General features: G+C 57.8%; 22 protein-coding genes (1 of these 22 running past the window's edge). 2 read left to right on the plus strand and 20 right to left on the minus strand.

Going from position 1 to position 57,671, the window contains the following annotated elements; genetic code table 11:
• From waaF to VI215_02810, 4 genes are all read right to left on the minus strand, one after another.
• Positions 1-884, minus strand: an 884-nt coding sequence (waaF, locus tag VI215_02795) for a lipopolysaccharide heptosyltransferase II (protein HEY6191234.1), incomplete at its 3' end; no start/stop codon positions are given.
• Positions 868-1,788 carry a lysophospholipid acyltransferase family protein gene (locus VI215_02800; GenBank protein ID HEY6191235.1) on the minus strand — a complete coding sequence of 307 codons (921 nt, stop codon included), beginning with the start codon at positions 1,786-1,788 and terminating at the stop codon, positions 868-870. The genes VI215_02800 and waaF, both read right to left, overlap by 17 nt.
• Positions 1,789-1,796: 8 nt before the next feature.
• Entirely contained in the window at positions 1,797-3,242 is a 1,446-nt protein-coding gene (locus VI215_02805; protein ID HEY6191236.1) for a GWxTD domain-containing protein, read from the minus strand.
• Between the two features lie 255 nt (positions 3,243-3,497).
• On the minus strand, positions 3,498-13,748 hold the full coding sequence (locus VI215_02810) for a T9SS type A sorting domain-containing protein (GenBank protein HEY6191237.1): 10,251 nt from the start codon (positions 13,746-13,748) through the stop codon (positions 3,498-3,500).
• On the opposite strand from VI215_02810, the gene VI215_02815 reads away from it, so the two are divergent.
• Both VI215_02815 and VI215_02820 read left to right on the plus strand, forming a co-directional pair.
• A complete protein-coding gene (locus VI215_02815) occupies positions 13,735-14,358 on the plus strand; it encodes a hypothetical protein (protein ID HEY6191238.1) in 624 nt (207 codons plus the stop codon). The genes VI215_02810 and VI215_02815 overlap by 14 nt on opposite strands.
• A gap of 114 nt (positions 14,359-14,472) precedes the next feature.
• Complete coding sequence (locus tag VI215_02820) at positions 14,473-14,745, plus strand: hypothetical protein (protein ID HEY6191239.1); 273 nt, start codon at positions 14,473-14,475, stop codon at positions 14,743-14,745.
• A 1,683-nt stretch (positions 14,746-16,428) separates the two neighbouring features.
• Here the strand turns inward: VI215_02820 and VI215_02825 are convergent.
• The 16 genes from VI215_02825 to VI215_02900 all read right to left on the minus strand — a co-directional run.
• Positions 16,429-19,608, minus strand: coding sequence for a T9SS type A sorting domain-containing protein (locus VI215_02825; GenBank protein ID HEY6191240.1), 3,180 nt, complete (start codon positions 19,606-19,608; stop codon positions 16,429-16,431).
• A gap of 372 nt (positions 19,609-19,980) precedes the next feature.
• Positions 19,981-22,359, minus strand: a complete 2,379-nt coding sequence (locus VI215_02830; GenBank protein HEY6191241.1) for a T9SS type A sorting domain-containing protein — start codon at positions 22,357-22,359, stop codon at positions 19,981-19,983.
• An 11-nt stretch (positions 22,360-22,370) separates the two neighbouring features.
• A complete protein-coding gene (locus VI215_02835; GenBank protein HEY6191242.1) occupies positions 22,371-24,770 on the minus strand; it encodes a T9SS type A sorting domain-containing protein in 2,400 nt (799 codons plus the stop codon).
• Positions 24,771-24,928: 158 nt separating this feature from the next.
• On the minus strand, positions 24,929-28,096 hold the full coding sequence (locus VI215_02840) for a FlgD immunoglobulin-like domain containing protein (protein ID HEY6191243.1): 3,168 nt from the start codon (positions 28,094-28,096) through the stop codon (positions 24,929-24,931).
• A 31-nt stretch (positions 28,097-28,127) separates the two neighbouring features.
• A complete protein-coding gene (locus VI215_02845) occupies positions 28,128-32,117 on the minus strand; it encodes a choice-of-anchor D domain-containing protein (protein ID HEY6191244.1) in 3,990 nt (1,329 codons plus the stop codon).
• Between the two features lie 170 nt (positions 32,118-32,287).
• On the minus strand, positions 32,288-36,778 hold the full coding sequence (locus VI215_02850; protein ID HEY6191245.1) for a phospholipase D-like domain-containing protein: 4,491 nt from the start codon (positions 36,776-36,778) through the stop codon (positions 32,288-32,290).
• Between the two features lie 250 nt (positions 36,779-37,028).
• On the minus strand, positions 37,029-38,588 hold the full coding sequence (locus VI215_02855) for a T9SS type A sorting domain-containing protein (protein HEY6191246.1): 1,560 nt from the start codon (positions 38,586-38,588) through the stop codon (positions 37,029-37,031).
• A gap of 65 nt (positions 38,589-38,653) precedes the next feature.
• Positions 38,654-42,139: a lamin tail domain-containing protein gene (locus VI215_02860; GenBank protein ID HEY6191247.1), complete on the minus strand. Its 3,486-nt coding sequence runs from the start codon at positions 42,137-42,139 to the stop codon at positions 38,654-38,656.
• A 328-nt stretch (positions 42,140-42,467) separates the two neighbouring features.
• The gene (locus VI215_02865; GenBank protein ID HEY6191248.1) at positions 42,468-44,723 is read right to left on the minus strand and encodes a YCF48-related protein; all 2,256 of its coding nucleotides are present in this window, start codon (positions 44,721-44,723) and stop codon (positions 42,468-42,470) included.
• Positions 44,724-44,737: 14 nt separating this feature from the next.
• A complete protein-coding gene (locus tag VI215_02870) occupies positions 44,738-47,002 on the minus strand; it encodes a YCF48-related protein (GenBank protein ID HEY6191249.1) in 2,265 nt (754 codons plus the stop codon).
• 208 nt (positions 47,003-47,210) lie between these two features.
• Positions 47,211-49,754, minus strand: a complete 2,544-nt coding sequence (locus VI215_02875; GenBank protein HEY6191250.1) for a hypothetical protein — start codon at positions 49,752-49,754, stop codon at positions 47,211-47,213.
• Between the two features lie 82 nt (positions 49,755-49,836).
• Complete coding sequence (locus tag VI215_02880; protein ID HEY6191251.1) at positions 49,837-50,718, minus strand: hypothetical protein; 882 nt, start codon at positions 50,716-50,718, stop codon at positions 49,837-49,839.
• A gap of 251 nt (positions 50,719-50,969) precedes the next feature.
• Positions 50,970-51,521 (minus strand): hypothetical protein, encoded by a 552-nt coding sequence (locus tag VI215_02885; GenBank protein ID HEY6191252.1) that lies wholly within the window; start codon positions 51,519-51,521, stop codon positions 50,970-50,972.
• A gap of 277 nt (positions 51,522-51,798) precedes the next feature.
• The gene (locus VI215_02890; GenBank protein HEY6191253.1) at positions 51,799-53,772 is read right to left on the minus strand and encodes a T9SS type A sorting domain-containing protein; all 1,974 of its coding nucleotides are present in this window, start codon (positions 53,770-53,772) and stop codon (positions 51,799-51,801) included.
• A gap of 120 nt (positions 53,773-53,892) precedes the next feature.
• Positions 53,893-57,114, minus strand: a complete 3,222-nt coding sequence (locus tag VI215_02895; protein ID HEY6191254.1) for a T9SS type A sorting domain-containing protein — start codon at positions 57,112-57,114, stop codon at positions 53,893-53,895.
• Positions 57,115-57,366: 252 nt separating this feature from the next.
• A protein-coding gene (locus tag VI215_02900; protein ID HEY6191255.1) for a PorV/PorQ family protein crosses the window boundary here: on the minus strand, positions 57,367-57,671 show its final stretch. The gene runs 766 nt beyond the window's last position; 305 of the gene's 1,071 nt are visible here — the last part of the coding sequence; its start codon lies beyond the right edge, outside the window; the stop codon is at positions 57,367-57,369.

Below are 57,671 nucleotides of genomic sequence, written 5' to 3' on the forward strand. Positions count from 1 at the left end.
GCGAATCCAAACTCCGGCACCGTGGCTCCGAATATCGCCACGACAGGCGTCCGGACGGCCACGGCAAGATGCATCGGGGCGCTGTCATTGCAAACAAGCGCGCGGCATCGCCGGATCAACTCCGCGGATTGAAGAATGGAGAGTTGCCCCGCCGCGACAACCACCCTGGGGACGCTCTCAGGTGAAAGGAATGGCGTGAGGAGGCGTGAATCTTCCTCTCCGCCCACAACTACCACCCTCAACCCTTTTCCGACAAGTTGCTCTGCAAGCGAGGCGAACCGTTCGGGAGGCCACCGTTTCGTATTCCAAACCGTTCCCGGGGCGATGGCGATCAACTTACCGCCGGCGGCGACTCCGCTTTTCTGAAGGAAGCGGTCTACCGCCTCCCGGTCGGATGGGGAAGGATCGAGCTCCGGAAATTGGCTCAAGGCGGGCGGAATCCCGACGACATTGAGCAGGTTCAGATTGCGATCGATCTCATGCGCCGTAGATTCGTACTCTATCACATCGGTCAGGAAGAATCTCCCTGCGCTCGTATAAAACCCGATGCGCCGCGGAATACCCGCGAACCGCGCAAGTGCGGCGCTGCGAAGCGACCGATGAGGAATAAAGGCGGTGTCGTAATTCTTCCCCCGAATCGAGCGGCTGAGCCGGATCAATCCCCCGAGCCCCGAATCAGCACCCCTCTTGTCGAAGACAAGCACACTCCTGAGAGAGCGGTTGTTCCGGAGTGAATCCGCCGTCTTCGGGATTACCAGCATGTCGATCTCCGCTTCCGGCAACGAGGCCTTCAGAGACTGAACCAGGGGAAGCGTCAGAATCACATCGCCCAGAAATGCCGTCTGGACGACAAGGATGTTTTGCGGCTCAACTGCGGGATTCATCCACCCGCTCCTGTTCGCGATGGACGCTCTCCCAGGTGTGCTTCCATCGGCGGTGCATCCACAGCCAGTGGTCGGGGTAAAGTCGGATATACCGTTCGAGGAGAGCGGTGTGGCGCCGCGTCAGCTCAATGATGTTTTCCTCCGTGGGTTCCGCAAGGTCATCGGTGCGTACTTCCTCAAGAATCACCTCGTACGTCCCGTCAGGTTTCCGGATCATAAAGCCCATCTGGAGGGGCGCCCGGTTGCGCAGCGCGAATGCCGCCGGACCCTGGTGCGTGGCCACGCTCCGGCCGAAGAAATCCACAAACACACCCTCCATCGGGCCGCTCTGGTCGGGTGCGATCGCGACGACCCCCCCTTCGCTCAACATCTTAATGATCCCCCGCACCGACATCCCCATGGGGATCACGCTGTTTCCGAAGAGACAGCGGTGCCTGTTGATCACCCGGTCGATGAACTTGTTTGCCTGTGTCTGAACGATGATCGAGAAAGGAATTCCGGTGAGATGCGCGACACCCAGGGCGATGAGCTCCCAGTTTCCAAAATGCCCCGAGAGCATAACCATGCCCCTTCCGGCGGAGTACCCTTTCGCGAGGACTTCGGGATTTCTGACGGTGACGAGTTTACGGAGTATCGCGTCCGTAAGATGGGGAAACCAGAGGAGCTCCACGAGGGTGATGCCGTAATTCCGGAACGCGCCTTTCACGATGGCCATCCTGGCCGACTCGGTCATTTCCGGGAACGCGAACCGGAGGTTTTCCAGGGCGACGCGGCGCCGGGAAGGGATGAAGTAGAATGCGAGGCTGCCGACATAACCGCCGAGACGCTGGGCCGATTTGAGCGGCAACGTGAGGATTGCCCACTTGAAGAGCTGGAAGGCGGCGTACTCCAACCGGTGCTGCATGGAAGCGGTCAATGCATCCGCTGCGCGTAGCGGTCGTACCAGGATTCGTCGTGGAGTTCGTCCCGGTGCGTGGAATGGACCTGCTCGTATTCCCCCATCCCCGTCCGGTCGACGAACACGAAGATCACACCCCCCTGAAGGTTGTTGTAGTGCCAGATTTCGTAGGGGAGGCTTTCCCCGGAGCTCGGAAAGCGCTCAACCTCGTCGGCAGGCCCATAGACGATATACACGCGACCCCTGTCCGTTTTCCATCCCTCACGCTGACCGACCGTGAGATTCCTGACCGCATAGTCGATGCGGTGAAAATACTCTTCCTTGTACTCGTTCGTGGGCGTCATCGGGTCAATATCTCTTCTGCGCCAGAATTCGAAGAGAAACTTCCGCTTGGCGGGCACGTCCGTCAGCGTCTTGTACTGTTGTTGCTCAAGATCCGATGCGACATATTTCGCGCAGGCGAATTCGCGGTCGAGCGCCGAATCCCCCATCACCACATACTCGCTCGTGGAGACGTCCATTGCGGCGAATTGCGCGTTGCTATCGGCCGGAACACCGGGCCGGTAGACAAAGAATTTCTTCGCGGTAAAGGCGAGCGTGTTTTTGGCCGAATCGAGAAGGGAAATCCGGAAGATATACGTCCCGCCTCTGAGAGAAGAGATGTTGAGCGTCCCCACCTCGACGCTCGAATTATGGAGACGCGACTTCGGCTTGTCGTGCGAGACGACTTCCCTCCCCGCCGCATCGATGGCCGCCGAGTGAATATCGAGGTCCGCGGAACTCCGGCCCTGGATGAGATTGTAGAGCTCGGTGTAGTAGTAAATAATGGGAAGTCCGATTCCGTACAGCCTGCTCGCGTTCGGGACGACTTCGAGCGTGTTCTTGTAATACATCGATTGCTTGTTGGTCGACTGCTGGATCGAAGTGCAGAACTCCACATCGCTGAAGGATTCCCTTTCCCTGGAAAACTCTGGGAGCGGAAGCGGAGCCGTCAGGCTGTCTCTCCTGGATGGATCGGCCACGTCGTAGGCGGAAATCGAGAAGCTATAGCTCCCCGAGGGGAGGCCGAATCCCTCGATCCCGACCAGCTTCTGGCCCGCGATGAGCCTCGAGGTGTCGTCGATCGTGTGGGGAACCGTCCATTCCTTCTTTGTGACAATCGCCGAATCCTTGCGCACTTCCAGCCTGATATTCACCGCGCCGATGAATCTCCCCGAGTCGGGTTTGTAGGCGAGAATGTTCTCCAGGATGTCGTAATAGAGCTCGACGTACGTCTGCGTCGAATCTCCGTAGAATCGCGCGACGTCCACATCGAGTTGGAAGGATCCCCTTCCCCGGATCGTCCCCTGGGAATCCGAGAGGGCGGCACCGAGGAGAATCATGAGAGAGACGAGGAACAACAACCTGCCAAATTGCCGGGCATTTGCCGGGTGGGAGGTCTTAAAACGGGTATTTCGCATCCCGAAATATCGAAATATTTCCGGACAGGAGCAAGATGGATGTCATCCAAAACGCATGTCATCCTGAGCACATGTCATCCTGAGCGCAGCGAAGGATCTCCCCGCCCTCGGACCGGGAGATTCTTCACTCCACTTCGTTCCGTTCAGAATGACAAAAACCAGAGGGGCATCCCGATCGCTCGAGATGCCCCTCAGTGAGAGCTGTAACCTTACAGATCCTTCAGTCGCTACGCTCCTTCAGGACGACAGAAGCGGTCACTTGATCAACAGCATCTTCTTCACGGTCGTGAACTGCTGGCTGGCGATTCCGTCTTCCGGATCCGCGACCGATTCAGAGATCAACCGGTAGAAGTAGACGCCCGATGCGAAGTTGCTCGCGTTGAACTCGACTTCCTGCGTCCCGTCTTCCAGCGTCGCATGATCGAGAAGTGTCGCCACTTCCTGGCCGAGGATGTTATAGATCTTCAGCGTTACCACCGACTGATCCATCAGGTCGAACTGGATCGTGGTCGTCGGGTTGAACGGATTCGGATAGTTCTGGTAAAGCTTGTAGGACTGCGGCGTCTCGACGATCGGCTTGTCAAGCGGGACCAGCATCGCCGGGACCACTCCGCCGTTCGCATGCAGGTAAGGAACAGCCGCAAGCTGCTTGGTACCCTTCATGTGCAGCTTCACCGTGAAGTCGATCGTGTCTATGGCGCCCTCGAACCCGCTGTTGATCCTCTGGATCGTCTGGTCGAGCACCCGGAAGACCGAGGTATCCACAAACACATGGACGCCACCCTGGTACCTGCCCATCATCAGCGTGTCGGCCTTTGCCGCGATCTCCTTCACCATCAGGCCGTTATAGGGATTGGCTGACGTGTCGCTGAAGATCAGTTCGCCGAATCCGAGGGGAGTCTTCAACAACATGCTCGAGACGATGTTCAGTCTCAGCGCGAGCATATCCGCGATCAGCCTGTTGTTCTGCTTCGCCGGCGGGATCGATTTCTGACGCTTCAGGATTGGTTTCCCGTTCGACGTAAACGTGTCGAAGCCGCGTGCAAAGCCCGTGTGGAGGCCCGTCTTATCTTTCAGCGATTTCAACACATCAGTGTACTTCGCCGCGAGTATCCACCCGTACTGCTTCGCGCTGTCCGCGCTCCGGTCGCGTCCGACCAACAATCCGTTCGCCCCGAAGCCGGTCTGTGCGAATGCCTCGAACAGAGCATTGACTCGGTTCGGCATCGGGAACTTTGGATCGTTTCTCGTGAAGAGGGGGTTCTTCTTCTTTGTGCCGACGATTGTCGCCCCATTCTCCCAGTAATACTTCCCGACCTTCTGTATCTTCCCCTTGTCTCCAAACCCGTGGATGTACACCGAGTCGCCGTGATGAACCGGTGAAGTGAATGTGAAATCCCACTTCTTGTTCTTGCCGTCGGGCGAGAGATGGGTCGAGGGCGGAGTAGTGAAGAATGGATAGTTCTGCAGGATCGCGTTGCCGAACTCGACATGGAGTCCCGTCACTGTCGCTGTGTCATCCACGAAGAGCGCGATAAAGTCGGCTTTGTCCGTCTTGCGCTTTACGAACTTACCAACTTTGCCCTTGTTATCCTTATCGAGGGCTATGCTGTCCTCCTGGAACGACCGGTACATCTGGCTATACGACGGAGACGCGTTGACAAAATCCACCGTCCCATTCTGTCCACCTGAGAGAGTGAACATGACCGAGTTGCCCGATCCGGCAGCGGGGGTACCATTGAGAATGTAACCGAGATGGATCCAGCCGGTGCTGTCCGCTTCCCTGGCTACATACTGGTTGTCGGCAATGTTTGAAATAGTGAGCACAGTGTCATTTATTGACCCGATCAGCGTCCCACCTGTGTCACGTACCTCGAGATACCATGATTTCGCAGACCGGTCAAACGCAGTGCTGAAGTTACCGTCGTTGTCCTTGAACTTCCGGACGGTGACTGAATTCCCGGTGAATGCTCCGACATGGTTAATGAAGTCGGCGCTATCACTGACTCCGCCCGAAACGACGAGCGTGTCAAACCGGGTGCTTGTGGCGACTCTCGTGCCGTTGTGAATCTTACCTAGTCGCGTCCACCCGAATGAAGTGCTATCTGCCTCGACGGCAATGTATGTACCGGCTTCTAGGTTCGAAACAGTGAGCACGCCATTGTTCGGATTGCCGCCTGCGATTGAATCGGCGGATACCACCGAATCCTTGTAGAGGAAGAGCCTCCATTTCTTAAGAGTCTCGTCCCCCGCCGTACCAAAGAGGCCATCGGCATCCGAGTACTTACGAACGGTAATCGTGTGCGTGATAAACAGCGGTGAATCCACGGCAGCTGCGGTCCACCGTGAGAAGCTGTTGACGCCGGTCGCAGTGATGAAGTGAGATCCGGTGTTTACAGTCCCGGTCTTACCGGTCCACGTGGCTCCGCTGTTCGTCGACTTCTCCAGGAGCAGATTCGTTTCGGGGATACCGTTCAGTTCGGTTGTCGAATACCCGAGTACCGTTGTGGCATTCAGGGTCGAATTATTCGTCGGAGTGACGTCATAATACCGCTTGATAGACTGGTGTCCGTTTCCGGTCGAAGTAGAACCGGCTCCGGTTTTTCGGAGGACCGTCGTCGAACCGGGAGCGCCGCCAGCGGCATTAATCGAGTATCCGATCGCTCCGAACGTCTGGTTGACGTTCTGGAGAGCCGTACGTGTGGCACTCACATTGCCCTGAACGGGGTTTGATCCCTCGCTCATTGCGCCCGCGGGATTCAGGTTCATCGTCGTCGAGCCGCCCATAGTGATAGTCCCCACTACCGGCCGGGTAATATTGGTCGGCAGGCCGGACGAATCGTAGGTAAAGGTTCCGGTTGTCTGCACGGTCCCGCCGGTGATGCTCACATCGGAGTTAAATGTAGCGCCGCCCGGGCTCAAGGAAAGAAGCCCGCCTCCGAGGGACATTGGATTTCCCGAAACGGTGTGCGGACCTGCGCCGTCGAACACGAATTGCGAGGTAGTTGCTATCGTGACGCCGTTGTTGACGTAGTTCCCATGGAAGAGGAACGGATAGCCCGTCAACATCAGCGAATCCTTGGCGCCCGCGTTAACAGTTACGTTTCCATGAATCGTCGTCGCACCCGTCCCGAACCAGAAGTAAGTCGGCGCGGTGTGCGTATTACTCAGGACGATATTGGGATAATAGTAGTTACCACCGCCGCTGATATCGAACGTCCCATTGGCGGAGTTGACATCGAACTCTATCGTCCCGTAGTCGCCATCGACGGCACGGCTGAGGATTCTGTGCATCGTGTTGAATGCAGAGGTGTTGTGATACCAATATCCGCCCGTGCGAATCTTCATGGAATCGGACAAGGTCGCGAACTTCACATTAGCGCTGAAGAGGGTCTTGTTATCATAGACCGTTCCTCCGCCGGCGAGAACGAAATCATAATTCCCGGTCGTGCTATCTCCAAACCAGAGAGCTGCGTTTGCAGAACCGCCCGGCGGGTTATTGTTCGGCGGGATCCAGAGTCCGATTGGGACTGTGTTACCCGGGTAACCGATGGTAATCTGCCGGCAGGAATCGCTGATGGTAGGTCCAAGCCTGATCGTGTAGGCGGTGGCTCTGAAATCATGATCGAGAATAACTGAATCCCTCATATGCGGTATTCCCGTCGCCGAAACACCCCTGACAACCGTCCACGTCGACGTCGAATCCCAGGCCAGCGTATCAATCGTAGACACGTGAGGAGCAGCATTGGAAACCTTAAATGTCGAAGGCACGCCGACACCGAATATATTCGATGTCGCACTCGTGAGAGTCCCCGATGTCGCAATCAATGAATGTGAACCTGATCCAACGATCTTGGCATCGTTAAACGTGGCAACGCCCGCGACCGGTGTTTTTGGCGTCGTGACCGTGAACGTACCGGTGCCTGTCGCCTTCGCCAGACCCACATTGGTCACATAGTCTTTATCGATATTATTGTTGGCATCATCCGCATTCAATACGGTACTGAATGTTTGGCCCGACTGAACGCCTGGAATGTTGGCGGCGAAGGCAAGCTTGGTCGCCGTGACGTCAATCGCTGTCCCGGGAGCTCCAACAACGTCGCTCCCTCCGGCAGCCATGATCGAGCCGCTAAGGGCATCAGTTGTCACATCCGTATTCTGGTTGATAAGGAACTCGAAGACCTTCCCGTCGGCACCCGCAGGAAGTGGATTCTTGAGATAGACATACACGTTCATGGAGTCGACGTGATTGTCCGCGACGCTGAATAACGGCGGACCCGCCCATGAGATGTTATTGGCAGTAATAGTCGCAGTTGTATCAATATGAGTCGAGTTTTGGAACAGATCGACTCCCTGGATATAAGTGGACCAATCTGGTACAGTATTTGTCACCCCTTTGCGCAGTGAGAGATTCTTCACAATCGTCGGCACGACGTCGGTATCAGCCGTACCCCCACCATCTCGAACCAAGAACTGGAACAGTCTCTTTTCTCCGGGCTTGGTATTGATGAGCGAAGAGATCGTCGCCGGTACCGGGAAGGCGCCAATGACGATATCTGAATTTCTGGCGTGGCTACTCACCATTGGATGGCTAGGATCTGATGCGGTCCACCGCGAGAAAGACGTAACACCCGTCTTCGTCACCGTCTTGGCCGCCGCGTTCGCTGTCCCAGCCTGATTCGTCCAGGTAACACCCAGATCTGTCGACTTCCAGAGTCCCATCGACGATGTGAGAGTGTTTCCGTTGAGCTCCGATGCGGAAGAATCGAAATGGAACACAAGCGTTGCATTCAGGCCCGTGTTGTTCGTGGGTGTAATGTCGAAGTAGCGTTTGATGGATGGTCCAAGCCCCTGAGCTGTCCCTGTGACTCGGGTGACAGTCGTCGCCCCAAGGGATGGTCCCGGGGAAGGATTGATCTCGAGGCCGATGTTTCCGAACGTATAATTCACCAGTGCTCCGTCCGCCGAGGGTAGATTACCTGTGACAGTCGTGGTCGATTGGACGTTTCCGATCACTACATTGCCGCCACCTGCTTCAGAGAGCGATCCCGTAGAAGAGAGGGTGACTGTGTTGGCTCCGGTCACCAGTTGTCCCAGCGTGATGGTTAATGTGCCGTCTTCGGTAATATTGCCGCCCAGGGAAGCCGTTCCCGCTGATTTGTTCACCGTCAGATTACCGAAGGAACCGGAACCCGACACGGCCTGACTGCCCGTACCATTGAGCGCGATTGTGCCGCCGGAAAATCCACTCGTGTTGACGAGGTCTCCCTTGATATTAAGCGTGCCGCTGACGGTTTTCGCACCACCGCTCAGCTTCAGGCCTGAATAAGGAATGGTGTTGTCGAGCGTCTGCGCACCCGCACCGGAGTATTCGATGAATGACCCGGCGGCGAGAGAATCCTTGTTCCAGGTCGCATAGTTGCCTGCCAGCGTCGCCGCATCGATCCTCTGAGTGGCGCCGCTCAGGACGTAAATCGTGTCAGCAGCGGCCCCTCCCGTCAAGATATTTCCGTTTGGATCGAATGTACCGCGCGCGAGCGTGATGTTATTATTTAGAGTGACTGCACGTCCGAGTTTTACGGATGTGACATTGCTATCGAGTATCTTTTCCGTTGCAGCAAAGGTAAGAACTCCCGAACCGCTGATTGTTTGCGTGGACGTACCGCTCAGTGTAATTGAGCCGGTCCCATTGAATGTCAGCGAGTCGTTACAGATGATATCCCCGTTGAGATTGAACGTGCCAGTCATTCCAATATTGAACAATCCATTGGTTACTTTGAGTGTATCGATGGAAAGGGTGCCGGCTCCAGACGGTGAGGATGTATTATCATTCACGTCTTGTTCGTAGTTTGCATATGTGCGGCCTGAAAACGAAGGAGTCCCGCCTTTCTGCTTATACCGGAACAAGCTCCCTTTCTGGAAGGTGACTTTTGAAGCGGGCGTGGATGATGCAAATGGATTTGATCCAGAGTGTTGTTCAAATACAGAACCGGCTGCGAAAACCACAATGCTGTTCGGCGTGCCTGATGGGCCAAAAAGATTGCCGGTGCAAAACGTATCGACTTTGCAAAGACTTCCGCTTTGGAAAGTCACAGAATTCCCATCCGCGGTGAGAAGTTGATGCCCCGTCGCGGCACTGATCCCTTTGGTAATAAATGACCCGGAAACACTGCCCGTCGCTCCAGTGAGAATTGAAATCGTAATCGCACTGTTTGCGCTATCGGTTAAACTGGAACCGGCATCGATTTGAAGATCGGCCCCGGCCCCGCCGCCAATATTGAGCGTGTGCACCGCCGCAGTCGTGAACACTACGTTCGAATTATTTGTGACCTGAAGCTTTGATATTGTCTGAGGCGAGGTATAGTCGAGATTCACCACAGCGGCTGAATTGAAGACCAGTATGTCGCTGGTCGCCGGGGATGTTCTGCTGGGCGTCCAGTTTCCAGCCGTGCTCCAGTTACCGTTTACCGGTCCGCTCCAGGTGAAGGGTGTCCCGGTTGTAGTCTGGTTCCCTGTCGCGCCGGGTGCAAGATAATTTTCGACACTGGCATTAAACTCATAGACGGCCACATGGTAGGTCGTACTCGGAGAAAGGCCAGTCACAGTCACAGAGTTTCCCGTCCCGCTAAAAACGACGTAATTGCCAGTTCCGATTTGCGTCCCACTGCCAAATACCGTGTTCGCCGTGTAGGACGTGCCATCGACCGGGTCGGAATTGACCGCACTGCCGGCCTTCATCAGGACGATTCTGTTTTCGCCGTCGCCGTTCGTCCAACTCACTGTCACCGAGACATCAGCAACGGACGGGAAATTAACAGCTGACGCTTGGACTGTCGGCTGTGCATCGTAAATCGGGGCAATGGCGGTACTTGTTCCATTTGTCAAACCACTGCCATTTGATGTCGTCAGCGTGACACTCGCTCCGGGGGCGTTAAATTTGAAGGCCGTGTATGTCACGACACCCGAGGAGGCCGAGACCACATTCCCGCTCGTCGAAAGGGCTCCGCTATTGGTGAGCGTTACCGATCCTGAGTAATCGAGGTCTGTATTGTTATTGACGTCACGCGCAGTTACAACTGGCTGTTGGGCGAGCACAGTACCCACAGTAGCCGACGTAGAGGGCTGCGTCGTGAAGTCGAGTTTCGTCGCTGTGACTTCGATGCGGTTGTTGTCCCCTGTAACGGAGCTTGCCGCACCCCCTCCGTTGGCCGCCGCGAATAGAGAACTTCCAGCGCCTGTCGTCACGGAGGAGACCGTGTATGAATTCTGTTGATTGTCCGTTACCGCAGTCTTGAACGTTACCCTGAGGGTAAGGTCCTTCGTCGAGTTGTCGGCAGCTGTCGATGAGAAGCCGGAAAAAACAATCGGAGAACCCGAAACGGCTACCTCTGCGAGCTCGGTCGCACCATCATAGAGCGCCGCCCTGTCGAGGAAGGCTACATTTGTGGTGGTGAAACTGATTGCCGTCAATACCGTTCCCAGCGCATCAGCGTCCGGTGACCCCGACCCGCCGTCCCTGACTGTCACTCCGAATGCGGCCAATGAATTCCCCGCGGTGATGTCGCTGATCCCTGTAAAGCCCGAATAGGCGATGTTTGCCGGGTAACTGAAACCGCCCGTCGCAACGACATCGGACAGATTACTAATTGTCGATGCGTTCGCAGTCGGCGGAGCCGGCGAAGTCTTGTAATTATATGTCGGACCATTAGCACCATCCCATGCGAATGGAATTATTGAAAAATTGTATTGCAGATTCGTCGATAGCCCAGAGATTGTCGTGGATGTCGTAGCACCCGAGGTAATGACCGCAGCAACAGTGGCATCCCCGATGGCATTACTGACTGCGTAAGCTGTTGCATCACTCGGCAGGCCGGTTGGGTCGCTTCCCTGCCGTTGAAGGATCAAGTACCCATCCGCCCCCGTAGCTGCCGTCCATGTGAGACCGATGCTTGTCGTTGAGGCCGAAGAGGCCGCAAAGGAGCCTGCCGGTGTCGTCGGTTCGACCTTTAGCGTGTAAAACGTTCCGTCCGGTGAGACGCCTGTCCCGGTTGGGTTGGTGGCAAATCCACGATAATAGATCAACGTTCCGTCCGGCAGACCGCTCACGGGAACGGTGAAAACTCCCGTCGTACCCGCTGTCGAATTCGCGTTTGAGCTCGGGTTAGGCGACGTTCCCCAGTAGACGCCACGGTCCGTGATGCCAACCCCCCCGTCTGACGTCACGTTCGCACCAAGCGTCGCGGTCGTCGTTCCAATACTTGTAGCGGTCGGCGAGGATAGTGTTGGGGTCGACGCAGTCATCTGACTGCCCGTAAGCGATGAAGAGGTAAGATAGTCCGCAGTAGCGCCTGTCCCATTATATTCAAAAACGGCATAGTAATATGTTGTTGCAGATGAGAGACCTGTCACCGGCACGCTCGTTCCGCTGCCATTGAAAACGACGAATTCACCGGCTGCAATGGTGTTTCCACTCCCGAATGCGGCATCGGCGGTGTAGCCTGTACCATCCGACGGTGTCCCAGTCACCGCGCTTCCTGCTTTCGCAACCACAAGGTGATTGGCCCCAGTTCCGGCGCCGCTCGTCCAGCTAACCGTCGTCAAATCTCCGGTTACCCCACTGAATAACATAGAGGTCGATGCCGCGGTTGGTTCACTAACATCCCCCAGGGCAAAATCGCTCATCGTTGTCAATCCAGTCACGGTATAATTCGGGGTCGTGGTCGGATAACTCACGATCGATCCATCCCTCTTCAGAATCACGGGTGAGCCGGCAGGGGTAAATCCGGTCGGATCCAGCGTCACGTTATACGTAAACCCACTACCGCCGGTCTGAGAGATCGTCCAGTAACGGGACATGTAAAGAGACGTACCTGCTGGAAGGGTTCCCGTAAGTGCGGATTCAGTCTGTTCTGCTGTCACTGTGCTTGTGCCTGTCAAGGCTGTATAGTCGAGACTGGCCGCGCGGAAGTTGCCGCCCTTTCCGATTGGGAACGCCTTCGAGCCGGTACCGGCATACACGCGGGCGAGCTTGCCATCGACATACGATGAAGCCGATCCGGCTGTCGCCGATCCTGCGGACCCGATCGTGAGGGTGTTAGCCCCTGTTGATATGAGTCCATTCGTCAGCGTCAGTGTCCCTGTGACAGTCGGGTTTCCAGTGAGAGTAGCGCCGAAACCGTCGTTCATCTCCAGGTTACCGTAGGATCCCGCACCTGAGAGTGTATGGGCTCCTGCACCACCCGAGAGGAGAATCTTCCCTGACCCGGTATGTGAAGTGGAATTTGAGACATTTTCATTGGCGGTGAGAGTAAACCCGCCGTCTGCAAGTGTGCCGCTCGTCATTGTGAGCGAACCTCCAAGGGCCAGAGACCCCTGGAGTGTCGTGCCGTTGGAATTATTGAGTGTGAGGTTATTGAGCGCTGTGACACTGCTCGGAACATTGACTCCCGAGCCTGAACCGGAGATGACTATGGATGAGGTGCCACCCGCACTCAGATTCGTGGGCGTTCCACCGATCGCATTTTGAAGCGTCAGAGTGTTGGCACCGACTGTGAATGTACCGCTCGTAAGTGTGAGGGTGCCCGTAATCGTTGGACTCCCGGTGATGGTCGCATTCATCGCATCGTTAAGATCCAAATTGCCATATGTTCCCGAACCGGAGAGGGTATGTGCCCCACCGCCCCCTGAAAGGAGGATTTTTCCCGCACCACTGTGGGTAGTTGCGTTTGCAACATTCCCGTTTACCGTCAGAGTATTTCCGCCATCCGCCAAACTGCCGGTCGTAAGCGTGAGCGTGCCCGTGACGGTCGGGCTCCCGGTAAGAGTCGCACCATTTGCGTCATTAAGTTCTAAGTTGCCATACGTGCCCGACCCGGAGAGCGTATGCGATCCTGAACCTCCGGAAAGCAAGATCTTCCCTGATCCACTATGCGTAGCCCCGTTGGAGATGTTTCCGTTAACGGTAAGCGTAAACCCGCCATCTGCCAACGCGCCACTCGTGAGTGTGAGACCTCCGCTCAAGGCAAGGGCCGCCTGGAGTGTCGAACCGTTGGAATTATTCAATGTGAGATTGTTCAGGGCCGAAACACTGCTCGGGAGGTTTACTCCGGAACCCGAACCCGAAATAACAATCGAGGATGTGCTGCCCGCGCTAAGGTTCGTTGGTGTGCCAGCAATTGCGTTTTGAAGGGTAAGCGTATTGGCTCCGACGGTGAACGTGCCCGTCGTGAGCGTGAGCGTGCCGGCGACGGTAGTACTGCCCGTCAGCGTAGCGTTCTGCACGTCATTAAGCTGCAGATTGCCGTAGGATCCAGACCCAGAAAGCGTATGTAATCCGGAACCGCCAGAGAGCAGGATCTTTCCCGAACCGCTATGCGTCGTCGCATTGGAGACATTTCCATTGACGGTGAGGGTAAACCCGCCGTCTGCCAGCCCGCCGCTCGTAAGCGTTAGCCCGCCGCTCAAGGCGAGAGCCGCCTGAAGGGTCGTGCCATTGGAATTATTCAATACTAGATTATTCAGGGCTGAAACGCTACTCGGAATGTTGATTCCGGCACCCGAGCCCGCAATGGTAATTGAGGAGGTACTTCCTGCGCTCAGATTCGTCGGAGTGCCCGCAATAGCGTTATTGAGCGTCAGAGTATTACCACCGACTGTGTACGTACCAGAGGTGAGCGTGAGGGTCCCATTGAGGTTGAGACTGGCTTGCGCTGCCGAGCCGTTCGAATTGTTGAGAGTGAGATTATTTAATGCAGAGACATTACTAGGAACATTTATTCCAGAACCCGAGCCCGCGATTGTAATTGAGGAGGTACTTCCTGCGCTCAAATTTGTCGGTGTACCCGCAATCGCGTTATTGAGCGTCAGTGTGTTGGCGCCGACTGTGTACGTTCCGGAGGTAAGTGTGAGGGTCCCGTTGACGTTGAGACTGGCTTGCGCTGCCGAGCCGTTCGAATTGTTGAGTGTGAGATTATTTAGAGCTGAAACACTGCTTGGAACATTTATCCCAGAACCCGAGCCTGCGATGGTAATTGAGGAGGTACTTCCTGCGCTCAAATTTGTCGGTGTACCCGCAATCGCGTTATTGAGCGTCAGTGTGTTGGCGCCCACTGTGTAGGTTCCGGAGGTAAGCGTGAGGGTCCCGTTGACGTTGAGACTCCCTTGCTGACTCGTCCCGCTGGAATTGTTGAGAGTAAAATTGTTTAGATCGGTGACTGATGAAGGAATATTAATGCCAGAGGTAGACCCAGAGATCGTAACCGACGAACTGCTTCCGGCACTGAAGTTGCTTGTTGTGCCGGAGAGTGGAGTCTGGAGCGTTAGCGTGTTTGCTCCCACTGTAAAAGTCCCACTGGTGAGAGTAAAGGAAGCACCCGAGATTGTAATTGGAGTTGCGAGACTCACCCCCCCAGACGTGTTATTAATAGTCAAGGCACTTATAAAATTTATCGCCCCCGAACCGGATATTGTCTGCGCGACAGCGCCGTTAAACGTGACCGATTGACCAGATGGTATTGTGAGACCAGCTCCATTGTGAGTGAAGTCTCCTCCGATGGACAATGCACCCGTCATTGTCGAAGTAAACGTAACCCCCGTATTGATGAAAAAATTTCCCTTGATGGTTAGCGCACTACCACCGCTTGCCGTATATGTTGCTGCACCGGCAGTACGTGTGAGTTTAAGGCTTGGGTAGGTGCGTCCGGATCCTGCGATAGCTACACTGCCTGTTCCAGGCGAATCATATTCATAGATACCTCTTTCGGTCACACCCGGGGCAGTCGAACATACAAAGCTGGTTCCAGAGGAGCTTCGTATTGTATTGTGCGTGAATTTGGCGCCATTTTTGATCACCAAGATACCACTGTTAGCACTATCTACGACGACCCCCAAGCCCGCGCCAGCTCCGGATGAGTTGGTAAAAACGGCTCCGCTGTCGAGAGTAACATCATTCGTGCCCGCAGCTCCATCACCAACGCCCAGACCAGGGCTCGCAGTGTTGCCACTAGGTACTATAAGATTGATCGTAACCCCGGGAGTAGGCGAAACATACAAACGGATGATACGTCTAGCCGTCGCATCAGAAGGTAGATTGACAGTGTAAGCCCCGGTGACGGTAGAGTTGTCCAGTTTAACAGTGTCAGAGTAAACTGGTACCCCCGAAGGACTCCAATTATTTACATCGCCCCAACTGCTTCCATCTCCCCCCCCAGTTGTCCCAACCCATGTCTTGGTACCGCCGAATAAGGCAGCGCCCATTATCGACAGAGAAAACATTGTCGCGACCAAGAATGCGAGGATGCGTAAGGGAAATCGTAATTTTATTTGCTCCATAAAACCCTCCTACAGGGAAAGTGAGATGCCCCGCGGTGAAACGGGGTGCGCTTCTGGCGCGGTGGATGATATATTTATTTTCGATGCCAAAGATACTTATCTAGTGTTAAGCGGTTATGATGCCTGCATTAATAAATTGATTTCCGGAAGAGGGAGTATTTGCATCCGGTCTCTTCACCGTGTCATCTTTGATGGGATTAGGACTTCAGGATTCTGCGAGGGAGGGATCAAGGCGGGAAAGAAAGGGGCAGCCCAAAGTAAAATCGACGCTCCGCCTACCGGCAGAAGACTCACCGGCTTCCGATGATGGAAACCGTTGAGCGCATCTTCTATGAAGTTAAACCGGTAACAACAATCCACTCAGTGTCCCGATTGGTTTCGTACGATGGTCAGGCAACACGTCAAACTCACCCCGAAGAGGAAACATGGGTAGCATACCTGTGGAACTTTAAGAAAGATTGCAACTCTTGTAAAGACCCCGAACTATGGGGAGAACGTGTATGCCCCTGATTGAAGCCGAATGTTGCGGTGACACTGAAATGAAAATCAGTTCTTCGCGGAAACAATTTCACCCAGAGCCAGATGTGCTCGGTCCCTTGGCGAGCAGAGGATCCCGGGGTGGGATCAGACGCTACGAGCTCGGTGTAAGTAATCCTTCAGGAAGAACAGATTAAAGATAACCAAAGTAATCTAGAGTGTCAAGCGTTTTTGGAGGAAACCCGCTCCTATCCCCAAATAAAGGGATGGGAGCGGGATCCTTAACTTCGTTCAGGATGACAATCCTGGGAGATCCTTCGCTGCGCTCAGGATGACAGGCCTGGGAGATCCTTCGCTACGCTCAGGATGACGCTTCGCGTCACTTCAACAGCATCATCTTGTGGACGGCGGTGAACTTTTCTGCGTTCATTCGCACAAAATAGACACCGCTCGATACCGATACCCCCTGCTGCGTGTTGGAATTCCACGTTACCGGGTAGTAGCCGGCTTCACGAACCTCGTCAACAAGCGTGGCAATCTTCTGTCCCAGCACGTTATATACGGCCACCTCAAGATGAGCCGCTTCGGGCAAACCGACCATAAACGTCGTAGTCGGATTGAAGGGGTTCGGATAATTCTGTCCGAGCGAATACTCTCGCGGGAGAGCCGCTCCGCTCGCAACATGGAGAACGAGTTTCTCCGTCCCGGCCTTCAAACCGAGACTCGTACCTACACCCTTCAGTTCGAGTGTCTTCATCCTCTTCCCGTTCTCTGCGTCAGATAACGTGAAATGGCTTCCATCTCTGCCGACGATGTTCCAGCTTACGGTCAGCGGGCCATTGTTGGCCTTGAGGCTGATCGCGAAGTTCTTACCGTCTTTCATCACGGCGGGATAGGTTTCAAGGATCCTTCCGGTGCTCCATCGCGCCTCGAAGCCCTCAACCGGGGCCGAGGGTGGAAGCTCGAAGTCTCTCAAAGCGATCTTCCCTTGCGCGTCCTGCGCAAAGTATAACGACTGGCTGTTCCCATCCCTATCGGTGATCCTGATCGAATTGAAATCCGCCATCGGCGAAGGTTCGGACTTCGGTATATTCCCCGAAGTGGACTCGACAAGGTAGCCGCTCGCATCCGCCTTCACCCAGAAACCTCTTCCGGGAGTCAACGTCGTCACGGTGGAATACCCGCCGGAGTAGCCGAAGAATTTCCCGAGGTGGTTCCCTCCGTTTGTCGTGATTCCGGATGTGAGGATCGGATCGCCCAGTGCCCCGATGAGATTCCATCCAGCCGTGAGCGGGATCGTATCCAACGACACCGGCAGTCCGAGGCGGGCGATATTCCTTGCGCCGTTAAACCGGAGCCAGTACCCGGTGCCGATCGCAAGCGAAGGGCTCAATACATACGAGCCGCTGTACGCGAACGCGGGAGAGGCCCTGCCCGGGAAGAGCGAATCGACGAGATAGCCGGTGGATGCGGGAAGCTGTTTCTTACCGACTGAGACGATGTTCCAGGTATTATCGTAGGAATAAAGATCGCCCACGACGATATCGCGGTTGGTCCTCGGGACAATCTTGTAGCGGTTGAAACTGTAGAACCCGACGCCAATGAGGGTGTCGACCTTGTCGTTGTTATGGATAATGCGCGAGCTTCCGGTGGTCGAGGTGTCCGATTCACGGTTTCCGAGACTATTGATCCCATCCCGTCGCACCAGCATCTCTCCGCTTCCATCCTCGACGCCCCATTCCGTCGAGTCCGAGAAGATCGGGGTGACTTGATCGACGTGCGCGTTCACAACCTTTACGAGCATGCCCTCGTACGGTTCCGCATTCAGATCTCCGTTTCCGTGCAATCCGAATGTTCCCGTGGTGATGGTGACCGGAGCCGGGACCGGCTTGTTGTGCGCGTTGATGGTCACGATCGAATCAAAGATTCGGGTCACGTCAAACTGCTCCTGGATCGTCCCGGTGACGGTGACGCTGTCGCCAAGCTTCAGCGAATCCAACGGCGGGTGGTTGGCTGTATCCTTGACCACCCAGATTCCGTTCCAGGGGGCCGTTCCGTTCTGAATATACCACGACGACGTCCCGCCGGAATTCAAAGGCGTAACGTTGATTTCCGTGCCGCTCGCGGTGACGATTCCGCCGATGGTCGTCACTCCGCCGAGGAAAGGCGAGCGCCCGTTGGGATACGGTGTATATTGAACATCGTGGATTGTGAGGGGCCGATCGAGAACCTGGTAGAAGAAAAATCCCTTGCTCGTATCGCTCCCGAAATTAGAGCTCGAGTTCGCAAGGAGATTGGAATTGCCGTGGTCATCCACACCTCTGACGTAGTAATGTATGTTCGTATTCGCCGGGAATGGATTGCCGTCAGGATCGAGAATCAACGCCTCATACGTTGAATCGGGACTGATCATCGTCATGGCATGTGACTGGAACGCAGCATTATTGACGCTATAAAAAAGCGTGGCGCCGGCGATGGGGTAACCTCCGGACGTGAGCCTGACCACGGCGTGCACTTTGACGGTGTCAGTCGATTTCGGAATCACGGGGAACCGCCTGTGTGTGATGACCGTCGGCAAAGAGATTCCGACCTTCAAATCCCCGGGGAAAAGGGGGTTGATCCGGTACCCTCGGGGGTTTTCGCCGCCCGAGTTTGTGAGCATCGTGCCTGAAATCGTATCGATCACCGCGCCGATCGGGGGAAGGTGGAACGAAGTGTCCCCGGGAATCGTGGGTGTTTCATTGCCAAATGTGAAATAGTGCGAAGCATCGAGCTCTGCAATGTAGTTGCCCGAGTTATCCTTCATCGAAAATGCGCCACGTGTGAAATTCACGTAGTCGAACACATTCAGATGGAGCATCCGGACCAGGCTTCCTTCGTACGGCTCGCCGGTCGTGAAATTGACAGTCCCTCCGGGGTAACCGCCGGTGTAAAACGTCGTCGCGGGAAGGAGCGTAGGCGCGGGAATAGCATGATTGCTGGAGAGAATATCTATTGCGATGCCCGGAACAGGGCGCAATTGGGTGGTGGTATTGATATGGCCGTCCGTGGGGAACTCCTCTATTCTGACGGTCAGCTGAATCACATCCCCGCGGGCCGGATTATTGAAGCCGTCAAGCCGGGCCTGGGCGGTGTCCGGTACACTTCCGTCCTGTCCTACGCGCACCAGCGCACCCCCCCACAGGTTTGAATTCGCCGCAGTGTCGTGAACAAGCATTGTCCAGCCGTGCTGCGTAAAGGTGATCCCGCCATGAGGAGCGTCAGCGGCACTCGGGGTGATCACGATACAGGTGACGACAAGGGTGTCGCCCGTATGCGGAGACGCCTGGCAGGTCCAGCGCGATCCGATGTAGGTCCCGCCAAGTGAATCGGCGACATGAAGGGACTCCGGAGTAACGAACTGGATGTCGTGGACCGTGGATGACGCGAAGGTCATCATCGAGTTCGTCAGCCGGTTGTATTTCGTGACCATTTGCTTTCCGCCGGACTTACTTGTCCCGTTCAACGGTGCGGCGAGGGCAAGCATGAGGAGGAGAACAAGCAGGGGCAAGTGTTTCATGGGATACTCCTTACGTATGTGTGGAGGTGGAAAATGAGTTCTGGAGTACGCAAAAATTCGACGGGTACGGCGGATAGTTGTAGCTACGCCAAGATAATACTTTGAGTTTCAATTATCAAGTGTTTTCTGAGGAAAATCGAGATTTAACCAAATGTTAATAGAGGCGTATTCGCAAAATTATTTCTCTGCCGGAGAGGGAAGTCCAAGGGACCAGGGGGGTTTATGGGTGGGAACAAAAAAAGTGTGAGCCCGGCTTGTCGAATCAAGGGGAGGCGACTTGATTTCGACGTGGACGCCGAACCCACACCGTTTTGGATATTTGCTTCCTACTTGAAAAACAATTAGAGCGGGGGATGTGTTCCTTGGTTTAACTCATCTGAGCAGGAGCATCTTCCTGATCTGATGAAATTGCCCCTCATTCACCGATAATCGGTAGAAATAGACGCCGCTCGCAAATCCGTTCGCGACGAAGGTCACTTCCTGGTCCCCCTGGTCGAGCTGCTGATTGTCCAACAGCGTCGCCACCTCGCGCCCCAGCAGGTCATAGACTTTCAGGGTAGCCGTCCCTTCTTCCGGCAAATTAAACTCGATCGTCGTGGAAGGGTTGAACGGGTTGGGGTAGTTCTGGTAGAGCTCGTAATGCACGGGGGCCTCGTCGACCGATCCGGGGGCGAACGCAAGGGGGCTCACAAGAGGCGCGGCACCGGGCTGGAGATAGGTAATGCTGTCGACCAGCTTAGCGCCCGTTACGACGAGCGGGACGTTGCTTACGACCTTGAGCGGGCCCTGGAATGCCGTATCCAGGCGCGTGAGAACCGTGTCGAGCAATTGCCAGTTCACCGGGGGGTATTGCCGCCAGTAAGTGAGTAAATTGTCCACGAGCGCGGCGATTTCCCGGAGGCTTTTCCCCTGAAGCGGGATGCCATTGACCGTGTCCGGAAGCTGGTATGTGAGGTCCCCATAGGTCGGAGGCGTCACTTCCGCATCGCTCGCTCCGATGTTTATCCTCAGGGCGATCAGTTTGCCGAGAAGCTGGTTGTCGTACTTGCTCAACTTCGGATTTTTCTTTTCACCGAAGAATGGTTTTTCCGAAAAAATGTCGAATCCCCGCGGCGTGCCGGTTTGTGGAACGAATGCCGCAATCGCACTCCCCTTGTTCAACCGGATCCAGCCGTACGAGGAGGCGCTGTCCGGCCTGGCGTTTCCAAGGACAAGCCCTCCGGGAGCGCCCGCAAAGCCATTCTTGATCTTCGGGTATGCGCGAATAAAAGCGGTGTCGCGCACGTTCGCAATGTTCGGAATCGCTCCCGGCGGTTTGAGCGTGACCCCTTTGCCGGTCAAGTTCTCCTGAGTGAACGTCCGGTATTTTACATGGCTCTGATCGACATACTTGATCGTTACCATGTCGGAGCCCTTTTTGAGGTTCTGGCTGCTCCCCGTTACGAAGACAGCGCCTCCGAATGTGGCAATGGCCGAGGGGACGTCGTCCCGGTTACCCGGCCCATTGAACCGCAGCTCGCTGCTCTGATTGCCCGTTCCTCCATTGTACTGGACGAGGGCATAATCCTGACCCACGCCCGCACCGCCGCTCGGGCCCAGAACATACGGATTATTCCCTCCCAGCATCGCAACAGCCCCGTCGTTATCGTTCGCCGTTCCGTTGTAAGACGAGACCCAGTTCACGGCGCCGTTCGCCTGGTTCATCCGGATTGTCACAAAATCGTTGAACGAGCCGACGTTCAGGCTGCGCCCTGTGACATAGACCCGGGATGTGCTCTGGAGAGAGATCGCGTACGCATTGTCGTCCCCTGCTACCCCGCCGTCGTAGCGCGAGTTCCAGTTTTCCGCCCCGGTCGCGGCGTCGTAATTCACAGTCAGAAAATCATACCCGGTGCCGGCCCCTTCGCTGCTCCCGGTGACGAAGACATCGCTGGTGCTGCGGATAACGATCGCCCGCGCGATATCGTTGCCCGGTCCTTTATAGCTCGCCTGCCAGACGGTATCCCCGGTTGCGGCGTTATATTTGATGGTCGTGTAATCCATCGTCGTATCGACGCTGAGCCCGGTGACATAGAGATCGGAGGAACCCCGGAGTGCCATTCCGTATGATTTGTCCATGCCGTTGCCGGGTCCGTTGTAACGGTCGACCCAGGCCAGAGTGCCCGATGGATCGTACTTGATTGTGGCGTAATCGAAGCCGGTACCGACTCCCATGCTCCACCCGGTTACATAGACGTTCATGGAATCGTTGACGGCGATTGCGGTAGGTTTGTCTTCGCTGTGACCCGGACCGTCATACCGTGCGGGCGAAGCCCACGCGGGGGCTCCGTTGCGGTCATACTTGATGGTGACGATGTCAAATCCGGTCGAACCGCCTCCATCGCTCGCGCCGGTGACATAAACGTTGTGTGCGGTATCGACGGCGATGGCGACCCCCTTGTCGTCGCGGCCGGCGGCTCCTCCGTCATAGTACGCGACCCAGAGCTTTTCTCCCTCCGGAGAATACTTGATCGTCGCGATGTCTATGCCGGAAGTGAAGCGGGTCGCCCATCCGGTGACGTAAACATTTCCCGAATCGTCGGTCGCCATGGCGGCGGAGCCATTGTCTCCGCCCTTCAACCCCCCGTTGAAATGCGCCACCCATTCGCGGACGAGCTGCGCCGATCCCTTCGTCGTGAAGAGAACCAGGCAAAGCAACACCACCGCGCCGGAGCACGGCACGAAGCGCGTACGCAACCCCCGATGTGCCATTGAACGCCTCACTACTTGATGAACACCATTTTCCTGACCTGCGAAAAAGCGGTACCGTTTTCCGATAGCCGTTCAGCCAGAAGCTGGTAGAAATAAATTCCTGTCGACATTGAGGATGCGTCGAAATCGACGAGTTGACGGCCTTCGTCGAGGTGTGTGCGGTTCAACAATCTCGCCACCTCCTGGCCAAGGACATTATAGACCTTCAATGTCACAATCGACGGCTGTTTCAACTCGAACTCGATCGTCGTGACCGGGTTGAACGGGTTGGGATAATTCTGCAGCAAATCGAATGTCCCAGGAGCGGGAGGTTCAGCCGTGGGCTGGAACTGCGCCTGCCTGGCCGCGGAACCCGGAGCCGCCCCCGGCAGCAGGTACGGTATCGAGAGAAGCGCGACGGTCGGCTTGAGCCGGATCGGACTGGTCGAGATCGTATCGATTTCCTGCGCGAAGCCGTTGTTGATCAGGACGAGTGATGCGTTCAATTTTTCGTAATTCACGCGCGGGTGCGCCCGCCAGTAGGTCAGAAGCGTATCGACCGTATTCGCAACCTCGCGGAGCGAGCGGTTGTTCAGAGGATTCTGAGCGTCCGAGGTGTCGACGAAGATCACGTCGCCGAACTCGCTCGGGGTGATTCCCAGGTCGCTTGCGGCAATGTTCAATTTGAGCGTCAGGAGCTCCCCGGAGATGGCGTTGTTATACCGCTTGTTGGAGGGATTCCTCATCAATCCGACAAAGAACCTCTCGAACAACCGGTCGAAGGGGCGTGGGGTTCCGTTTTGGGGAAGCGCGTGCTTGAGATAAAACGCGCTCGTGAAGAGCTGCCAGCCGTACCGGCGGGCGCTGTCGAGCCGCTCGATGCCGTTGCGTATTCCATTCGCGAACGCCCCCCTCGCGAAGATGGAATCCCGGATGTTCCCCTCGTTCGGTTTGGCTCCGATGAATCCGGTGAACTTGTTCCTGAACTTTTCCGGCTTGCGCGAGTATCCGGCCTGTGTGATCGTGCGGAAGCAGCCTCCTGCGAGCCGGCCGTTGGCACCGATCCGGTGACTGAAGATATCCGTCGACCCGTCACCCCGTTGATAATCCGGCCACGCGATAATCGCGCCCATTACGCCGTCGCTGCAAATCTGGGGGAGAAACTGGTCGCGTGGCGGAATGGCCACGGGCACCCCGTCGAACTGCCAGGCGGGAGCTCCGTCGGGACCGAGGCACTGAGTGTAGATGTCGAAGTCCGTTCCCCGCTTGTCCTGCCAGGTGATGATCGCTTCCCCCGACTGGACGATGAGCTGGGGATTGTATTGATGACCCTTTGCCGTGCAAACGGCCTGGCCTTTTCCGCCCCAGAGGATCGTGCCCGCCGGGTCCACCCGTTGCGCGTAAATGTCATAGTCAGACCCGCGCCTGTTATCCTGCCAGACGGCAATCGCGCCGCCGGATCCATCCGAAGACATCCGGGGATAATACTGCAACCCGCTGACTGGCGCGAGTTGGACGCCGTCCGCGGTCCAGAGCGTGTGCCCTGTGCCATCGATCCGCTGCGCGAAGATGTTATCGAAGAGGGATGAACGGCGGTCCTGCCAGGAGGCGATTGCGCCGCCGACGCCGTCGGGGACAAGGTCAACGTTCCATTGGGTGTTCGTGGCGGAACAGAGGGGCTCTCCATCGGCGATCCAAATCCGTTGACCGTCGGGGGAAATCCGTTGAGAATAGACGTCTGAAAATCCGGTTCCTGCGCGATAATCCGTCCACGCGATAATCGCTCCGTTCAATCCATCGGGAACGAGCCTGGGCTCGACCTGGTCACCCGGCTGGACGCAGACCGGTTCTCCGTTGGTCGACCAGAGCGGCTGCCCGGCCGCGTTGAGCCGCTGAGCATAGATATCAAAATCGCCGTTCCGTTTATCCTGCCAGACGATGATGACTCCCCCCTGGCCATCCGGGACAAGCTGGGGGTTGTACTGGTGACCCGCGGCGTTGGAGACGAGCACCCCGTTTGAAAACCAGCGAGACGACCCGTCTGGTCCGATCCTCTGCGCGAAAATATCGTAGTCCACACCGTACCGGTTGTCCTGCCAGGTGATAAACGCGCCTCCGGCCTGGTCGGAGAGTATTTCGGGATAGTACTGCAGGCCCGGCGTGTTCGCAAGTTGAATCCCGTTTCCATCCCACATCGGATTACCGGATGATCCGATCCGTTGGAGGAAAAGCTTGTCCGCCGATCCATTCCGCCGGTCCTGCCAGACGAGGATTGCGCCGGAGCGGCCATCGGGGGCGAGACGGATATTCCACTGATTTCCAATTGCTGACGAGACGCGGACGCAACTATCCGGACGGCAGCCCCAATCGGCAACGAGACGGCCGTGGAGCAGGAGGAAGGCTATGAGGATCGGGGTGAGAAGTCGTATCATGGAATCAATGTGTAGCCCGGTTTCGTTTGAGATCCATCATTTCGTTTGAACCTGCCAAGAAAAAAGACGCAAGCTAAAGCTTGCGGCTACCGATGCCGCCGGCTGCGAGATCCTTCGCTTCGCTCAGGATGACAATTGTTGCCCAGGATGACAACTTATTATCTGATCAGCAAAACTTTCTGTACTTCCGTAAAACTTGACTGCGCGGAAGACGCATTCATTCGAATAAAGTACACGCCGCTGCTCGCCGGGGGGCCGTCCCCGGATGTACCTGTCCATTCGGCTTCATATGCGCCCGCCGGAAGGCTTCCCTCAACGAGCTTCGCGACTTCTTCGCCAAGAATGTTGTAAACGCGAATACTCACACGCGCATCGGCCGCGAGCGAATATCGAAACTGGGTGATGGGGTTGAAGGGATTCGGATATGCGCGACCCAACGAAAATGATTCCGGGACTTTGCCGTGTTCCCGTGCCTCTTGCACTCTCAGCGTGTAAGTCACCTGGTCGGAACGAGGCAACATCGCGCTGCCCGCGCCCGCGAGGTGCAATTCACCCACCTCCTTATCGCCCCGGTTTTCAAGGATAATATAAGTGAATTTATCTTCATTGTCTATACGCCACGATATTTTAATCCTCGCCGAGGCCGATGAGAGAAGGATTGGAAAATTCGCCGGATTTTTGAGGTTCGCAGAGTGAACCGCCACCATGCCGCCGGACGCGAACCGGACGTCAAAACCCCCTTCCGGGGCCGGGGGAGGCATGTCGAAGTATCCGGGGTTGATACCGGGATCCTCCGCCCCGAAGCGAAGAACTTGCCGGTGACCCCCTCCCTCCTCTACCGTGAGCGTATTGAGGCCACGAAGAGGGTCGGAGACCGGAACCGCTTTCGGAACCGCGGAGGCTCCCGATGCGAGGATCAGACTGCCGGAGGCTCTCGCCCTTACCCAGTAACCATGCCCGGGTTTGATGCTATCCGCGACAAAGTAGCTTTGATCGTAGCCGAAAAAACTCGACGTGAAAAGCGTATCCGGGATGGGGAGGAACGATGCCACAGAAACCGGTGACGCAAGAGCTCCGATGATATTCCAGCCGGAGCTCACCGCAACGGTATCGAGCGTGCGGGGACATCCCACGACGGTGACCTGCTCAGACTTCAGCCAGTAACCGATCCCATGTCCGATCGTATCGGAAAGTTGGTAACCTCCGTGATAGGCAAAAGCGCGAGAGAGCGCGTTCGGAAACAATGTGCTCTTTCTACGGTCGCCCGCGTCGACCGGAAGCGACATGAGCAGCCAGCCGCCGTTCCCGGAGTAGGTGTACCAAACGCTCTTGCACTCGACGATCTCAAGCGCGGACTCCGACGGGCCGCCGATGATCACTGTTCCGGTGTTGCGCATGTCGACGCTTATCGCCGACCGGGTCAGGGTGTCTCTCAGGATGTACGTCCCCGCGGAGAGGCTCTCAGGATTCCACGAAAGGGTCATCGGATACCCCGACGGCCCCGGCTGTATCTCGAGCAGAAAGATGTTCCCAGGGTGGGCATCCGAGACCGTATCCCGGAAATCGATTTTTGTTTCGGAACCGGCGGGGAGTCTCCACCGGACGTCGAACGTCCCGGCGCCCGGCTTCGGCGGGAGAGCGATTTCCCCGAACGCGGGGTCAATCCCCTCGGTTGCCCCCTGGCGCGCGCCGAATCTCAGCGAATCGAGGCCGGCGCCGTTATCCGATATGAACAGCGCTCCGGCGAAACCCCCGGGCCTGGTGATCGTGAAGAGAGAGTCGCTCACCCTGTTCACCGTCGTATCGCCCAGATCGGTGATCCGGACCTTGCACTCGGTCGATGGCTCGTCGGGAACGACCCATTTGTAGCTTCCCGCGGAACCGGGAACCTTCGTGATGTATTTCCAGTCCACGCCGCCGTCGGGGGAGTACTCGAGCCGCAGCGTCGGAATCTGATATGCGAGCCAGTCGATCGTGCGCGTCGATCCGGCGGACCAGCGTTCACCGCCGAGCGGATCGTGGAGCGCAAGGGGGTTGACATAAATCGTAAAATTCGTGTCGCTCTGATCGGAGACGAACGGAACCAGGTCGTCGGTGATCCTCACCCGGCAGGTCGCCGAGACAATCGCAGGCGGAGTCCAGTTGTAGGGAGATTGCGAGGGCCCGATGCTGTCGGCGATGGTGGTCCAGCTGGAACCATTGTCGGTTGAGAAGGCGATCCGGAGTGAAAGGAGGTTCGATGCGGTCCAGGAAATCGGATGCGGTGAGCCGGCCTGGAGCACCTCGCCTCCGTTCGGTCCTGTCACATGCACCGAAGCCGGGTACTGGAGGCGCCAGAGGCCGTCGATCTGGGAAGCGACGACGCTCAGAGAATCGACGGCAAGCAGGCCGTAATTGATAAGCGAATTCGGGCCGAAGCCGGCGGCGAACAGGCGCCAGGAATTCCCATAGTCGGCTGAAACGTAGATCCCACCCGGGTTGGCGCCGTAAACCCCCATATACACGTATCCGGGATTGGCCATGGAGCAGGTGATCCACCAACCCGGACCGGTGGAAAGCGGAGTCGTGAGCGTGTTCCAGTTCTCTCCCCCGTCGGTGCTCTTGACGACTCCCCCGCCCCCTGCGAATCGGGTCGCATACATTGTCCGGGGATGGAACGGATCGATCGCGATCGAAGGAATCTCGCCGTCGCTTGACATGACTTTCCGCCAGGTGAGCCCGTGATCGGTGGTCTTCCAGATGCCCGTGGTGTAATCGCCGAGGAAGAGGATGTTCGCGCTGTCGGGCCTGATCTCTCCGTCGCACCATGCGTTAAAGAGTCCGACCGTCGTTCTCACGAGCGTCCAGGTGGAGCCGAAGTCCGTGCTCCGGTAGATGGAATCCATCCCCATCGTGTACATCGTATCGGGATGTTCCGGCTTGAACTCGACCGGCTTTCCGTAGTAGGTGAAGGACCCGTTCCAGGTCAACGTCCAGCTTACGCCGCCGTTCGTCGATTTCAGGATCCGGTCGGGGGAACTGCTGGCCGATTCGACCCCGACGACCAGTTGGAGGGTATCGTGAGGATTGACGGCGATCGACTTGATCGCATTATCCGTCGTCCCTGATTGGGAAACGAGGCTCCCAAAAGGGTGCCAGGTATAACCGCGGTCCCGGCTGACGTAGAGTTGGCGGCCGCCCGGCGCTCCGTAGATGATATTACGGTTGAGCGGATTCGACGCGAGCGCATCCCCGAGAACCGTCGAAGAGGCAGATACCTTGGCTACCCAGGTCTGTCCCGCCGCGATCTGCAGGCATGCGAATATCAGCACAACGTACTTGAGCAATGTCCGACGCCGCGGTGCCTGAATTCCGGACCTATCTGAGGAGGATCATTTTCTTGACATCGACGAACCGCTGGGACGTCGAATTCTCGTCCTGCTCGTCCTTCACGCCCTCGGCGATCAGCCGGTAAAAATAAACCCCCGAGGCGAAGTGCGCCCCGTCGAAGTCGATCCCCTGGACTCCTTCATCGTAGAGCTCCTGGTCGAGAAGCACCTTCACCTCGCGCCCCAGAATATCATAGATCTTCAACGTCACGAGCGCCGGCTGGGGAAGATCGAACTGAATGCTCGTCACCGGGTTGAACGGATTGGGATAGTTCTGGTACAGGGCATATGCCAGGGGAATCCCGGGGGGCACGCTTCCGGCGGAGAGGAAGGTGCGGGGAACCGTCCCCGGCGTGAGACGCAGATAACTTACGTCGCTGACCGGTTTAACGCCCGGCAACGCGATTTTCTCGAAGAACGAAATCGTATCCTTGAAATTGCTTGACTCCGCGAACGCGCTATTGATCTTCTGAAGAGTCGCGAGCAACTCTGCCAGCGATGGAGACGGGACGATTGCCGTCAGCGGCAGACAGGAAATGAGCGTGTCGCCGGCATTCATGACATCCGATACCAGCATGCCGTTGAAGGAATTGGCGGAATCGGAAGTGTCGAAAAACGTCAACTCACCCAACCCGACAGGAAATTTGTTCGTCTCACTCGCACCGAGGTTCAGCTTGAGCGCCAGCAATTGAGCGAACAGGTTGTCATTTTTCTTCACGGGCGAGAGGTCTGTCAGCTGGCTCTTGATCGAATCACCCGTAATCAACTTGTTAAGGCACGTCGGGCCCTGCGTATGCTGCGTTCCGGTTTTCGTATCGATGAATGACTTGATCACGCTTGCGTACTTCTTAAGTTTCACCGAGCTTGCGCCCTTCGGCCCCCGGGGCACGCCGACGATAAGCGGTGTGACATCCGAAAAGTATGTCTCATCCTGTCCGAACCCCTTGGGGAAGAGCTCCTCCCCCACGTTGTTGAGATTCGGGCTGGGCAAGCCGGTCTGGTTCAGATCGATGCGGCTGAGGGAATCGGGCACCACCCCCTTCTGCTTCGTCGCCACCGCATTATCGGACCAGAGATACTTGAGGGCTATCTTCTTTCCCTTGCGTCCCACCCCGTCCATCTGAATCTCCTGATGGGCTGCGACCGAGCCCCCGAACGTGTAGGTCCAGACTTTTCTCTTGGGATCGATGATACGGCCGGTATACGCCACGGTATCGGCCTTCGCCTTCGAGGTGTAGACGGTCATGTGATCGATCTCCATGTTGAACGACAACTGGAGATGAGGGGTAAGGATCGCATTCGCGGGCGCCGTAATGCTGAATTTGAAGAATACCTTGTCCGCCTTCCTCTTCATGCTCTTGTGTTTCAGCTTGTTATCGACCGCCGTCGCCCATTCCCTGGGTGTCGCGGTCCGAAAGGTCGTGCTGTCGCGTCCGCCGCCGAAGACATCGACGGAATCCGGGGATGTCGAGGCGTCGTGCACGAAGATCACATGCCCCGAGGCGCTGTCGGTCGAGGTTGGGATATAATTTACCGCGAACCCAAGGCTCGCCTGCCGGGGAATGGCAGCGTTCGCGGGACTGACGGTAAACTGGGGGTCGTCCGATCCCGCTGCGCTAATCGTCAGCGTATCAGTCCCGGTGTTGGTCACCGTGACGGTATCGGTCTTCATGTGCCCGACCAGGACATTGCCGAACGAAAGCGACGGCGGCGCCACCGAGAAGACCGGAGCGGGAGTATGAACAGTCAGCTTCTGTGTGTTCGATAATCCCCCTCCCGGCGACGGGCTGAAGACGGTGATCAGGAACGATCCCGTCGAATCGATATCGGAGGCGAGGATCGTCGCTTGGAGCGTTGTCGGCGAGATAAACGTCGTCGCGCGATTGCTTCCCGCGAACCGCACCACCGAGCAGGGCACGAAGTTTGTCCCCGAAACGGTCACAGTGAAATCGGGCTCGCCGGAAGAGTAGCTGTTCGGAGAGAGACCGCTTGCCGCCGGGACCCCGTGAGGCCTGACGATCAGAAAATTGTTGCCGGTCGAGAGCTCCGACGCCGAGGCTCCGCCCGAGACCGCCACCTGGAGGTTGGTCGCACTGAGCTTCGTCTGAGAATCGCCTCCGGTCCCCGGAATGGCGTCGAGGGCAAAACTGGAGGGCGGGAGAGTAAGCGTCACGTTGTAAGTGCCGTCATCGAGGAATCCGAACCGGTAATGTCCCGCGCTGTCGGTCGTTGTCGTGGCGAGAATGGTGGAGTCGCGGTGAAGAACGACCGTGGCAAGTTGAACGGGCGTCCTGTCCCCTGCCGTCCCGGCGCTGCTGTCGCAATCGTCGAGGACCGTTCCGCTGATCGCGTGGTAGAAAAAGGCGGTTTTCCCCACCCACGATCCCCACGCGTTCGTTCCCTTCGCCCAGAGGCCCACGGGCCAGGCGGAGCTTTTCAGGTCTGTCGTGTCGGAGGGGTCGATCGAGATCCCCTCGTAATCGCCCCACCGCTGGCCTGAACCACACCGGTAACCGACGCTTCCGGGCTTCAGAAGAAGGCTCGGCTGTATGTTCGTGTCGGACTTCCGTTTCCCGGAAAAATATGCCGATGCATACTCGTTCGCATTGCAACGTCCGAAGGAGAAATAGACGCTTCCGGCGCCATCCACCGTCACGCCGGGATAGAAGTACCAGGTGTTCTCTGCGCCGAAGGTCTCATCCGTGGCGATGGTCGCATCGGACGTCTTGATCTTGTAGTACCGGACCGCCGAGACGGGGCCCCCATTGATGGTGACACCGATCGTATGAGTCGCGTAGAGATAGCCGTCCCTCCAGACGGGATCCTGCGTCCTCGCGTCGCCCAATTTGATCTTGCTGTTCGAGGGGAGCGTGCAATCCTTCTGGGGGGCGTCGGGAGGGGCGCTGTAGCCGGAAACGGGGATCTGGGCGACCTTGTCGAGGACCGGATCGAACGGGCCGCCGGTAATATGATAGAGCCCGACGGCATTCCCGCCGGCGAAAGGAGTGATCAATAGGCGCCCCTCATCCGTATGGGAGAGAGAGACGCAAGGCTTCATCGTGAATGCGCTAATCCCGGTACCCGGGACGCCCAGGATATCGATGTATGGCACAGGGTTCCCGATATACATCAGGCCCTTCGGGACGATGCGCGTTTTCACATACTGAAAGGTCGCGGTCGAAGTGGGGAACGAAAACATGTTTGCGGTCATGTAGAGCGAATTGTCGTCCATGCCGAGGCCGGGAAAATCCGCCCAGTTGCCGGTCGCACTGTCGCCGTCCACTGCCATGTTGAACTGGTAGATATACCATGAACCCAGCGCGTCGGATGTCTGGGAAATCGCCACAAAATAATTCGCTTCGGTGTTGTCGATCAGCTCGTCGTAGAGGAGCACAAACCGATTCTCCAGAACGTCGTACAACACCTTCGGGTCGAAATAATCCGAGGTAACCCTTGAGCCGAAGAACACGTCTGCGCGTATCGTCGTAGCGGCGGCGCCGGTCTTCGGGCGGATCCGTATGGTGCTATTCCCGGTGGAGATGACGTGGGTGGGACCGACCGCCACCATCGCGTCGCAAGGGATCGAGAAATCCTGTATCGTCCCCTCAAAGTTTGTGGTAAGGAACGGCGCCTGGATGGATTGAAGGTTTCCGTTCACCGGCGGCATACCCTGCCGGGCGCTCCGGTCGATCGTGAGAATCCCCCTCCCGTCGAACTGGACGGGGGTCGCCGCCTTCATCGCTTCCCATTGCTCCTCGGTCAGCGGCGATTCGGGATGGTCTTCGTTCTCGCCCTTCATGTGGATCGAAAGGGGCTGCAGCAATTCGGGAGAAGAGAGCGCCGCGGCCGAGGGAACCAACCTGGGCGTCACCATCGTGCCCGAGCGGACTCCCCGGATCCCTCCGGATGCCATTCCGGCCCCGGTGAAGAAGAGGGCTGAAATAAGGATGAAGGGGGAAAGTTTTATCAATGTTTTCATGAGCATCTCATTGGATGGGTGGATAGAAATTTGATTTTTATCTGGTTCCCACGCCCTGCGTGAGAACCAATGATTCGGCCGCTCCGCGGCCGGGGGACGCGGAGCGTCCCCAATCTCCGCTCCCACGGAGACCGTGGGAGCGAGAATTAAAGATTAGGAAGACGCAGCCGTCATCGAACGAGTACGAGCTTCTTGACCTGGCGGAAATTTCCGCCCTCCTTCTCTTTCGCGGCGAACTCGTAATAATAGACACCGGAAGAGAGCCGGCTCGCATCAAAACCAACGCTAAAGTACCCCGCCTGATACTCCTGATCCTGCAGCAGGGTACCGACCACTTCACCCAGAACGTTGAAAATCCGCAAGGTCACCGCCGCCTGCCGGGGAACGGCGAACGGAATCGTGGTGACAGGATTGAACGGGTTGGGAAAATTCTGTTCCAGTGAGAACCGGTCCGGGACGGGCCTCGAAGGAGCGATCGTCAAAAGGAGTTGAGGCACCTCTCCGGTGAAAGTGGCCTTTCCGGTTCCCGAAAGCTGCAGCGCATTCCCGCCGGAAACGCCGGCTGACCGGAGCGAGAAGGTCGTCTTTTCGCCTGCAGCTATACTCCAACTCACCGAGAGGGGCAAGTGCGCCGTCTGAATCTGGATCGGAAGCACCGCCGGTTTCGCCTGAACGGACGTGTAGGTTTCGACGGACCTGCCTGACCGGAACCGTACGTCAAACGCCTCAGGAGGAGGCACCGGAGGAAGCGAATACATTTCGACGTCCGGAGAGTCGCCCTTCTGGGCGCCGAAATAGAGAGTTTTCCTGTTGCCCGACGCGTCCGCGACGGTCAGGCTGTTGAACGACTCCGGCAGCGAGATTGCGGCGACCTTGGGGGCCGCGCCCGAAGCCGAAAATGAGAGAGATCCGTTTTGATTCACCCTGACCCAGTACCCTTTTCCGGGCCTGATCGAATCGGCGATGGAATAGGCCGAGTCGTAGCCGTAGAATTTCGAATTGATGTTGTTGCCCGGATGCTGGACGACCGAGGCAGCCGCGACCGGGACGCTCAGTGATCCGATGATGTTCCATCCCGCGGTTACGGTGACGGAGTCGGAAGACAGGACGATTCCGGTGACGGAATCGGTGTGCGCCGAGTCGAATTTCACCCAGTACCCGTAACCGTTCGAAAGGCTGTCGTTCGGGGGGACGAAATAACCGGACGAGTAGTTAAAGGCTCGCGAGCTTGCACCGGGGAAAACGACCTCCTTCTTTCCGTTCGGAACGAGCGAGGGAAGAGAAAGCAGGTTCCATCCCTGCGTAAGAGCCATCGCCGTCGTGACCATCGGCGGGCCGCCCGTGCCCGTCCCCTGAACGGCAACCGTATCCGGCGAGCCGGGGGCGTCATGGGTGAAAATTATGGATCCGGTCTCAAGGCCCGGCGCGAGGGGCGAGAATGTCACGTAGAATTTCTGGGAGGCGGAAGGCGCGATCGTACCGGTCGTGGGGGTCACGCTGAACCGGCCATTCGTAGAGGCGACCGCGCTCACAGAAAACGACAGGTTTCCCGGGTTGGAGACCGTGAGGCTGTCCATTTTCGAACCGCCGTCCGAAACGGATCCGAAATTCAGGCTCGAGGGCGCCACCGAGAAGACGGACGCAGAGGTGACATGGATCGAATCGGTTCCGCCCGCTTCGTAGTAGCGCGCGACAAACTCCTGGAGGTAAAGATTCGCAATACGGCGATCCTGGATGATGAGCGTGTTCTCGTCGTTGGATGTCTCGGCGCTGTTCGACCAGTTATGGGATCCGGTGACCAGGTATTGCGTTCCGGAAATGTCATCGCCGTCGATCACCGCATACTTGTGATGAAGGAGCCCGGTTCCTCCCTTGAGATGAACGTCTACCCCATTGGATTGCAGGTACGCGAACTGGTTGCCCGTGTCGGTGTTGTTATCGATGACGAGCCGGGCTTTCTTCCCCAAGTTCTTCCTCGTAATGATCGTGTCGGCGATATCCTTCCTCGTGAACGTGAGGATGCATGCGGCGATGGAACTCTGCGCTTTGGCCATCGTGGAACGGATCTGCGACGTCGTATGGTCGCTGGGGCTGAAATAGACGCTCACCGGGACGCCGCCGATCGTGAAATGGTGCGGAACGATGTCGGTCTTGCGTCCGCCGAAGCGCGAGTTCGCCTGATTCGGCGTCTCGGTGCTGCTCCCCCACATCAGATTAAACTCCGTGGTGTAAGCGCCTGCGAGCGCCTGGTCCTGGATCTCGATCGAGTTCTGCCTGTCCGAAAGTGTTCCGGATGAGGTTGGATTCCAGGAACCGGTCCAGACCCAGACGCTCTCGGGAGCGCCCCCGCGGCCGTCGATGACAAAAAACTTGTTGTGAGAGAGGGCCTGCCCGTTCCAGACCAGATCGTACTTGTCGGTGATCAGGGGAATACCGTTGCCGACAAGCGTGGGGAACGCGCTGCCGCCTGTGCCGTAGTTATCGTCCTCGCAAATGACCCTAATGCTAACTCCACGGTTCTTCGCAGAGACGAGGTGGCTCGCGATCACGGCCCCCTGGTTTGTGGCGCTCAGGCTGTACAACGCCAAATCGATAGACCGCTGGGCATGGTCGATACGGTTGTTGATGAGACTAACCAGGTCCTGGTTTCCCAGCGCATTTTCTCCGAAGGAGACGGAGGTGTTTACTGTCTTGTTGAAATAAACGTTGATCACGCCGGTCGAGGCGGGTGGCGAAGAGGTGCTCACGACGAGATCGCCTGACCTGCTTGTATCGGAGCTCACCGAGAATGCCTGAACGTGATAGATCGTGGCGGGGGAAAGCCCGGTCAGATCGATCGCGTGGACGGTACGATGAATGGTGTCCGGCGCGACGACCCCGAGCTCATACGCTGTGGTCGTCCCGTAGCGCAGACGTGAAGTACCGTTATTGGCGGTCACCCAGTTGATCCTGAGCGATGTTTGCGTGAGGTTCGTCTCGTACGGGAGCGTCGTGATGATCGGTCCCGCTGCAAGGATGTCGGTTGAGCCCCTCGGCATCAACTGGTAGCCTCCGATAAACGGAGAGCTCGACTTGAACTGACCGACGACCCCGACGATATCGAACGTGCTCTGCGGGGCGGGTCCGTTTGCGAAATCCACATTATTGTCGATGCGGACCGCGAGCGTGTCTGTGGCGTCGTGCAGCCGGTAATTGGCCCCGGAGCCGGAGACCGCCCAGGAGGCAATCGTATTATTGGAGAGATCCGTCACCGTAACGCCGTTGATCCGCACCAGCAGCGCTTCGTACGATTCGAGGCCCCCCACGCCGTCGTGGGTCACCTGGGAGTTCGTGAGCACCACGGGCGTCACGGTGTTGCCGGTGCTCACGATCGAATCGAGCGTCGGGAACGTCATTTCGGTCAACCCGTTAAACGGATCGATCTTGCCGGTGACGATCACCTCGTCCCCGGTCTGAACCGCGGTCGAAAAATTGGAGCCGAAGATTCCGATGCCTCCGGTGTTGTCCTGGATGTACGACGGGCTTCCGAACTGGTTGGCGACCGTCACGATGCCGCTGACGGTGACGAGGTTGCCCGCCCGCAGGAGGACCCCGTTGGCGTCGTTCGCCTTGACCTCTCCGACCGTGATCGGCAGGCCGAAATTCGTGATCTTCGGGATCGGAATTGTATTGTCGTAATCGCTGACCGATTTCGTCTGCACGTTGATGGGGTAGAACGCGGTGCTGTCCGCGCCGGTGACGTTCATGATCGTGATGACCGTCGTGTCCACGTTGAACGTGATCGAATTGAAATAGATCGTGTCGCCGCTGACCGAGGTCGTTGCGGTGATGTTCGTCGCGTTGACGTCCCCGGTCGAGTGGGACCAGGCAAAGTTACGGGGGATAATGATCCGCATATCCGTGATCGTAAACGCGGTATCGCGGTGGTAGTCGATCGTCAACGTGTAGGCGACGCCGTGCTTGGTGGTATCAGGATCGATCGTCGCAAACCCCGATCCGTCCGCATGGGCATGAAGGGCGCTGATCCAGGCGGTGTTGGTAGGGGAGTTGCCGAGGCCCTGGGAGGCGGTGGTATTCTGAAGCCAGTTCCCCGTCGAACTCAGCTGGCTCGTGTCGTTCCCCTGGAACGCCATGCTGGTGTTGGATGAGGAGGCGCCGGTGAAATGCACCTGCGGCGATGATCCGGCGTTTGCCGAACCCCACGAGACGTCGAATATATGGGTGGTGGCTGAATTGCGGATCTCGATTTCGTCGCTTGCGCCCGAGAAGAGAAACGAGGTCCCGGTGAAATAGGTAGAGTTCGAGGTCTTAATTACCAGCGTGTAGTCGGAGGGGTCTGTATCCTCGGGCGTGGATATACCGGAGAGGCCGATGACGATCAGGGTCCCTTTCCGCATGACGCTCCAGAACGGGATGTTATTGAATACCAGCGGCGCTTGCGCGACACCGCTCCCGTTGAAATCGCGGATACTCCAATTCCGGAGATCGAGGCTGTCCTGAACGACCAGGAGCTCGACCCACTCATCGGTAGAGAGGCTGGAATTATAAACTTCGTTGACGATGATGGACTGGGCCTTCACGGATTGTGGCCCGACGAACAACGCTACGAGCAGACTAAGTACAGCGAGAGAGAACCACCCCTTCGATATCAACTTTGTCATAAGCCTTCTCTATAGTGTACAAAAGTATGCCCCCCGTTATGAAGATCCCGATCAGAAGCATATCGGGACGACGATGCGAGAAAATCTGTCACCCCGGGCGCAGACGGAGAGTCCCTATCGGAAGATCCTTCGCTGCGCTCAGGATGACAAGATCAGAACCGTATGCCCGGTGGAATCGATGTCCGCGACCTACAGGTCGCGGACCGCAGCCTGAAGGCTGCGGCTACCGAGACCTCTGCAGCCGTTACCCTTACTTGAGGAGCACCATCTTCTTCAACGACTGGAATTGCAGCAGACCCGTCGCCGGGTCTTCGACGCTCAGGTGGTAGAAGTAAATTCCGGACGCCAGCCGGGATGCGTCGACCGTCACTTCCTGCGTTCCGCCCTCCATCTGCTCGTGCTCGAGAAGCGTCATGACCTGCTGCCCGATCGTGTTGAATATGCGGAGGGTGACGAACGAAGAGCCGCCCAGTTCGAAATCGATCGTCGTGGTCGGGTTGAACGGATTGGGATAATTCTGGCTGAGAATGAAATCACCCGGCGTGGCGTTCACCGCGATCTTCGGCCGGACGGCCGGAGCGGGCGGCTTCGACGGCTTTCCCGGGGGGAAGAGAAATGAGGTGCTGTACACCGGCTGAGACCCCCTGAGGACCAATTTGTCCCCATCGACGAACGAGAGCGTGTCACCCGGGTTGAACCCTCCGCGGAACGAGTTGTTGATCTTCGAGATGACCTCGTCGAGCAGCGGGATATTCCAGTCTTTTTGGGACCATAGCGTCATCGCAGAATCGGCTCGCGCCGCGATCTGGAGGATTGTCAATCCGCGAAGCGAATTATCCTCATCGTACACCAGGTCCGCGAACCCGTAGGGGGTCTGTTGGAGTTCGCTCGAGACGATCCCCACCTTCAGAGCGATCAGGTCCGCGAAGAATCTGTTGTTCTGCTTGGCGGGAGTAAGCTTCTTCTTCTCTCCGAACATCGGCTTTTTGGCAACTCCCCGAACGAACGACGAATCGAGTCCGCGCGGGGCGCCGCTATGCCCGCCGGTGCGATCCTCGAGAGTCGTCTGAAGATCGGCAAAGTTCTTCCCCATCTCCGTCTTGAAATTCCATTTGGTGAGGCGGGCCCAGCAATACTCCTTGCTCAGGACCGGATCCGGCTTCCATTTATCGGGAGAGGTCTCGAACATGTAGGGGATCCCGACGCGCATCCCCCCCGCCTGGTCGCTCTGGCTCGAGCCCGGCGCGAATCCTCCGAACGTGACGACCTCCCAGAGGAGGTTGGAGGCGTTCGGGATTCCTTTCCCGCGCTTGACAGGCTTGAGCAGCTTTCCATCCGTCCTGGGAATCAGATCCGTCGGATTGAACGACCGGTAGGTGACCGTATCCGCGGGTCTGGCCAGGAGAAAATCGTTCTCGGCGCTGATGCATCCCCCGGCGACGAAGACGATGAGCGTGGTGCTGTTCAGTTTTCGGGAGATGCTGACCTGACCCGAGTCTCCGAGCTGCGCAGTGTAGCCGCGCAGCGCGTCGATGGACAAATACTCGGGCGGAAAAACGACCTGGATGGTATAGTTCTGATATCCCGGCAGCGAAGTGAACCGGAACGCACCCTCAGAATCGGTATAGAGGGTATCCATCCCGAGGTTCTCGACTGGGGTTTTCAGGACCAGCATCCCCTCAAGCCCCCTTCCATCGATATTGCCGCGCAAGACACGCCCGTAAATCTGGCAGTGGTTTGCCGTGACCGCGGTTTGAACAACGAAGAACAAGCCTCCGACGAGAAGAAGAAACATCGTACGGAATTGCATAGGTGATCGCTTCTTTCTATGGGTGATGTATGTGTATTTAAATTTAATTATTCAATTCAAAACTTCTATGGGGGGCCTGAACCCGTCCGCTCCACGGAGCCGGCGGCGCGGGACACGGCCGAAAAGAACAATGTCCCCCCGCCCGAAACCTTGACCCAGTATCCCTTCCCCGGCTCGAGCGTCCGGGCGACGACGTACCCGTTTTCGTAGCCGAAATAATTTGAGGAGACGATTCCCGGGGGGACCTGGACAATCTGTGAACCTGAAATCGGATAGGCAGGCGAGCCGATCAGGTTCCATCCATCCGACACCTTCACCGAATCGACAGACTCAGCGACGCCCGAGATCGTGTCTGCTTCCGCCGAGCGAAGCCTGCACCAGTACCCCGTTCCCGGTTTGAGCGTGTCCGCGGGGAGATACCCTCCGTCATACCGGAAAGCCGGCGAGATCGCGCCCGGGAAGAGTGAGTTCAAGGTCCGGCCGGCGACGCTCAACGGGAAGGATACCAGGTTCCAATTCTCAGAAAGCGAATACCGCATCTCGACCGTCGAATTTCCCAGGACGTGCGCGGCGTCCGAGGCGGTCCAACGCGAGAACGAATGGATTCCGGAAAGGCGCACGGTGCGGGAAAGTGTGTCGGCGATCGACCCTGCCGGCGCAGACCAGGTTGCGCCTACGTCGGCGGATCTCCACAATCGAAGGGATCGGGGATCCTGTCCGTTGAGCTCGGAGTCATCGTAGGAAAAATCGAGAGAGGCATCCAGGCCGGCATTCACAGAAGGGATGATTTCAAAGTAGCGAAGGATGGACGGACCCGAGGCGGCGCCGGTCACGCGGACCACCTCGGTGGATTCGGGAGCCGAGCCATCGGCGAGTATCGTGCAACCGATCCCGCCGAAATTCTGTGGCGCCGATCGGGCCACGAGGCGCGTTGCCTCGACCCTTCCGGTAACGGTTTCGCCGGGAAGTTCCACCAGCGTGCCTCCCAGGGAGAGGCGGTACGGATCGGGAATGGCGAAGCCCTGTTCGATCGAAAACGTATGTCCGGACGCGACCTCGATATCCGCAAATCCGGCGCTTCGGCTCCCCCGAACCGATTGACTGGAGGAAGCGGAGCCTGCCGGAAGTCCGCCGATGTTCACGCGGTACGACGATCCGGCCGCGTCGCCCGTGTGCAGAAGAATTGTCCCTTCGTTCGTGATTCCCCCCCCATCGAGGTTGATCGCACCGTGTCCGCCGCCGGCTGGAGATTGCTGCACGAGCAACTGCGCGTCCGGCTCGACGGTGATCCCGCCCGTGAGCGTCGGAACCCCGTTCGCGGACGAGTTACCGATGTCGCCGGAATTTGTATCCGCGGCATCGCCGATCCAGAATGTAGAATGGCTTTTCACGATCAGGCTTCGGAGCACTATTGTTGTTTTTTTCGATGCGGACCAGACACACACCTTGGAGTTCACGCCGTCACCGACCGTAAGATTCCCGAGCCGTAGCCCGGCGCTGTTCCTGAGTGTGTCGGAAGATATACTTACTAATTTGACGAATCCTTCGTTCATATTCAAGCCTGAGCTACCATTTCCAATAATATTGCTGGTCGAGGTGGAAATGCCTTGTTTCAGGACCAGAGTGGCCCCCCCGTTCCCGTTGGAGGTAAGCTTCGACCTGCCCCCCTGGCCGCTGCCGGATCCCCCGGAAATGCTCAAATTGCCGTTTATCGTCAACTGGGGCGTTCCGGACTGGTCAAACCGCAGGGTGGGCCCGAGGGAAGTCCCGGACCCCGTCATGGTGAGATTCCTGCACCGGGCGTCGGGAAGATCGACCGTCACCGTCACACCGGGCGTCGAAAAGGTGACATCGCTTGAGTCTCCCGGCACCTGGCGGCTCGACCAGGTATTGGTGTCGCTCCAGTTTCCCGATGCGGCTGCCTCAAAGGTGAGAAGCGGAAGATTCCCCATGTCGGATGCCGTCCGGGGCTTGAGTCTCTGGAATCCATTCGAATACGAAAGTATGCCGACCGCATCACGCGGAGCGGAAGGAATCTGCGTGCCGGAGAGCGTGTTCAATCCGGCGAAACTCTCGACTCTCAATGTGATCGTATCCGATCCGGGGGTGTGATACGAGTAACTCGTCCCCGGACTGAACGCCCCGCTTGATGAGGTCGAGAGAGCCAGAATCTTCACAAGCTTTCCTTCGTTCAAATATCCGGAAGCCTCGGGAAGGGGAAGCGTCAGCGTCACCGGCGCAATAGTTGAATTTCCGAGAGACGTATCCGTAAATGAAAATCCCGGTCCGCCGATATGATACGCGCCCTCAACGGAAACAATAGTCCCCTCCACTCTCACATTCCTTCCGGCGTTGTACGCCGGGAGTCCACCTGCAAGAAACAGGCCAATGCCGCCGGACGCGTCCTGAAGAAAACCCTGTCCGTTTGCGAATGTGTTCGTGCGGACGTTCAGCGTGCCTGAGACCCGGACTCCGTAGCCGGCGACGTCGGGTAGCGGGTGTGATTTCACGGCGGAAACCGGGGCGTCTCCGACGAAGTATCCCCCGGGGGAACTGCGGGTCGAGGAATATTTGGACGAATCGTCGAGTGCCGAGATAAAATATTCGACAAGGGTTCCCGCCGGGCCGTGCTTTCCCGAGGGAATCACCCCACGGAACTGCGTTCCGCCCAGAGGCGCCATCGCGACGGAGGAATCGAACGCGCCACCGTCCACCCTGATCGAAATCCTCGCGGATGAGACAACGCCGTCGGCGTCGGAAATGCTCGCCGTCACTGTGTCCGTACCGCCGGGGTCGGCGACGTGGGGCGACCGCGCGACATTCGATATCACCGGCGGCAGATCTCCGAGCAATGGGGGGTTCTCCGGAGGCGAGGAGAGATTTTGCGGACCCTGGACATTCGTGATCACGAAGTCGGACCGGTTGTCTCCGCCGTCCCATCCGTTTCCCGACAGCGAGTCGCTTCCGCCCCCGGACATCGACGAGAGCGTCGAGGAGGCTTGCGCTTTCCGCTCGGCGCTTGTCGTGTTCGAGAGCGCCCCTGCGGGCAACGACCCCTCGAATTGGTTTGCGCTCCCGTAGCCGACAAAATCGATCACGTTCGCTCCGGCCGGGCCTGAAATGGTGACCGTGTCGCCCGCGAGAGCGACCTTCCCCCCTGTTGACGCGAGGGAGATCGTGCCGGCGGCATCGGGAGCCGGCAGCGGAGCCGTCCCGCCCGATCCCTGCGCCTCCTGCACGAGGAAGAATTGATGGGCGGGGATGGTTCCGGAGAAGACGGTTTTTTGCCAGGTGGACCCTGTTCCGGAGGCCGATTGGTACTGGACGGACCAGTGCGTCATCGTAACGGGAAATGAAGTGGGATTGTAGAGTTCGACGAAGTCGTTCTTGTAGAACGCACCGGCGTTTCCGCCGCCGCCGTAGACTTCGCTGATGACCGGGTGTGTCGCAATTTGCGCTTGAACATGATTAGTGAAGCCGCTCAGGGAGAGGATGAGAATGGAACGGCTCAGCAGGTATGGGATTCTGGATTGCCATCGCTCGACTTTCATAAGAGTGCCTCCTTCTCTTAGAAATGATGGGGCAGTATGGGTTAAGTGTACGGGTTAAATGGGCATCGACCGAATATTCAGAGCGCCTCCTTCTCCTTATGGTGAACTGATCGTGAGTTAATTGAACGCAGGCTAATGCCTGCGGCTACCGGTTTTATCAAGATCGTTCGGCCCTGGCAGGGCGTCGGCGCGGAGCGCCGACATATGCGTTCCCACGCAGAGTGTGGGAACGAGAATCGCCGGTTCGGTATCGGAATCCGCGACCTGAAGGTCGCGGACCGCAGGCTAAAGCCTGCGGCTACCGTTTCCGCTGAGGTACAGGTAGCCGTCACCGCAACAGAATCATCCGGTGTGTTTCGATGAACTCTTTGGTGATCACCCGGTAGAAGTAGATGCCGGTGGGCACGGGAGAACCAAAGCTGTCTTTTCCGTCCCAACCGGGCGCACCGCTCGTCTGGTCGTGGAGGCCGGGCTCGAAATTTCCCGCGTCGACAACGCGCATCAGCCGTCCGAGGGCGTCATAGACCTTGATCACGACACTCGACCGGATCTTCAGCTGAAACGGAATCAGCGCGAAGGGGGTTTGCTTCGGGATGAACGGATTGGGGAGGCTCTGTCCGACATGCTCCACTTCGTAGTTGGGCGGCGCCGGAGGAGGCGCGGGAGGAGCGCCTCCGCCGTCGGAAGTGACGAGAATGCAACCGTTCGATCCGACGATCCAGCCATGGTCATTGTCCGTGAAGGAAACGCCATAGAGAAGCCGGGCGGACGTCGTCGCCTGGACGATCCAATCGTCTCCGCCGTTCGAGGTATGGAGAATCGTTCCGGAGCTCCCGACAACCCAGCCCGAATTCTTGTCGACAAAGTCGAGGGCAAGAAAATGCTGCGTCCCGAGGAACGGGGTGATCTCAGGGTGCCAGGTGAGCCCGCCGTTCGTGGACTTGATCAGCCGGTGAAACCTTCCGACGGCCCAGCCGGTGTCGGAATTAATGAACTGGATTTGAAAGAGGGCTCTGGCATCCCTCGCGACCTCGGTCCAGGTCGCGCCTCCGTCGGTCGTCTTCAAGATCGAAGTCGTGTCCGAATTCGCGCCGAAGACCGACGTGATCCAACCGGTCTGATTGTCAACGAAGAAGACCGAACTGAGGGTGAGCGAAGTGTCGAGCGCGGTTTCAGACCAGTCAGTCCCCCCGTTCGAGGTGTGGAGGATGGTGCCCCGCTGGCCCACGACCCAGCCGTTCTGGGGGTCGGGAAAGTAAATGGAGAGGAGCGCATTCGACGAATCCAATTCGACTTTCGACCAGGTGAATCCGTCCGTTGTGCCGATCAGGGTTCCGGCGTCTCCGGCGGCCCAGCCCTTGCTGTCGGAGGTGAAGTAAGTCGCCCGGAGGGCGCTTCTCGTCGGCGTGGCCTCCTTCGCCCAGGTGGCTCCTCCGTCCGAGGTGCGGATCACCGTTCCCTGGGCTCCCACCGCCCACCCGAGGACCGGATCCCGGAACGTCGTCCCAAAGAGGTCGACCGTCACATTATTGCGAAACCGGGTCCAGACACCTCCCTGATTGACCGTGTACTTGATCTCTCCGTTGTCGCCGACGATCCAGCCGTTGGAGGCATCGCCGAAGGACAGGTCTCTCAGAGAGTTCACGGAGTCGAGCACCGAGGAGGACCAGGAGGTTCCGCCGTTCGAGGTCTGGAGGAGAACCCGCCCCCCGACCGCAAGTCCGACCGTCGGAGAAACGAACGTGATGCGGGACAGAATTGTCGAAGTGCCCGTGAACTGCCGGATCCAGTTGGCGCCTCCGTTTGTCGTCGCGAGGACGAGGCCTGAGGAGCCGGCGACCCACCCGGTGTCACGGTTGACGAAATAGACGGACTGGTAATCCCGGATAAGCTGGGACGAGTCGGGGACATTGAACCAGGTGTCTCCCCCGTTCGTCGTCTTGAGGAGTGTCGCGAAATCGCCGACGCAGTAACCTGTCGTGCGCGTGGGGAAAAAGACGGATCTCAGGTCCTGGGTGGTATGGCTCACGAGCAACTTCCACTGGATTCCGCCGTCTGTCGTCCGAAGGATCGCCCCGGAATCGCCCGCGCAAAAACCGACATTTCCGCCGGCGCCGGCCACCGAGTTCAGTCCCCTGCCGCCCGCCGGTGAATTCCTCGCAACCCAATCCGTGCCGCTGTCGCTTGTGAAGAAGATGCTTCCGGAGCTGCCGACGATCCAGCCGGTGGAGGGGTTCGGGAAGAAAACGGACTTCAGGTTGATTTCGGGGTTTGCGGTGACTTCAAGGGTCCGCCAGGTCGCGCCCCCGTCGACGCTTCTCAGGCAGGTGCCGAGTTTGCCGACCGCGACGATGGTATTGGCGTCGATCGCATCGACGCCGAGGAGGTCATTCCCTTGCGGGAGGGGATTCGCCCAGTTCCATCCGGTCTTTGGGCCGGTCTGGGAAAAGGAAAGAGTTGCGGCTGCCAGAATGAGAAAACCCGATAACACCGCACGGCGGACCGTCGATCTGGTCGTCGGTGTTCCAGGGCTTCGCGGCGCCCCCGCGGTCCCCATCCGGATTGTGTTCCGCTGCCCGGCCATGCCCGCTCAAACCCTCATCTCAACAACAGCATCTTGTGAACGTCTATGAATTTGCCTCCGTCGACTACGAGCCGGTAGAGGTAGACGCCCGAGGGGAGATCCCTTCCCCGCGCATTCCTCCCGTTGAACAGAAGCGAGTGCCGTCCGGGCTCGAGCTTCTCATCCCGGACCAGCGTGGCGACCTCCTGGCCGAGGAGATCGTATATTTTCAGGGAAACCGTGCCTCCTCTCAGGAGATCGAAGGCGATCACCGTCGAAGGGTTGAACGGGTTGGGGTAATTGGTCGAAAGCGGAGCCTGCCTCGGCGCGAGCGGCGCACCCGCCTGGATGAACGCGGGGCTTGTGTTCTTGAGAATCGCGCCGTTTGAGCCGACGGCCCACGCATTGAGAGGATTCAGCACGGCGAGCGCGTAGAGGTTCCTGCTCGTACCGGACACCTGGCCGACCCAGGTGCTTCCGCCGTCGGAGGTGTAAAGCATCACTCCCCCGATCCCGCACGCCCATGCGTGCGTGGCATCGTAGCATTGGATCGCGGTCAACGAGCGGACCGTGCCTGAAATTTGAGCGGCCCAGGAGAATCCTCCGTCGGAGGTGTGCAGAATCGTGCCCCGATCTCCCACGGCCCACCCGTCGGTCTCCGAGGAGAAGTTTACCGCGCGCAGGGTGCGTGTCGTGTTCGTCGGCTGCGTAACCCAATCGGCTCCGCCGTTTGTCGTGGCGGAGAGAACGCCGCCGGAACCCGCCGCCCAGCCGTATTCCGAATTCAGAAATTGAATGCCGTAAAAATTCTTTCCGGTGCGCGTGAAGATCGGGGACCAACTCACACCCCCGTTCGTCGTCCGCAATATCTTGCCGGCGTTGGCCGCGAGATACCCGGTCTGCGGGTCGATAAACTGGATGGCGTTATAGTTCAGACTGTTGCCGGTCGGCGACGGGACCCAGCTCGCGCCGCCGTCGATGGTCTTGAGCAGAAGGCCGCTCTTCCCCGCCGCCCAACCGTTCAAAGCGTCGCGGAAATAGAGCCCTGTCAGGTTTTTCAAGAGGCCGGAGGATTGTGGCGCCCAGGTTCCCCCGCCGTTTGTGGTATGGAGGACCACCCCGCGGTTTCCGACGACCCATCCGTTGAGCGTGTCGGGGAACGAGACTGCGAGCAGGTTCGACGAGATCTGGACTTCATGCGACTTATGCATCCAGGTCACGCCGCCGTCGGTCGTCGCGAGCATTTCTCCGCCCGTCCCCACGACCCAGCCGTTATTCAAATCGGCGAACTTCAGACCGGTCAGCGAGCGGACCGAGCCCGAGTTCTGGAGATTCCAGATCCCGCCGGCATTCACGGTCTTGTAGATTTTTCCCCTGTCGCCCACGATCCAGCCGTTATTCCGATCGAGGAATTGCACCCCGTACAGAAAGCTGGCGGTCACGGGAGCGAAACTGATCCAGTGATCACCGCCGTCAATTGTGGCGATGATCGTGCCGGTCTGCCCGACGGCAAAGCCGTGCGTGCGGTCGACAAACGAAGCGGAGCTGAGATGGCTGATGGTCCCGGGATTTTTCGCGGTCCAGGTTGCGCCTCCGTCGGTCGTCGCAAACACCGTGCCGCTGTCTCCGACGACCCAACCGTAGGAGGGATCGACGAACCGGACGTCGTTCAGGTTCTTCGAGGTGGGGAGGACGGTCCGGTTCCAGGTGATGCCCCCGTCCACCGTCGAAAGAAGAATTCCGACGTGACCCACGACCCACCCGCGGAGATTGTCAATAAAGAAGAGTCCATAGAGGGCGGACGAGGTATTCGAAACCAGCCGGTGCCAGGTCGCGCCCGCATCGGTCGTCCGGACGATCGAGCCGAACGAGCCGACCGCGAATGCCGAATCGGGGCTGACCAGATTGACCGCCGAGAGGAAACCGCTCACACCCCCGGTGACGATCCGCGGGTTCCAGGTCGTCCCGGCGTCGCTCGACATGAGGCTTGTGCCGAGCTGCCCGACGAACAGGACGGAATCCCGGTTCAGAAGATCGACCCCGTAGAGGTTATTCCCATTCAAAACGGGGTTTTGCCATTGCCAGGAAGGCATCAACGTGTCAGCGGCAAGGTCCAGGTCATCTACATAAAACACCGAATCGCCGTAAAGAACTCCCGGATCGGAATTATCCTGGTTGTAGAACGCATCGGTCGTATCCGCGCCGTCCTGCGCCTTGCAACGGCTCGTCCCCGCAAGGAAGAGCGCGAGAGCCGCGAGCATCAGAAACGCGAACCGGCTCGCACGCACCCGCCCTTTCATATTCTCTCCATTCATAGTACCCTCCGACACAGTGTGACCCGACATCCGCCATCCATGACCAAACCCCTTAGCGTGTCATTCTGAGGAGCGAAGCGACGAAGAATCTGTCTTTGCTGTTTCGACGCCGTAGGGGATCCTTCGCGGAGTCTACACTGAGCGAAGCGAACGTGCTCAGGATGACAACCGCGCAGGATGACAATCTCTTTTCTCATCTCGACAACAGGAAATCTACTCCCGCCACTTCGTCCCCCTCGGCCTTTGCATGCACCTCGACGACACGGAACAATTCCTTTGCGATATAGCCCTGCTGGGTGACCTGGGACTGCTCCAGCGAAACCCTGTAGGTCCCCGGCGGCACTCCGATGAACTCAAACTCGCCGGTGGAATACGTGATGGCCGTGAGCGAGAACGCCTTCTCATCAGCGGGCGCATTCTCCGCCCGGAGAGTCACGTTGAGCCCTTCCGCCGGGAGCACTTTCTTCTCTCCCGTAAATTCGATCTTTCCCCGGACGATGCCGCCCACAACGATCGGGAGATCGACCTGGCTGAACTGATTCGGCTCCGAGAACGCGGCCACGTTCAGATACCGCGGAACCCAGAGGGGGTTGTCCAGCGTCTGGGGTTCCAGCGTCATCACATACTCCTCATAGGGGAGAGTATGCTGGAGGCCAAATCCGATCCCGGGCGTGTATCGCAGATACTGATTGCCGAAGAGGCTGGAACTCCTGATGCGGGCTTTCGTGACGACTTCTTCGCCCGGATCGCGCACACCGTTGGCGTTGGCATCGACAAACGGCTGAACGTTCAGGCCGCCGAATCCGACTCTCGAGTTGAGGTAGTCGAAGAAGAAATGGTTCGACGCGGAGGAATATCCGATGGAGCCGGTGACACTCTCCGACGCCCGGAAGCCGCCCTGCCCTCCGGAAGCGACCACCGCACGGAACAGGCTGAACGGAAAATAGTAGGAGACCTGGACGCCGGCCAGCGTATTCTGCGCTTCGAACGCTCTCTGGTAGAAGACGTCGAGCCAGAATTCCCGCGTAACGCGCTTGCTGAAATCGATGCGGAGATCCCTGAAACCCCCGTCGGTATGGAAATACCGGGTGGCACCGCGGAGCAGAAAGCCCGAGGGAGCCCGGATCGCGAGCGAGACCGAGGTGAAGGCGTCCAGGACCGTCTCACCCTGAGGATCGACCTTCCACGACCGGCGGTGAGTGATGCGGGGAGTGAAGATGCCGAGCTGCCCGCCCAGAGAGATCTGGAAAATCCGTTCGCGGCCCGACGCGAACATGGTCTGCCTTCCGAGGAGATCGAGGCCCAACCTCGAGCCGCCGATCCGGAGCGGCAGGTTCACCGTCGCGGTCCCTTCATCGGTGATGTTCCGCGGATTGTAAAAGACGTTTCGCGCAAACCACGAATAGGTGAGCGACCCGCCCGCCGAGGTCGGATAGCTGAGGCTCAACTGCGCCGTGGAGAACGCCGTGGGCGCGTAGGTAAAGTCGCCGAACAGCGACCCCGTAATCCTCGCGGTCGTCGTGAAGAGCGGATGGAACTTACGGTTCACGTTAAAGAGCGTGGGAGAATAGTAGTCGATCCCCGTCCCGATCGTGAGCGCGTCATTGACGCCCCATTGGATCACGCCGTTCCCGTACCACTCGTCGTTCAGGAGCCGCATCTCGCCGCCGGCGAGGCTGTACTGGACCTCCCCGGGCGGGATCATCGTGGGCGGAACGACGATCCGGTAGTCGATATCGTACTCGACGCCGAACTGGTCGTACTTTTTCACGGTGTAATTCGTGACGCCGTAGGTAATCAGAGTCGGAAAATTGAAGCGGCCCGAGGCGGTTCCGGCCTGGAAATCGATCAGGGATCCGCCGTAATACAAATCGGAAAGCTCGCCGGTCTGCAACTGTCCCTCGATGTTTTCCGTCACGAACAGAAGCCTGCGCGGCGCCGGCCTGTTCGTAATCTCAGCGCCGAACACGCTGGAGGGGACGAGTCCGGTCGTGATAATATCCCCCAGGTTGATCTGCCTGACGGCAGAATTGTCGAGGAACGCGTAGCGCAGGCGCGAACTCACGTCATTCCATGTCGGGTCATGATGGCTCTGGCCATCAAACCGCGTATCCAGATCGCCGTACAGGAACTGGTTGCCGAGCCGCAGTGAAAAATCCTGCCGCGGAATCCCGTGCTGCGATTCCTGCGCCCCAAACGAATAGTCCAACCTCCCGACTCCGAAAGCGGAGACCTGACGGGGCAGCGTGTACTCCGCCAGCGGAATTTTTCCCAACAGGAATTTTCTTCGCCGGGCGTATTCCCTGTCGCGCTCGAGAAAAATCGGAAGCGCCTCCTTGGTGGTCAGGGTGATATCGAGCCGCCGCGGGTTATACTTCAGCTGGAGACCGAACAGGGCTTCAAACAGGTCGATCCGAAGAAAGAGGTCCCCGGGACGAATCACGGCGTCGTTCGGAGCGATTGAGGGGGATTTGCCCCCGACTTTCGCGGACGGGGCGCCGGCGTCGATCCGGTAGGAGTTGTCGGGGCGAATGTAGAAGCCGTCCACAACCCCGGTGGCGGCGTTGTAGTTGTAGTTGAGACGGAGAAACTTGAACAGCGCGACCATGGGAACATAGACCTGTGTTCCGCGCGCAATGATATCGAATTCGGTTCTGCCGATCCCCCTGATCGTCAGCGTCACGGGGACCATCTGCACCGTATCAGCCGCCGGCCTGGTCTGCGCGCGGCCACTCATGGCGCCGAGAGTAACAAATATGAGAAGAGACAAGATCCATTTCGCCCTCATGCATCAGCTCCCTGTTCAGCCACGGCCACCCTCAGGGAAGCGTGATTTCTTGGGTGTACTTGACCGGATCGGTCTTGATCAGATACTCGTTCTGCACACCCGGCCTGCGCGTTGCGAAGGTCACTTCCAGGCTATAGGTCCCGGCCGGGACTGTGGACACGTCAAGGAGGTAAGGATAGTCGATATCTTTGTAGACTGCGACCTGATGATCGTCGCTCTTCACGATCTGGCCGTCGTGGTTTCTCAACCGGAGAGACATGGTCCCCCAATACGAAGCCGTCCCGGTCCTGTTAAGACCGATGCCAAGAAGGAGTTTTCCCTTGAGCGGCGATCCCGTCACGTGAGTGATCGTAAGCCCCGTCGTAACGTGGCCGACCCGGTAATGGAGAGGGATATCGATCTGGGAGATGTATTGCAGGTGCATCTGGAGATTGCCGCCGGGAGCGGTCGCCGCTTTGTTCTTCAATTCCCGGTCGAAGGAACTTACCACGACCCGCGCCCAGTACTCCCCCGGTGCCAGGCCCGGAGGGGGAGAAATCATGACGCGCACCAGCTGCGACTCCTTGGGTCCGAGCACAAACCGCTGTGGAAACGCCCTGATCCATGTGACGGCCGCGGGCTCGTTCACATAAGGCGAATCGACATAGTGCATCGCAAATTTACCGCTATCGCCCGCGACGGGATAGCCGTACTTGAATTCCACCCACGCCTCCTGGCGGGTTTCGGTCGGGTTGGTCACGCTTACCGAAACCGTCCTGCTCGGGAGGGTGAGGAAGAGATAAAGGGGATAGACATCGACGCCGGCGAGAAGATTCGCCGGGGTGAGCAGCGCGAGGAGTAGTCCGGCAATCCACGCGAAGCGCGAAACAAGGAAGGGGCTTCTTCTGCTCTTGGTATCTCGCAATGTTTCCATCATTCCCAAGTGTGTTAGTAGGTGATGCTCGCCGGGTGATTCCAGAACGCGCCGGAAGGCAGAGAGGATTGGTGAGGCTATTCCGGTGAAGAGACTGTTTCGTTGGCCCTTCTCGCCCCCAGGGAATCAAAACTTTCAAAGGGAGGTGCGACAGTCGCGCGTTCCTCTAATTAAATGAAGAGGTACCTCTGATCATTTTTCATAACCATTGGTACCCCTTCATTTGGAAAACAGTACAAAAGAACTAAAGCTCAGTTCCCTGTGTAGGCTGCGGAACCGATGATCTGACCGGTGTACCCGCCGGCGAATGCCGTCTGGGGAACCAACAACGTCGCGCCGAGGAACAATCCCGTCGCTCCGCCGCCGCCGATCGTAAGATTCACTGCGCTACCGACAACCGGGCCTGCTGCTGCAAACGGAGCGGTCGGATCGTTGTCATAGTTCCATCCGAACGTCCAGTTGCCTGTGGGGATGCCGCCGTTTTCGTCATCCGACTGTAACTGCGCCGGAAGTACCATTGTGATAACGACGTTCGAGCCGGCGTTTCCATCGACTTCAAAACCGACCGGTCCGACGACAATTCCCGCGCCTTCACCAGGTCCCGGAGGATCCTTGAATCCGCCCGGTGTGATGACGTAGGTCTGTCCCGGGGACAACACGCCCCAGTCGCCGTCGACGTTGACGAGCGTCAAGGCATTCTCAACACTTGCCGTTACCAGCGCTTCTGCTTCGCTCTGCGCGAGTACGACATGGTTCAGCCCGATGAATAAGACGAGGGCCAGCGCCAACATGAAGCTTTTCATGTTTTACTCCTTACTGGATGGTTAGTGATATGGTGGATTAGAGAAATTTAGAATTACAAAAATTGACTACTCTTTGAATGCTTGTTAAAACCGATATTCATTAGGACTGTCTCATTGGAGGCGTCTGATACACTCCTTTCTGATGATCATCATCGGGTATTGCGGGTGTACACTCGTGACGAGTTGCATAGGCCAACCGCAGGTTCCCTTGCCTCCTTGCCGGGTTGCGTGGCCGCTTCAAGAGCGGCCACGCAACCATGCAGGAACCCGTAAGGGCTTACTTCAACAACATCATCTTCTTAACGCTTGTGTAATAATCGCCGGACACCGCCCCGTCGTCATCGATCGCCTGGGCGACAACCCGGTAGAAGTAGACTCCGGATGTCAGTCTCGAGGCGTCGAAATCGACAGAGGTCGTTCCCGCGTCAAGGAGCTCATGATCGTAGAGCGTGGCGATCTCCTGACCCAGGATATTGTAGATCTTCACCGACACGAACGCGTCCGTCGGGAGCGCAAACTCGATCGTCGTCGTCGGGTTGAACGGGTTCGGGTAATTCTGCCGGAGCGTGAAAGTCCCGGGAATCGGATTCGGATCCACGAACGGCCTGTTGATCACAAACGGAGTGGCTTCCGTCCCCTTGTGGAGGTAGGCGACATCCGAAGCCGACCGCACGCCGGTCACGACCGTCTTCGAACCGAACGACACGGTGTCGAAGGGTCCGCTGAACGCGCTGTCGATCGCCCGGATGACGTTGTAAAGCTGCAGGAGGCTATCCGGGTCGCTGCCGACAATACTTTGCGACTGGCACGACAGAGCGCTGTCGCAGATAATCGCAAGATGGTCAAGCGTCTGCCCGTTATACCTGCCGCCGACATACGTGAACGCACCGAGCCCCGGAGCGGTCTTCGCGTTTGCGCTCGCTGCGATGTTGAACTTCAGCGCAAGCACTTCCGAAACAAGCTTGTTGTTGTGCTTGTCGGGCGGGAGGCTCTTCTGCACTTTCACGATATCCTTCAGGCTGGTGTCGAAGATGTTGAGGCAGCGGGGGGCGCCTGAGCTGACAAATCCGGCCGCCTTCTTGCTGTACAGCGTCTTCGTCGCGTCTTTCCACTTCGGATGCGTGACTTCCTTGAAGATGGGAGCGAGTTTTTCATCCACACCCGCCTGCGCAGAGATCCCGAGCCTGATTCCTACGGGTTTCCCCTTTCCATCGATCTCAGGGAACGCGCCCTGGGAGTAAAGCTCTTCGCCCACGTTATTGATGTTGGGCATCTTCAGCAGAAGCTGCGAGGCGTTCAGAGTCGCCGGACCGAGCTTGCCGCCGATGATCGTATTCGTGCCGTCCAGCCACCAGTATTTCTTCGCCGCCGGCAATTTGCCCTTGTTTCCGTAGGTGCAGATGTCCACCGAGGCGCCCACCGGTCCGGCGGGAACCGTGAAATCCCACTTCTTTTTCTTGAGTGGCGCATCGGGGCTATTGGCCACCGTGAACGGACCGAAGCTCACCGGGGATTCATCACCTCCGCCCGGAGGAGGAATCACCGCCTGGTCGAATTCGACGTGGAGCGCGACCGCGTTCTCGGGCGGGATGTTGGGATTATTGAAGGTGAAGCAGCCGAAGCTCGCATACGCCTTCCGTTTTTCCGCGGTTGACACCTTCGCCTTGCTATTAAGAGAGAGTGCAATCTCTTCGGGCAGGAACGTGCGGTAGGTCGACTTATCCTGCGTCTTGATGAAGATATACTGGTCGCCGAGAGACTTCGCCGGATAGGTGAAGGAAGTCTGAGTCGCCATGTTCACATCCGGGAACAGGTTCGATCCCGAACCGTCCTGGAGAGTCCATTTGCCGCCTGCGGAGTCGGTGAGGTTCGCGGGCCACGAGAATGTCACGGAGTCGCCCGAGGAGTCGCTCTTGAAGGAGATTCTCCAGCGGTCGGATTGGGCCGTGGATACTCCCTTGTGCAGGTTCTTGATCAGTCCCAGAAGGCATGTGTCCTTGCCGGTGCCGGATAGGATCGTGATCGACCGTGCGTCAAAAGATCCACCCGGAGGTTCGACCGGTTGCTCCTCTTCTCCCAATGCCGAATCGATGTGGTTTGTCGCTGCCGGGTCAAAACCGATGACGATGTTCACCGCGCCTACGTTGTCGGTGACGTGAATCGGCACCTTTACTTTCTGCGCCATGACGGTCTGGGAGAGCATCAACACACCCAAACACATCAGGACGATAAATCCGCTAGCCTTCTTCATAGGAACCTCTTTAATTTAGTATGGATGATGGGTGATTAGCGATTGAGATGGCGCCGGGCTTTCGCAGTCTCATCAGAGAGGATCCCGTCCCGGACCCGGGACGGGATCTTCTCCAGACCGTTACTTCATCAACATGATCTTTCTGACCGCGCTGAAGTCGCCGGCGGTCATGCGGACCATGTACATTCCCGACGGGACGTTCAAGCCATGTCCGTCTTTCGAATCCCACTCCATCACATGGTAGCCTGCCTCCTGCTCGCCGCTCATCAGAGTCGTGATCTTCCGGCCCAGCACGTCGTACACTGTGATGTCGACCACTGCCGCTCTCGGAATATCAACGCTGAAGTGCGTCGTCGGGTTGAAGGGATTCGGATAATTCTGGGATAGTGCAAACACCTTCGGTACTGACAGTCCTTCCGTCAGCTTCAGCACCAGCTTCGTCACGTTTGCATCCGTGATCGTCACCTTCCCGCTTCCATCGATGACACCCAGCATCTTGCTGTCCTTCGCCGCAACGGCCATGAGAGCAAGCTTCTGTGTGCCGCCGCGAGCGGCTTCCCATCTGACAATGAGCGGATACACGGCACCCTGCATCGAAATCGGGTACTCGTAGGTCTTCGAGGGATCTGCCTGCGCGGGATAGACCTCAACCATCCTGCCCGAGGAGAAGCGCACGTTCAATGCGCCTTCGGGTGCGGAAGGAGGCATCTCGTACTTGCCGGCAGCTGCCGCGCTGAGGACGCCGTCGGAGCCGACATAGAGCGTCTGGGCGCGTCCCATCTTGTCCTGGATCGTGACCTTGTCGAGCGCCGCAAGCTCTTCGATTCCGGGAGCCTGCTTCGGCACCGCACCGGTCCCGACGATATGCAGCGTCCCGGGTGCGCTGGTTTTCACCCAGTATCCTTTTCCGGGAGCGATGGTCGTCGCCACGGTGTAGGAACCGCTGAATCCGAAGAAGGGCGATGTGATGATTCCGGGGGGCGTCGTCGTCAATGAGCTGACCAGCACGGGAGACGAGACAGAGCCGACCATATTCCAGTTCGCATCGAGAGCGTCATCAACGGATGTCAGATGACTTCCCGGCGCATCGAGAGTCTGGGAGCCGCTGAATTTCAACCAAAACCCGGGCCCGTTCGCCAGGGTCTGTGTCGACTGGTAGCTTCCGTGGTATGCGAAAGCGCTCGGCGAAACCGCGGTCGGATAAAGGAACGACTTCGCGTGACTCGGAGGAGTCTGCCCAACCGAGACGAGGTTCCATCCGTCTGTCCCTGCGACCGTGTAAAGCACCGGGTAGTACGTGACGCACAAGCCGGCGTGCAGGTGGCTCTGGGCGGGGAATCCGTCCTTGTTAAAGTAATTGAACGGGGCGATCGGACCCGGAGGATGCTTCAATGAATCCGAGTTCAAACCGGTCAGGTTCAACGTATCGAGGCCGCCGATTCCGATCGAGGTGTACTGGAACTGTATCGTCCCGGCCGCGCGATCAAGAACCACACGGAAGACGTCGTTATCCGCGATCGCTCCGGTCGCGTCGAAATCACCGCTCGAATCCCACTCGGCGATAAACTTGCCCGGGAAAGCCGTGGTGCTCGTCCGGACATGTCCGAACGTCGCGATCGGGGAATCCTGCTTGCTGATCCAGTCCGCCCAGAACGGGGCGATCATATTCTTCGGCATGAAGCCCGCGGCGCGGCGTGTGGTATCGGGCCGCCCCTGGTGCTGGCGCTGCGGAAGGTCGAACCCGTCGGTAGCAAATCCGTTCGAGTTGACGTCGAGCGTATCGGTCACACCCTTCGAGAGCGCGATTGCGCCGTTCACGCCGACCCACGCGTAATTCAACGTGTCGCCGAAATAGATGAACGAACCGCCGAGCGAGTAGGGACCGGCTGTTCCGTCGTCACCCGGATGCGTGTTGGTCGTTCCGGGAGGCAGGAACCACTTGGAGGTATCGATCACCGTGCCCGTCCCGACGATGCTCATCGGGGTGCAGGCGACTGTCGTGTCGGCCCTGTAGTAGGTGCTGTTAAAGTCGACAACCTTGTATCTGAAATCCGAAGAGGAATCCGCAAGGCCGGTCGAATCGTATGCATACACCTTGTACCGCACGATTCTGTTCTTCGCATTGGTTCCGGGGAGGGATCCAAGGAAGGTGTCGCCTCCGATATTGTCGAGCGATGCGGAACCGCTCGAGAGCGTATTTCCGGCGAGGTCCGTAACCGTATATTGCATGCTCGCCGTTTGAATGCCGGCGTGCGTCGGTTGCTCGGCGTCGCAGTCGAATATTTCCGCGGTAATGGTCTGGCTGTTCGTCGAGATCGTGTTCACGGGACCGTCGACGCTATTGATCTTCGGAGGAACGTTCGTGGTGGGAGTCATGATGTACCACACATCGTACACCGCGCCCGCCGTGGTGTCGTCCACCAGAGGTCCGCGCGCCACCCACCCCTTCTTGATTGCAGAGGCCGGGGTCCCCGCGCAGTTGGAGGGCCCTGAATCGTGCTCATAAAATTTCCAGTTACGCGCCGGGAATGGCGGGTACGGAGGATTGTTGCCGTTGGCGCCGAACTGCGTCGGGGCCGGGTCAGGATACGCCTGCGGTGCCGCCTGCGAATTCATCTTGAGCGAGAAGAAGAACGTCTCGCCGATGTCGATCGTATCTTTTACGCCGGCGGAGTGATGCTTGATCTGGAACCCGCCCGGGATGATGTCCATCGGGACTTCTGTAACACCCTGAGAAACAATCTTGACCGGAACGCCGCTCAGACCCCATACGCTCAGGCCGAACGGTTCGAACGACGGGATTGTCCCTCCGTTCGTTTCAATCGTCGAGTGCCAGTTGGTGTCGGTTGCGTCTTCGATGAAGGGCGCAACGCCGTTCTCAAGATCGGCGGTGCTCAGCCAGTAACCCCAGCTCCTGCAGGGCCGCGGGTAATCATAACCGGGACCGTGACCGGGAGAGATGTTGGATTTGAAGATCCGGACGATGACCTGGGAGTCAAGAGCGGAAATCGTCGAGCCGGCGGGCTGCTGGAAGAAAAACGTGTCGACAGTGCCGCGCGCGGGAGCGACGAACCATTCGCCCATGACATCCTTGTGACTGAATCCAAAACGAGAATCGATAGGAAAGTGCAGCGGATCGAATCCAAACTGTGCTCCTCCGCTGCAGTTATCCAGCACGCTCTGAGCCGCACGCTCCTTGTTGTACTTTTCGATCAATTTCTGAGCGGAACTGCCGCGAGGGATGGGGATAACTTCCTGATTGGGGGAGACGAGGTATTTCTTCTGCGCAAGGGAGAAACAACTAAATAGAACTACGCAGAGGAAGGCTGTAAAAAACCGCATAGGCACTACTCCTTTCAGCAACTCTTGTTGATTGATAGTGTGTGGTGCGAAGAGTTTTAAGAAAAAGGTGAAAATCCGAGCTCTACTACGTGCTGCACTTGGTCGAGATACGACCTGGGGACAGATTGAATATATATTTTTTCAGAAATATTGTCAAGCCTTTTTTTCAAAATTCTGCAGATTTGAAGGATTATATTTTTTTGCGAATTTTTCAGAGCGCGGGAGCACGCACCAAGCCGAAGCCAGAATGCCCTAAAAACCGACACTCAGAGTAACGACATGGTTGCCGCTGAAGTAACGAACCCAGCGGTAGGCATAGTCGACCGACACCCTCACTTCGTTGACGACGGTATGGATCCCTATTCCGCCTGATGGCCCGTAAATATACTCATTTCCGGGGTCCTGGGGGGATACGGTCATGCCGGCCCTCAGGGCGACAAGGTTGTCGTAGAGGTACTCCCCCCCGAACCGGTACTCGTCTTCGGAGTAGTTGTTATTCTGGAATACCGAGCTGAATCTCAGCGTGTTCCGATCGCTCGGGTTAAACGTATATCCCA

It is taken from the genome of Bacteroidota bacterium, assembly GCA_036522515.1.
Classification (GTDB): Bacteria; Bacteroidota; Ignavibacteria; order UBA10030; family SZUA-254; genus VBOC01.

Bases quoted from the DNA above. Each gene is read 5' to 3' on its own strand.
- VI215_02800 (HEY6191235.1), bottom strand. From the start codon at position 1,788: ATGCAGCACCGGTTGGAGTACGCCGCCTTCCAGCTCTTCAAGTGGGCA.
- VI215_02805 (HEY6191236.1), bottom strand. From the start codon at position 3,242: ATGCGAAATACCCGTTTTAAGACCTCCCACCCGGCAAATGCCCGGCAA.
- VI215_02820 (HEY6191239.1), top strand. From the start codon at position 14,473: ATGCCAGAGGTAGACCCAGAGATCGTAACCGACGAACTGCTTCCGGCA.
- VI215_02825 (HEY6191240.1), bottom strand. From the start codon at position 19,608: ATGAAACACTTGCCCCTGCTTGTTCTCCTCCTCATGCTTGCCCTCGCC.
- VI215_02830 (HEY6191241.1), bottom strand. From the start codon at position 22,359: ATGGCACATCGGGGGTTGCGTACGCGCTTCGTGCCGTGCTCCGGCGCG.
- VI215_02835 (HEY6191242.1), bottom strand. From the start codon at position 24,770: ATGATACGACTTCTCACCCCGATCCTCATAGCCTTCCTCCTGCTCCAC.
- VI215_02845 (HEY6191244.1), bottom strand. From the start codon at position 32,117: ATGAAAACATTGATAAAACTTTCCCCCTTCATCCTTATTTCAGCCCTC.
- VI215_02850 (HEY6191245.1), bottom strand. From the start codon at position 36,778: ATGACAAAGTTGATATCGAAGGGGTGGTTCTCTCTCGCTGTACTTAGT.
- VI215_02855 (HEY6191246.1), bottom strand. From the start codon at position 38,588: ATGCAATTCCGTACGATGTTTCTTCTTCTCGTCGGAGGCTTGTTCTTC.
- VI215_02860 (HEY6191247.1), bottom strand. From the start codon at position 42,139: ATGAAAGTCGAGCGATGGCAATCCAGAATCCCATACCTGCTGAGCCGT.
- VI215_02865 (HEY6191248.1), bottom strand. From the start codon at position 44,723: ATGGCCGGGCAGCGGAACACAATCCGGATGGGGACCGCGGGGGCGCCG.
- VI215_02870 (HEY6191249.1), bottom strand. From the start codon at position 47,002: ATGAAAGGGCGGGTGCGTGCGAGCCGGTTCGCGTTTCTGATGCTCGCG.
- VI215_02875 (HEY6191250.1), bottom strand. From the start codon at position 49,754: ATGAGTGGCCGCGCGCAGACCAGGCCGGCGGCTGATACGGTGCAGATG.
- VI215_02880 (HEY6191251.1), bottom strand. From the start codon at position 50,718: ATGGAAACATTGCGAGATACCAAGAGCAGAAGAAGCCCCTTCCTTGTT.
- VI215_02885 (HEY6191252.1), bottom strand. From the start codon at position 51,521: ATGAAAAGCTTCATGTTGGCGCTGGCCCTCGTCTTATTCATCGGGCTG.
- VI215_02890 (HEY6191253.1), bottom strand. From the start codon at position 53,772: ATGAAGAAGGCTAGCGGATTTATCGTCCTGATGTGTTTGGGTGTGTTG.
- VI215_02895 (HEY6191254.1), bottom strand. From the start codon at position 57,114: ATGCGGTTTTTTACAGCCTTCCTCTGCGTAGTTCTATTTAGTTGTTTC.